Origin of the sequence: Mycobacterium kyogaense (assembly GCF_003254575.1) — a bacterium.
GTDB classification, from domain to species: Bacteria; Actinomycetota; Actinomycetes; order Mycobacteriales; family Mycobacteriaceae; genus Mycobacterium; species Mycobacterium kyogaense.
This window is the reverse complement of the sequence record NZ_QJUA01000009.1, coordinates 113398-154320: the sequence shown is the minus strand read 5'-3', so window position 1 is coordinate 154320 and position 40923 is coordinate 113398. Positions and strand designations below refer to the sequence as shown.

Here is a 40923-nt window from a genome sequence, read left to right as displayed (position 1 = left end):
GGGTTTCGGTGTCGACGTGGATGACCACGGTGGTGCGTTGCCCGTGGGGGCGGGCCGCGGCTTCGGCGTCCCAGCTCGCACCGACCAGCCGCAGGAACGCCGCCGCGTTGCTGGGCATCGATGCCCGCCCGTCAGGGTCGGTGGCTTTCCATTCGGCGACGAGGGCGTCGCGGTGCGACGCGAGGGCGGCTTCGAACGCCGCGTTCTCGACGTGAGGGAGCGCGATCCGCCAGTAGGTGTACTGCTCATCCGATGTCGAGGTGATCGACACCTGCGGCCCCGGATCGACGACAACCTCGCCGTCCTCGTCGTCCTCGTCGTCTGCCTCGTCAACGGGCTGCGGTTCCGGGGTGGGTTTGGGTTGCATCTTCAACGCAGTCCGCAGCTGGGACACCGTCGCACACTGAGCCATCGTGGCGAAATGCTGGTCAGAACCGGACAGACCCTGCTGAGCGATCACGCCGACCTGATCGACCGAAAAACGACCCTCCGCCAACCCCTCGATGCAGTGCGGGAACTCGTCATAGCGGTGCGCGATCGCGGCGATCGTCTGCGCCCGCGACGGCGACACCCCGGCCTTCCAGGCCAAGAGCCCCGCTGTCGACTTAGCTCCGGCGGCCGCCCACAACTGATCGCGATCGACCTCGGCGAAAATCTCCACGATCCGCCCGTCGATCGCGTTGCGCTGCCCCGTCAGCTCCGCCAGCTCATCGAACAGCACCGAGAGCCGCTCATCGATGGCCAACGAACTGCGCGGGTACATGACCCCACACAATCACAAGGCACCGACAAGTCGGCGCCGCCGACTCATCGAACCCGAAACTCGTTGCCGCTCAGTACTGTCGGAAGCTGCTCGATATCCTGCTCGTGCGGCTGGCCGAGGCTGATCCGGCAGCCGAGCGGATTCGCCGCTGCGGTACTTGTCGGTGCGCAATCCTGCGCCCAGCGGCGACCACAGGACCGCAGCCTCGAAGCCACACCATCCAGGCGCACTGACCTCCACCGGCGGTGTGACACCATCGTCTCAGCGACGAGTGGAGGGTTATGCCGGTATCGATCTCGGTGGTCAGGGGGACGCGCCCCGGCACGCTGGTCGATGCGGCTGCGGAGCTGGGTCGGCAGTACAACGAGGTCCAGACCGTGATCGCCGGCGAGCGCGAGACGCTGTCACACCTGCAGGACCACTGGAAAGGCGCCGCGGCCGAGGCAGCGATCGCGCGCGGACTCAAGGACATCGCGATCCAGGAACGCACGGCGATGCGCCTGCAACACCTGCAGTCGGCGCTGCAGAACGCTGGCCTGCAGATGGGCGCGCTGCGCGATGCGCTGCTGGACCTGGTCTCCTCGCTCGAGAAGATGGGCTTCGCGGTCGCCGACGACGGCACCGTGACGCCGCATCAGTGGCTGGTCGGCCGCTTCCTGCACAGCATCGCCGACAACTGCAGCACCATGTTGAAGAAGATCCTGCAACTGTTCACCGACCTCGACGAGAACACCGCGGCGGCGATCGATCAGGCCGACGGCCCGAACCTGGACAACCCGACGATCACCGTCGACGGGCACCCGGTGCAGATCCCGTCGATGGACACCGCACCCGCCGACGTGAAGCAGTGGTGGGACAGCCTGACCGATCAGCAGCGCCAGGAGTTGATCGCCAAGCACCCGCCGATTCTCGGCAACCTCAACGGGCTACCGGCAGAGGTACGCGATCAGGTCAACGTCGCGGTGATGGACGACGATCTGGACCGCGTCGAGCACACCGCGCAGCAGCACGGCGTCTCGGTCGATGACGTGACATCCGACCCGAGCAGGTTCGGGCTCTCCCGCGACGATGTCGTGCGGTACGACAACGCCAAGAGGACGCAGGACGGTCTGCTGCACCAGATGGGCATCGACGGCGACGAACGGAACAACCGCCGCTACAGCGACATCAGCCCGCAGGAGCGCATGGACCGAAACCTGCGTCCGACGATGCTGTGGGCCTATGAGCCAACAGCTTTCGACGGCAAAGGCCGGGCGGCGGTCTCCATCGGCAATCCGGACAAGTCCGCCAACACCGCCGTCATCGTGCCCGGCACCGGGTCCAGCGTGCGGGACGGATGGCTCTCCGACGGCCACAACGACGCGCGCAACCTCTTCGACCAGTCCCTGAAGGCCGATCCGAACAATCCGACGGCGGTGATCTCGTGGATGGGTTACGACACCCCGGAGAGCTTCACCGATCCCAACATCGCCACTCCCGGCCTGGCGCGCACTGGCGGTGACGCGCTGGCCTGGGACGTCAACAGCCTGGGCGTGACGCACGATCCCACCGTGCCGCAACACACGACGGTCATCGGGCACTCGTATGGGTCGACAACGGTGGCAGACGCCTTCGCCCGCAGCGGTATGCAGGCCAACGACGCCGTGCTGCTGGGCTGTCCAGGCACCGATGCCGCGCGCAGCGCCGCCGACTTCCATCTCAACGGCGGTCAGGTGTACGTCGGCGACGCCTCCACCGATCCGGTCGGCATGCTCGGGGAAGCCGGACCGGGACTGCCCAACGCGCTCAACGAGAAACTGGGCAACATGATGGGCGTCTCCGCGGGGCTGGGCACCGACCCCGCCGGCCAGGACTTCGGGTCGGTGAGGTTCCGCGCCGAGGTCGCGGGCGCCGACGGCATCGACCCCTCCGACCATTCGAACTACTACACGGTCGGCAGCGAATCGCTGCGCGGCATCACCGACATCGCATCCGGAAACGCCGATCGCCTGGTCACCGACAACCTGATCGCCGAGCACCGCCATCCGATCACGGTCAGCACGCCGCGCGAGATCGACGTCCCCATCGTCGGGAAGGTGCCTATCCCCGGTGTCGACGTGCAGACCCCGATCATCTACGACCCAGAATGGGACCGAAAGACCGTCACCAATGACCACAGGTACTGATATGCGGTTACGACTCTGCGCGGCAGCAGCATTCGCTGTCCTTGCCGCCGTCACAGGAGGTTGCTCATCGATGTCTCCCCCACCCGAGGACACCGCGTCCGCCACTCCTTCAGCCCAAGGCTTGCCCGATGATCAGGCCCGCGCGCAGGTCGTCGACGCGGCCAAGGAGATCGCCCGGGCGGCGAATCTGCGCGTCACCTATGCCACCTTCGAGTGGGAATGGTGCAACGACCAAGGCGAGCCGCCGTACCACGGCCGCGTCGACGTGGCGTATGAGGTGCCGGCGGGCACGGAGAGCGCGGCGATGGCCAAGCAGGTCGCCACGGTTGCGGCCCGACAGCCGGGGTGGGCGCCCGGCCCGCCGCCGGGGCTCAATCCCTACGGCGAGGTGGTACACAAGGGCGGCGTGATGGCGATCGCTTCGGTGGGCAACTACCCCCAGCGGGGCTCGCTGCAGATCTTCGGCGAGTGCCGCAACATGAACGACCATCGCGACGACAGCGCATTGCACGACATCACCGGCGAGGTGCAGAACCGCTGAGCAAGGGACGCTCAGAACGGGACCAAAGCCCCTTCTGACGGCTGCGCGCCCGTCGCCACACTGGTGCGCAGGAGATGACGATGAACGAATTCATGCGCAGCAGCGACGCTTTCACGTGGTCGATGGAAAGCGATCCACGACTGCGCTCGACGGTGGTGACGGTGATGCTGCTCGATCGCACGCCGGACTGGGACGAGGTCCGGCAGCGCGTCGAGGCTCTGAGCCATCAGCTGCCGATGCTGCGTCAGCGGGTGATGGAGACGCCTCTGTACGCGCCCCCGCGGTGGCATGACTGCGCGGACTTCGACCTCGACTTCCACATGCGCCGAACGGCATTGCCCGCGGACGGGTCGTTCGCCGATGTGTTGGAGCTCGCCCGGTTGGCGCAGATGGAGGACTTCGACCGCGCCCGGCCGCTGTGGAAGATCACCCTGATCGAGGGACTGCCGGACGGCGGAGCCGCGGTGCTGTGCGTCTTTCACCACGCACTCTCCGACGGGGTGGGCGGCGTGCAGATCGCGATGACTCTCTTCGGCCTGACCGAGCTCGAGGCGCACGACGAGGCAGCGCGGGCCGTACCGACGCACAGCGTCGTCGACGATTACGCCGAGGCCGCCCGATACGGTGCCGGCCTCGTCGAAGAGGCCGCCACCGGCGTCGCCACGGCGTTGCCGCGCCTGCTCGTCGACAGCGTCCGCGCACCGCTACGCACCGCACGCTCGGCCGCCGAGATGGCCACATCGGTGTATCGGACCGTCCGGCCGGTCAACCGCGCAGGGTCGGCGCTGATGAGCCGGCGGACCCTGCTGCGACGACTCGACGTACTCGACATACCGATGCCCCGGCTACGGGAGGCGGGCCACCGCGGCAGGGGTGCGCTCAACGACGCTTTCGTCGCCGGGGTGGCCGGCGGGTTGCGCCGCTACCACGAGCGGCACGACGTCGGCGTCTCCTCACTGCATCTGACCATGCCGATCAGTCTGCGCACCGACAACGATGCGCCCGGCGGCAACCGCATCACCGTGATGCGATTCGACATCCCCGTCGGGGAGAGCGATCCGGCCATGCGCATCCAGCGGATTCGCGAGATCACCACGCGGGTGCGGCATGAGAAGTCACTACCGCACACCCAGCTGATCGCAGGCGTGCTCAACCGGGTGCCCCGCTGGTACATCGGGTCGATCCTGCGGCACGTGGACTTCCTGTGCAGCGACGTTCCCGGCATCCCGGTACCGGTGTCTCTGGGCGGGTCGAAAGTGCTCAAGCAGTACGCTTTTGGGCCGACGATCGGCGCTGCGGTGAACGTGACCCTGTTGACCTACGCGGACACCTGCGCATTGGGTGTCGACATCGACGCCGGCGCCGTCCCCGACCTGGAGATGTTCATGGACTGCCTGCGCGAAGGCTTCGACGAAGTGCTGGAACTCGCCCCGGCGTGAGGCCGGCGGTCAGCGGTCGCGGTCGGCCGCGGCCGGCGAGAACAGCCACGCCGTGAGCCACACGACAGCGACCACCAGGAACAAGGCGCCGGGGATGTGGAATTTCAGCGTGTCGCCCTCCCCCAGGGCGGCTTGGATGAACGAATAGATGCACGCGAGTCCGGCGACCACCGCGGTCCACCAGGCGCTGCGCCGGGCGTAGGCCAACCCGGCCAGTGCGACGGTCAAGCCGGCGGTGACGACGTGTAGTGCAATCGCGGCGCCGCCGTGGATGTCTTCGAGTTCGTGCAACTGCACCAGTTCACCCGCCGTCACGAACGAGACGATCAGCACCGCCACGGACGCCAGCGCGAACCCCCGGGCCGTGGCGAGGAACGCTCTGGCTGAGCTGCGTAGATCGCTGTCCGGCATGGAAGGTCCTCTCGTCGACAAGTGCTCCCGACAGTACCGACTCTTGCTGCGATCGCCCCCTAACACAGCGGTTCCACAGAATTAGCAGAGTGGAAACAGTGCGCGGGAACACCTTTCACGACCCCGACGGAAGGTGATAGATGTCCGACTTCGCTCGACACGCCGCAGAAGCCCTGTGGACAGGACTGGGGCGCCGGGACTTTCTGCGCGCGGTGGCCGCCGTCGGAGCTGGGACCGGCGTCGCCGGAATCGCCGCAGCATGCTCCTCGAGCTCCTCGAGCCCCTCCGAGCCATCGGCGACGTCAGGGTCGGCGGGGAGCTTCACCGTCCTGCAACCGGGCCAGGGCGATCCCACCGGCGATCACTATCTTCAGTCCCGGCCCGACGAGGTGCTCTGGGGATACGTCCCCAACGTCCACGCCGAACCCGTGCTCCGGATGTCCTCGGGGCAGACAGTCAGCATCGACGCGGTCAGCCACGAGGGCATCCTCGAAGACCAGGGCCGCAATCCGGTCGAGTACTTCGGCGGCCACGGTGTCGCCGAAGCCGACGTGCTCGATGATGCGGTCGCGATCGCAGCCGAGTACCGAAGAACCCCGCGCGATTTCGACAAAGACGGCCCACACGTGGTCACCGGCCCGGTCTTCGTGGAGGGAGCCGAGCCGGGTGATGTCGTGAAGATCGAAGTGCTGGAGGCTATTCCGCGGGTGCCGTACGGCGTGGTATCCAGCAGGCACGGCAAGGGCGCTTTGGCGCGCGCTTCCGACGGCTCTCCCCCGGCCGGCATCACGCTGGCAGAGGTGATGCCGCCGACGGCGACCGACGGGCGAGCTACGAAAGATCCCCTGCGCTATGGGAACGTGTCGACGTTCACCGCCGTCGAGGACGGTCACGGCGTGATGACCTACGGCGACGCTCGGGTGCGGTTCCCGCTGCGGCCCTTCATGGGCATGATGGGCGTCGCCTTCTCACAAGACACCGAGTTGACCGCGGCGACCGCCAACTCGATCCCGCCGACCGTCGGCGGTGGCAACATCGACATCCGTCTGCTGGGTCCCGGGTCGACGTTCTATCTGCCTGTGTTCGCCGAAGGGGCCCTGTTCTACGTCGGCGATCCGCACATGGGCATGGGTGATGGCGAGGTGGCGCTGACGGCGATGGAGGGCTCTCTGCGGGGCACCTACCGGTTGACGGTGTGCAAACCGGGATCGGGCGATGCGCCGTCGGTGTCGTACCGCTACCCGTTCGCCGAGACCGCCGACGCCTGGGTGCCGATAGGCCTGTCGGATCCCGACGGCTCGGTCGGCGGACAGGGCAGTGACCTCGACGTGGCGATGCGGCGCGCCGTGGTCAACGCCCTGGATTTCCTCGAGACCGACCGGGGAATGGATCGTGCGACGGCATACGCGTATCTGTCGGCAGCCGCCGACTTCTCGGTCTCGCAGGTGGTGGACCGGACCGTCGGCGTGCACGGGCAGGTGTACAAGGCGCATTTCAGCTGACGCGGGGCGGCTAGGCTGTGCCACATGGCTGGCAGGATGTCCGAGAAGCGCACCGCAGACGTGATCGCAAACTTCCTTGCCGCGCAGCGGTATACGCGTGACGAGGTGTTCTCCGAGGCAGACCCGGTGCCCGCCCGCGCGGGTGTGCACGGGTGGTGGTTCCGCGAGATCCCGGCCGGCATCGACGTCTCCGAGTGCGAGCAGCGCGACGGCTGGACACTGCTGTATGTCGGGGTGAGCCCCGGTCCCCCGCGTGCCGACGGCAAGCCGCAGACCCCGCAGGATCTACGGAAGCGCATCCGCTACCACTTCGGCGCAGGCAATGCCGGCGCGGACGGTTCGACGCTGCGCAAATCCCTGGGTGTGCTGCTCGGCGGCGAATTGGGCTTTGCGCTGCGGCGGGTCGGCTCGGGTAAGAGGCAGACGTTCGCCGGCGGCGAAGCGATCCTGACCCAGTGGATGGCGGAGAACGCGGCGGTGTCCTGGGTGCTCCATCCCGAGCCCTGGCACATGGAGGCGAAGCTGCTCGATGCCCTGGTGCTGCCGATGAACATCCAGGGCAACGAGCGCAACGCATTCGCGCCGGAACTGAAGAAGCTGCGGCGCGATGCAGCGGTGAAAGCCGGCAAGATGCGCATTCTCGCCGAATGGTCGTGACATTCGCCCCCGTCGACAGGAGAAATGGCCGCTGTCTCAGGTCCGTACACCGAAGCTGGCGCCGGTTTTGTCCGTCACATTCTGACCTGAGGTGATGGTCGGATATTTCGACGGGGCACCGGCACTGACACAGGTCGGAACCGTCTCGATGACCGTGTCGTAGTTGGGTTGGCAGAAGAACGGAAGGGACAGCCGACGGCTGGCCGGGCCGGTGAGAGTGGGATTCTGCACGCGATGCAGCGTCGAGGTCCACCTGTCGTTGGTCCACCGAGCCATCAGGTCTCCGATGTTGACCACGAAGCTGTCGGCGATCGGGGCGACGGGAACCCACGCGTCGTCGAGTCGCACCTCGAGTCCACCTACGGCGTCGCGCTGATAGAGCAGCGTGAGGCTGCCGTAGTCGGTGTGTTCCCCGATGCGGAGTTGGCCGGGTTCGGGCGGGTGTTCCAGCGGCGGATAGTGATTGGCGAACAGATTGCTGATCGGCTTGTCCACCTTGTCGTCGAACCAGTGTTCGTCCAGTCCGAGTGCGAGCGCGAAGAGGCGCATCATGTCGAATGCGAGCGCCGCCATCTCGTCGTAGTAGCGCTCCCAGACTCCCCGAAACCCGTTGACGGACGGCCAGATGTTGTCCCGGAAGTGCCCGCGTCGACGGGCTTCGACGAACCACGGGTCGTCGGAGGGGACGTCGGGCAAGCCGATCGAGAAGAACTCGACGAGGTCGGCCGGCGTCATCTTTCCCCGGGTACGCGCCAATGCCCGGGATTTCGGCGGCATGTAACCCCGGCTCGTATCCGATTCTCCACGAACCGCCAGCTTCACGCTCTCGGCGCTGTCGAAGAACTCGGCCGTCACCGCGTACATGTCGTCGAGCAACTGGGCGGAGACGCCGTGATTGACGACGGCGAGGAATCCGACCTGAGAGTTCGCATCGTTGATCTGGCGGGCCAGTTGCCGGCGATCCTGCCCGCCGCCGCGCGCCCGGGCGAGGTCGATGAGGGGAACGGTGTCAGACACGGTCTGCGTCATGCGGTCACCTCCGCCGGTGGCTCGGTCTGGCGTGTGCTCCACGCGATCGGCACATAGAGCGCGGTGGCCAGAATGGCGCCGATCGCCCAGGAGAACGGCGCCCAGGCCCCGAACGCCGGAACCAGAGCGAGAACTGCCGCCACAGCGGTCGCCGGAATCAACGCGATCAGCGCCCTCGGATTGACCCCGCGGGTGTAGTAGTACTTGCCCTCTGGGTCGGCGCGGAATAGTTCTGCGACGTCGACGCGCCCTCTGCGGATGATCCAGTAGTCCGACATCAGCACTCCGAACAGAGGTCCGAGGAACGCTCCCAGTCCGCCGACGAAGTACGCGATCGATTCCGGGTTGTTGTACAGGTGCCACGGGAGTGGCAGCACTGACAGCACCGCGGCGATCAAACCGCCACGAAAGAAGTTGACCTGCTTGGGCGCCATGTTGGAGAAGTCGTATGCACACGAGATGAAGTCGGCGACGATGTTGATGCCGATGGTGGCGATCGTGAAGACCAGGGCGCCGAAAAGGATGACTGCTGTGCTGTCGGTCTTTTCGATGAGTTTGACGGGGTCGGTGATCGCCTCGCCGAACACCACGATGCTCGCTGATGTCACGGTGACGGCGACGATGGCGAACATCACGAAGTTGACCGGTAGTCCGAAGAAGTTGCCGCGGGTGATCGTCTTCTCGTTCGGTGCCAGGCGCCCGAAATCGGCGAAATTGACCAGGAAGGTGGCGAAGAACGACACGTTCAGGGCAATGGCGGCGAACATCTCATAGGTCAGATCCCAGCCGTGCGCCTGGTCGGGGCTCAGGTCGAACGACACATTGCCACCTGCCTTGATGACCATCCAGACGGCGAGTGCGAACATCACCACCCAGACCGCGGGCCCCGCCCAGTCCTGGAATCTGCGCACCGCATCCATTCCGTGGCGGACGACCAGCAGCTGAATCGCCCACATGATGACGAAGCAGATCCAGCCGAGCGCATGGAGGCCGAGAAACGTTGGGTGCGTCAGTGGCTCGACTGCATCGTGTGCCACCCGCAGCGCGGCGATCTGCAGACCGGTGGAACCCAGATAGGTCAGAATCCCGTAGTAGATGACGGCAATGGCGGCGCGGATCAACGCGGGGATGTTGGCTCCCCAGATCCCGAAACTGGAGCGTGCCAGCACGGGGAACGGGACCCCGATGCGCTGTCCGGCGATCCCGCTCAGGTTCATCAGCCCCCAGATGATCACGACGCTGACTGTGAGCGCGATGAAGACTTGACCGCCGTTGAGGCCCATGAAGAACAGCGATGCGGCGAACGTGTAAACGGTGATGCTGTGGATGTCCTGCATCCACATGGCGAAGAAGTTGTAGACACCCCAGTTTCGTTTGGTGACGGGCGCGAGGTCCGCGTTGTACAGACGGGTCGACGTGGCGGTGGGTGCACCGACGGTCGGCGTCTCGGGTAATGAGCTGATGGACATGGCATTTCACTTCCAGGTGCGCAGGCGTTGCTGCGAAGTTCAGATGGCCGCAGGACCGGGATGACCGGTGCGGTGATGTGTGATTCGACGTTGCGCTCGGGTCGACGTGAATACGCGCGGTGTCCGCTGGGATTTCACCCGACCGCGGGCACACCGGTGGCGCGGTTAGTGGTACTCGCGCTCTCTGGTGATCGACAGCAGCGCCATCGGCACTCGCTGCGACGAGATGGCGCGCAGGCACTCTTCCACCGTGAAGGTGATGCCGGACATCACCATCGCGAATGAGCTGCCGCGTACGACCATGATTCCCGCTGCTCCTGTCAACCAGCTGCCTCCGATTGGGAGGTCTGTCGCAACGGAACGTATCGGACGTGTGCTACCAGCGTGTTACGCACGGAAACAACAGCGTGAAGGGCGAGGCTTGTCGCCGGAGGACTCCCGTCTCGAGGAAGGCCGACTGTGTCTGGTGGTACCTACGTCCCGGTTCCATCCCCACGCTATGACGCGGTGCTGTTCGATCTGCTGACCGCACTGCTGGATTCGTGGACCGTGTGGAACGACGTCGCAGGAGATCCGCAGACGGGGAGACGCTGGCGAAACAGATACCTCGAGATCACGTATGGAGAGGGCTCGTACCGGGACTACGAGACGCTGGTCGCCGAGGCCGCAGAGTCGCTGACTCTCGATCGCGGCCTGGCGGCCGGTCTGTCTGCCCGCTGGGCGGAACTGCAGCCGTGGGGTGAAGCGCCCGCTGTCCTGGCCGAGTTGGCCGCCGCCGGCGTCACGCTCGGTGTCGTCACCAACTGCTCGGAAAGGCTGGGGCATCTCGCGGCCTCACGGCTCGACACCCCTCTCGACGTCGTCGTCACGGCCGAAGCGGCCGGCGCGTACAAACCGAACCCGGCCCCGTACGTTCTCGCGCTCCAGCAACTGGGGCTCGCACCGCATCGCGTCCTCTTCGTCGCAGGATCGCGCTACGACATCGCCGGAGCCGCCAACGTGGGCATGCCCGCGTGGTGGCACAACCGCGTACACATGGCGCGCGACACCGAGCCGGCGCCGCTGGCCGAGCACGACACTCTCCATCCACTGGTGGGCGATGTCCTACGCATCCCGTGATCTTTTGCAAGAGCAACAATTTCGGTTGCCATTCCTCGATGGCGTCAGCAACACCGGTCGAAAAGAATGCAATTCGAATACGCCAATTACACCGCGATCGAAATGCCAGAACTTATTCTTATTCAATCGGCACGGGAATCCGCCCACCGGCCGCACACGCTAAGAGCAGAGAATGAACACATTCGCAAACCGTCTGAACAGGCTTTTCGACACGGTCTATCCGCCTGGACGCGGACCGCACACCTCCGCCGAAGTGGTCACGGCGCTCAAGGCGGAGGGCTTGACGATGTCGGCTCCCTACCTGTCGCAGCTGAGATCGGGAAACCGGACCAATCCGTCGAACACGACAATGGCCGCGCTGGCAAACTTCTTCCGCATCAGACCCGAGTTCTTCACCGACGATGCCTACTACGCGAAACTCGACCAAGAGCTGACCCTGCTCGCCGGTCTTCGCGACGAGGGGGTGCGCCGTGTGGCCGCGCGGGCCATCGGACTGTCGCCGGAGGCGCAGCGCGATGTCGTGGAGAAAGTCGACGAGTTGCGGCGCAAGGAACACCTCGCCGACGATGCGTCGGTGTGATCGAGCTCGCCTCGAGCCACCGAGCCCGGACGTAGCGATGGGGCGACCAGCCCTGCAGTCCAGCAAATGCACCGTGCCGGCATGGCGGTACATCGCCGCAGGCGGCGCGATCTCGTCGATCCTCGTCGTCTTCGGCGGAGGCGGAGCCGTCGCGTACGCCGACGATCGCGCGCCGAACTCCGTCGACTCGGGCAGCCGAGACAGTCCATCCATCACGGACCGATCGGAACACACGTCACTTCGGGAACCGGGCACAGAATCGCTGTTGCGGTCGGACACAGAACCAGAGACCACGGACCCCGACGACACCGATGTTGCCGGTGAGTCTCCGCGGATCGAGGATGCCGCCCTTCCGTCTCAGGAAGAGGACACGTCCACGGACAGCACAGTGGATTCGCCGCCTGAGGTACCGGAGGATGTGACACCCGAAGACGTTCCGTCCATCGACCCGCCCGCCGAGGCCACCGAGTCCGGCACCGCGACCAATTCGTCGACCACTGCACCAGATTCGTCCTCAGGGTCGGTACCCGTCGCCACCGCGAGCACCGACGCCTCGAGCACCTCCACTCCTGCTGTCGAACCCGCGTCAGTCGTCAGCGCTCCCCCTGTCCTGCAGAACGCTCCTGTCGTCGAGAATGCCCCCGCCACAGGCGATGCACCGATCTCCCCCGCAGCCGAACCGACCACCGCTGTTTCCGTTCCCATCTCAGCAGCCGTGACGACGGTGTCACTCGTCTCAGTCACGGCAGTGGTCGCACCGCCCAGTATTCTGCAGTGGTTCGTCTTGTTGACCTGGGCCCAGCTGCAATGGCTGATACAACAGCAGCTGAGTGGCTCGGCCGTGACACCGATTCTGAATCGCCTCGGCATCGCCGACCCCCGACTGATCAGCGCTGTGTACCCGAGCCCGTCCTCGACAGCTTCTCTCCCGACGCAGTTTTCTTGGTTCACAACAACACTGGACGCCCTTCAAGGAATGCGCTCCCTCGGCCTTCCGATCGATCCTGCGCTGCTGCAGAGGACGTCGGCGACCTTGGCGGCGGCCGAGGCGGCAAAGCTCCCCGCGATCGTGAAGGCGCTCACCGATCAGGTGACCGCTCGCTCGGGACTGCAGCCGGGGCTCCCCTGCGTCGGCACGTTCATCCGCAACGTCTCGATATGGGCGCTGTTCACCGCTGCCGCCCTCGGACTCTTCGGCATGGTCAGCCTGACCGGTCTCGGGACCATGGTCGGCTTCCGCCAGGCCAAGGCGGGTTACGCGCTGAGGGCCGCCGGTCTGGCTCGGTTCAGCGGCCCCGGCCCGTTGGGGATCGTGCGGGAGACGGGATTCGTGCAGATCGGATCGCGACGCTCGAGTGCCGAACCGGCGCGCCTGCGCGCCGTCGCCTCACATCTGCGCGACAGCGCCTGACTTCCTGCGGCTCAGCTCTTGTCCAATCGCGTTGTCTGAGCCTCGTACAGTGCCGGAAGTTGTTCCGCCAACGCGGGATCTAAGGCAGCGCCGTGAGGTCCGGGGGTGTACTCCGCCGTCACCAACAGCCCGCGGTGGACGCCGACGATCATCGCGATGTCCCACGCCAGCGACTGCGTTTTCGTGGTCGTTCGCGTGTGCATCAGCACGCTGATCGCTTCTGGCGCAGTGGAACCGAAGTCTGCGGGTTCGACACGGGTGGCGGAGTGCAGCTCGGGCGTGGTCAGCGAGAACGACGCACACCGGTCGGGCAGACCATGGACCTGGACACGCTGCGGTGTGACGGCGAGTTCGATGCCGATCGCCGCACCGCCCGACGAGCGCATCGCCAAGGCCTTCTGGGTGACCTCTCCCTGCGAGAGGAACACTCCGCATTCAGGCGGCTGGACCGGGGCGGGCCCACCCTGGGGGACGGCGATGATGGTGCCCCACTGCGTGCCGGGTAACGACGGCACTGCGCTCTCGTCGACGGGCATGGTGTCGGTGAGGACGTGGAGGTCGGGCAAGTCCGGCCGACCGGCGCCGCGGGCGTCCCGCCGCGTCGGGTCGGAGACCACGAGCACGCCGACAACGACGAGGACGACGTTCGTCAGCGCAAGAAGGAGCCGCAGCCTGCGGACGCTGCACGCGCGATTAGCCACCGGAGGTATTCGGCGCCGACGCTCATCCGGACTGCGTTGCATGCCGGCCACCGGAGACGCTCACCCGGCGGGCGGGTGACGGTCGACCCGCTCGACGAACACCGGAACACTGACGCTGCCGCCGCCTTCGATGCTGGCGATCAGCGCCATGCGTCCGGTCGCCCGGGTGGTGAGCCCGAAGTCACTGATCCAGAAGTGGTTCTCTCCCTCAGGGTGTCCGCCGGGGACCTCCTGGTCGCCCAGCACGATGATGTCGCCGTTGGACGCGACCACCTCCAGCGTCATGCGATACGGCCGGCCCTCGTCGTCTGGCCCCGCCTGCATCAGCGTCACCAGGCTGAGTGGGAGGGCCAACTGCTCCCCGTTCTCGTTCGTCAGGCCTATCGCCGGAGCCTTGACGACGTCGAGAACGCCTCCCCTCACGTTGAGCTTGCCGTCCACGATCTCGGCGTGCTCGGCGAGGAAGGCGCCGGTGATCTGCATGATTCGAGAGTAGCGATGGCCTCGGGCGGCGTTTGGACCCGTTTCGGCTAGCGATCGTGGCCGGCGAAGACCTTGCGATAACTCGACGGCGACATGCCCAGTCCGCGGCGCAGGTGATGCCGGAGATTGCCGCCGGAGCCGAGCCCCGACCGTCGGGCGACCTCGTCGACACTGAGGTCGTGGCCCTCGAGTAGCTCACGGGCACGGTCGATGCGGCGGTTGCGGATCCATTCTCCGGGTGGCTGGCCGGTCTCCTCGCGGAACCGGCGGATGAACGTACGCGTGCTCATGCCGGCGTGCTCGGCGAGCCGGCCGATCGTCAACGGTTCGTGCAGATTCTGCGCCGCCCAGGTTCTGGTCGCCGCCGTCGATGCGAAATCATCTACCGGCAAGTGACTTTCGATGAACTGCGCTTGGCCGCCCTCGCGCCACGGCGGTACGACGCAGTAGCGCGCGACCGCGTTCGCCACCTGTGTTCCGTGGTCGCGCCGAATGATGTGCAGACACAGGTCGATACCTGCGGCAAGGCCCGCTGAGGTCAGCACGTCCCCGTCGTCGACCAACAGGACATTCTCGTCAAGCAACACCCGCGGATACAGTGCGCGCAGCGTGTCGGCGTGCTGCCAGTGGGTGGTAGCGGGCCGGCCGTCGAGGAGCCCTGCCGCAGCGAGCACGAAGGCGCCTGTGCAGATCGAGACGACGCGCGCCGTGGGCGGGATCGCCGCCAGCGCCTCGGCCACCTGTGGTTCGAGCCGGCCGTCGACGCGAGCGGGCTGATAACGCGTGCCGGGGACCACCACGGTGTCGGCGGTGGCCAGGGCCTCGGCCCCGGCGGCCGGGATCATCGAGAACCCCGTGTTGGCGAGTACCGGATCGGCCGTCAGCCCGCAGGTGAGAACCTCGTACAGCGGTGCGCCCTCGGGGCTGCTGGCCGCGCCGAACAGCGTCGGGGCGATCGCGGCGTCGAAGCCGATGACAGGTTCGAGCAGGAGCACGACGACCCGGTGGGCGGACATGACGCCATGATGGCATGTTTTTGACGCATAACGGCAGTCTTGCCACTAGTCGTCGGGCCGCTCTGCCGTCATAGTCGAGCGGTGACAGTGACAGACCGCTCTGCGCGCAGCACCATCCGCCTGCACTGGGCCTGGGTGGTGGCGGCCGTCAGCTTCATCGCGCTGCTCGGCGCCGCCGGCTTCCGCTCCGTGCCCGGGGTGATGATGAACCCGCTGCACCACGAGTTCGGCTGGTCGCACGGAACGGTCGGACTAGCGATGTCGGTGAACATGACGTTGTTCGGCCTCACCGCGCCGTTCGCCGCGGCACTGATGGATCGCTTCGGCATTCGCCCGGTGCTGACCGTCGCACTGACGCTGATCGCGGCCGGCAGCGCGCTCAGCGTCACGATGACCGCGAGCTGGCAGCTGGTCCTGCTGTGGGGCGTGCTCGTCGGCACCGGAACCGGCGCCATCTCGATTGGATTCGTGGCCACGATCGCGACCCGGTGGTTCGACGCGCACCGGGGACTGGTCACCGGGGTGCTGACCGCGGCCAGCGCGACGGGACAGCTGATCTTCCTGCCGGTGGTCGCCGCCATCACAACGCATCACGGGTGGCGCTGGGCATCGCTTCTGGTCGCCGCCGCGGCGCTCGCCGTGATACCACCCGTGCTGTTGCTGATGCGAAACTGGCCGCAGGACAAGGGCCTTGGCCGCTACGGCCAGCAGCCGTCCGTCGACACGGGACCGGCGCCACGCCCACCCGGCAGCAGTTTCGCCGCAGCGTTCTCCGGGCTGGTGCTGGGTGCGCGGGTGCCGGCGTTCTGGTTGCTGGCGGGCAGCTTCGCGATCTGCGGCATGACCACCAACGGGCTGATCGGCACCCACTTCATCCCCGCAGCCAACGACCACGGGATGCCGACGACGGTGGCCGCCGGCCTACTCGCCGTGGTCGGCATCCTCGACGTCGCGGGCACGGTGTTCTCCGGATGGTTGACCGATCGAGTCGACGCCCGGGTGCTGCTGGTCATCTACTACACCGGGCGCGGGCTGTCGCTTCTCGCGCTTCCGGCGCTGCTCTCTCCCCACGCCGAGCCGGGAACGTGGGTGTTCATCATCTTCTACGGCCTCGACTGGGTGGCCACGGTGCCTCCGACAATTGCGCTGTGCCGCAATTACTTCGGTGACAAGACGCCGATCGTCTTCGGGTGGGTGTTCGCCTCGCACCAGCTCGGCGCTGCAGCCGCCGCGGCAGGCGCCGGCTGGATTCGCGACCTGCGCGGCGACTACGACCTCGCGTTCTACGTGGCGGCCGGGCTGTGCGCCGTCGCAGCGGTCATGTGCCTGTCGGTGAGCCGAGTGGGCACGGTGCGCTTGCGCGTCAGCCCGGCGGCGCCTTCACGATCGCGTCGAACACGGCCTCCAAAACGTCGGTGAGCCCTTCGGCGTCACGGCTGTTGAGAGCTCGGGTGCCCACCACCCGTCGCATGAGGAGCACTCCGCTGATCACGGACAGCACGACATCGCTACGCAACTGACGGCCCGGGCCGGACAGTTGTTTCGCCAATCGCCTGCCCACGTGACGCTCGATGGCGTCGACCACGATCTCCGCGGAGCGCGGGTTCGAAACCGACCGCAGCATGATCAGGAATGGGGCCAGCTCATCGCCGTCCGGCGCGGAGCGGGCCACCAGCGCCGCTGCGGTTTCCCGCGCAGAGAATTGCGGCTGCTCGGCGACGAATGTGGGCGCGGCGAACGATGCTTCGACCGCCTCTGCGAAGAGCTGCTCCTTGGAGCCGAAGTATCTGTTCACCAACATGGCGGTGACACCGGCATCGCCGGCGATCTCACGGACCCCCACTCCGTCATATCCAGCGCGTGCGAAATTGCGTACCGCGGACGTCAGGATGGCCTCGCGGGTGGCCGCAGCATTGCGAGGTCGCGACGAACGGGTGGGCACGCGTTCATGGTAGGGAATAGACGGACCCGAGTCTACGTCTGTATACCTGTATGTATACGACTGTAGATATGGAGCACCCCAGTGGACATGGGATTGACGGGGAGACGCGCACTGATCACCGGATCGAGCACCGGCATCGGTCGCGCGATCGCCGAAATGCTGGCAGCAGAGGGCGCTTCGGTCGTGGTGCATGGACGCGATCAGAACAGGACGCAGGCGGTGGTCGACACCATCCGCGCGAACGGCGGCGAGGCCGTCGCCGCGCTGGGTGACCTGACGACGACCACCGGCGCCGCCGCGGTTGCCGACGCCGCGGGCGAGATCGACGTCCTGGTCAACAATGCCGGCTACTACGACGGCCTGACCTGGTCGGAGCTCACCGACGACGACTGGACGGACATCTACCAGGCAAACGTAGTGACGGGCGTTCGCATGATTCGCCACCTGGTCCCCGGCATGCGACAACGCGGCTGGGGTCGCATCGTGACGATCGGCGGTGGCCTGGCCATCCAGCCGGTGGCGCTGCAACCGCATTACAACGCCACGCTCGCGGCGCGCCACAACTACACGGTGGCCCTGGCTCGCGAACTGGCCGGCACAGGCGTCACCGCCAACATCGTGGCCCCTGGGGCGATCCTGACCGAGCCGGTCCGCGACATGACCCTTCGAGCGGCAGCAGCCAACGGCTGGGGCACCGCCTGGCCGGACGTCGAGAAGGCTGCGTCTTCCCAGTGGTTTCCCAACGACGTCGGCCGGTTCGGCCGGGTCGAGGAGATCGCCGCTGCTGTCACATTTCTGGCCAGCACGCACGCCGGCTACATCAGCGGAGCCGACCTCCGCGTCGACGGCGGCACCATCCGTTCCGTTTCCTGATCACCCATCACCTACGAGGAGTTCCCATGACCGATCAATCGCACGTCTTTCTCGTTTCGGGCGCCTCTCGCGGCCTCGGCCGCGCGATCACCGAGACAGCTCTGCGGGCAGGGCACCGCGTGGTCGCCGGCGTCCGCTCGGCCTCGGCGCTCGACGACCTCGCCACCGAGTACCCCGAGACACTGTCGGTCGTCCCACTGGATGTGACCGACGATGGCCAGGTTCGGGCCGCAATCACGCACACCGTCAACCAGTTTGGACGGCTCGATGTGCTGGTGAACAACGCTGGGTACGCCAACATCGGGGCGATCGAGGATGTCGACTTCGACGACTTCCGGACCCAGATCGACACCAATTTTCTCGGTGTGGTGCGGCTGACCCAGGCCGCGCTGCCCGTCATGCGCACCCAACGCGGCGGCCACATCGTCCAGATCTCCTCGGTGGGTGGCCGGCTGACGCGACCGGGCCTGGCTGCCTATCAGTCGGCCAAGTGGGCGGTCACCGGCTTCTCCAGCGTCCTCGCGCAGGAAGTGGCGCCACTGGGTATCACGGTGACAGTGTTGGAGCCCGGCGGCATGCGCACCGACTGGGCAGGGTCGTCCATGCGTGTGGACCCGATCCGCGACGAGTATCAGCCCACGGTCGGAGCGGCCGCGGCGATGAGCAACACCGCCACGATCGGGGCGAGTGACCCCGCCAAGGTGGCCGCGCTGTTGCTCGACGTCGTCGGGATGCCGGAGCCACCGACCCGACTCCTGGTCGGGCCGGACGCCTACCGCTACGCGACGGCCGCCGGACGTGATCTGCTTGCCGCGGACGAGAAGTGGGAGGAGCTGAGCCTCTCCACAGCCGCCGACGACGCCACCGACGATCAACTGGACCCGCTGGGCAGTCGACACTGATGACGACCAGCACATGCGGGACAACGGAATTGCGCATCTACACGCTGCCAAGCGCAGCGGCAGTGCGCGACTACGCAACGTCGTTCTAGCCGCGCCACATCGCGAGCCTGCGCAAATACAGCATCACGGTGCACGGCGTCTGGGTGGATGTCGACCCGACACGCCACCGCGTGCTAGCGCTCATCGGATATCCGCTGGGCACCGATCCGGCTCTCGCCGCCGAGAGGTACCGGGCAAGCGCCGACTACGTGGACGATCACGCGGGATTCGACATGTCCCTGGTGGGCCCACCCGAGGTTGCTCAGCTGGCGTCGACAATGGACGCCCGCGACATTCAACCACGCTAGAGCGTGCGGGCGGCTGGCGGCTGGTGGCACTCGAGATAGCCGTGTAGGCCATTTGTCGACGCAAGTTCAGGTTTTGGCTTTGCTGGTCTCGGGCACCCGCACAGGAGGCGACGAGCGAAGCAGGTGACGCGGTGACCGACGACTCGACGGTGAGTCTTTCGACGGATACCGAGAGCTGCGATCTGTGCATCGTCGGCGCAGGCCTGGCCGGGATGAACGCACTCGCTGTGGCGTCGGAATACCTGGGCCGGAGGCAGCGAGTTATTCTCGTCGACCGTCGCCTACGCGTCGGCGGCATGTGGGTCGACACCTACCCGTACGTCCGCCTGCACCAGCCCCACCCGTGGTTCACCGCCGGCGACATCCCGTGGACACAGGGGCACGACCGCAGACACCTCGCAACACGATCCGAGGTGCTCGACCACTTCACCCACTGTCTGGATGTCGTCCGCCAGCGGGTCACGGTCGACACCCTGTTCGGTTGGGAATTCGACGGTTTCACCGAATCCGACGGCATGGCCACGGTGCGCGTCAGCGCCGCCGACGGCCGCACGCGCACGATCACCACGCCGCGGCTCATCAACGCGGCCGGCTTCGCCGTCACGCCGAACGATCCGCTGCTCGTTCAGTCCCACCAGGTGCGCTCGGTGTCGCCGAACTTCTGCGACGTCGACGAGATCGCCTCGGACGGCGCTCCGGTGTGGGTGATCGGCGGCGGCAAGACAGGGATGGACACCGCCCACGCGCTGATCACCGCCGACCCACACCGGGAGATCTCGATGGTCGCCGGCTCGGGGACGTACTTCCTCAGCCGCGACGAGACCTTCCCGCGGGGACGCAGGCGGTGGTGGTCGGGCACCCCGGCGAGTGTCTCGGGAGCGCACATGCTCAGCCACTTCGACGGCACCAACGAAGACGAGGCCAACCGCTGGTTCCGGGACACCTACGGCGTGTGGCCCACACAGGGCGCCGACACCTACGTGTTGGGCATCATGTCGGCCGAGGAGAGCCGCGCCATCGCCGCGGGTCTACGCGAAGTCGTGATGGACCGCTTCACCGACGTGGTCGACGGACCCGACGGCCCGGTGATGACATTCGCCAGCGGGCTACGCCGGGCGGTCGCACCCGGCAGCTGGATCATCAACTGCACGGGTTATGTTCTGCGCGACGCAGGCCCCTATCAGCCCTACCTCTCACCCGGCGGATCGGTGCTGTCGATTCAACTCCGCTCGGCGACAATGCATCTGACCTCGTTCATGGCGTACTTCATGACGCACATGCTCTTCCGCGATCGACTGGTGGATGCCCCGCTGTACGAGATGGACGCGATCGAGCTGCGGGCGAAATCTAAAGTCATCCTTCCGTTCGGCATCCTGTGCCTGTCGCAGCACAACCTCAGTGTCATGTTCGAGCGGCTGCCGAATGCGGTGTTCCTGCGGTGCGGGTCCAATGTCGACTCCTGGTATCCGCTGACCCGCCAATTGCGGGGGTCCCTGACGTTCCTGCTCCGGCACCGGCGCGACCGCGAAGATGCCCGGCGGACATTGGATACGTTGCGCGAATGCTTCGATCTGCGCTGCGGTCCACTGGCCGCGCCACACGTCAGATGAGCCTGACCCCGACCCACAGCGCAAGCACACTCGCCACCAGTGCGGTCGGCACAGTGAGGAGCCCCAGCACGGTGTAGACCCGCAGTTGCGGATCGGCGCCTGCTGCCGCAGATGCCCTGCGCCACAGCATGATCGCCAGAGATCCGACGTAGGTCAGGTTAGGGCCGATGTTGACGCCCAGCAGCACCGCCAGGATCAGAGCCGGCGGCGCGTGAGTGCCGATCGCCGCCAGCAGCAACAGGGTCGCGGGCAGGTTGTTCACCAGGTTCGAGATCACCGCGGCGACGGCGGCCACCACCAACAACCCCAATAGGGTGGGTTCGCGCGGCAGATGCTCGGCGAGCGCACGACCGATCGGCCCGTCGGACACGGCGGCCACCACGACCGCCAGCGCGAGGACGAACCCGCAGAAGAGCACGTCCGCCGCGGCCAGCGTGCGACGCACCGTGGTCCGCCGTGCCCGCAGTGCGAATCCCGCCAGCACCACGGCACCCGCGGCCGCCACCCAACCCGGTGCGACGCCGACGAACCCGGACACCGCGAAACCGGCGAGCGTCAGTGCCAACACGGCCAGCGCAGCCGTCGGCATCGGCGGCGATGAATCAACGCCCGCCTTTTCGCTAGCCCCAGTCACCTCGTCGTCCGCCTCGACGCTCCGCGCCGCCCCCGGTGCGTCGGCCCGGGCGCGCAGCTGTCGCGCGAAGAAGATCCGGAACACGACGAACTCGGCGACGATCGACACGATCCACGGCAGCGCCATCACCGTCGTGAACTCCACGAACGTCAAACCCGTTGCGGCGAAGGCCAGAAGGTTGGTCAGATTGGAGACCGGCAGCAGCGTGGAGGCCGTGTTGGACAGGTGCGCACTGGCATAGGAGTGCGGCCGCGGGTCCATCCGCAGCGCCTGCGCCGTGGCGATCACGACCGGCGTCAGCAGCACCACCGTCGCGTCCAAGCTGAGGATCGCGGTAGTCGCCGACGCGGCGACGAACACGAGGCTGAGCAGTCGCGTGGGAGATCCGCGCGATCCGCGACGCAACTGATGGGCGATCCAGGCGAAGACGCCCATGGCATCGGCCAGATGCGCCAGCACCAGGATGGCCGCGAGAAACCCGACGGTGGGCGCCATGTCGGCGACCGCGGACCGTGCCGCGGGCCAGCTGACCAGTCCGGCCGCCACCGCGATGACGGCAGCGGGCAACGCCGCGGCGATCTCAGGCAGCCCGCGGGGCCGCACCACGGCGAACACCATCACGGCCGCCACCAGGGCGACCGACAACACGGTCGCACCGACTCCAGAGATCATCGGTACTAGCCGACCGCGGTGGGTTCGGGTGCGACATCGGAGGTCTCCGGCGGTTCGTCGGACGACGCACGGGTCTCCGGTACCGCGAGCACGAGTAGGACCAGAGCCACCACCGCGATACCCGTCAGCGCCCACATCGCCGCGCCGTACCCGGCTGCGGCGTCAATGGCACCGGCCAGCGTGGGGCTGAGCGCGCCGCCGATGCCCTGCACCATCGTGGCTGCACCGAAGGCGATGTTGTACCGGCCGCTGCCGCGCGTCAGGTCGGCCACCATGATCGCGAACAACGCACCCTGCAGTCCCGCGCCGATACCGTCGAGGGCCTGCACGGCGATCACCTCACCCGGGTACTGCGCCAGGATGAACAGCACGCCGCGCACCGGAAGCACCGCAAAAGCCAGAACCATCAACGGTTTTCGTCCCCACCGATCGCCCCGGCGCGCCACGAGCATGGCCATCGGGATCATCACGACCTGCGCGACGATAATCAGCGCGGCCTGATACAGAGCGCCGTCGTTGGCGTCGCCCACAGCCAGTTTCTGGCCGGTGATGGGCAGCATCGCGCCGTTCGCGAGCTGCCACAGGCCCACGACGGCGGCGAGGATCAGCAGCGGGTGGTTGCGCAGGAGCACCCAGAAACCCGATGGCTTGTCGTCGCCGTCGTCGGTGTCGTCCTTGGGCTTCATCCCGCGCGCGACGTCGTGGTTGATGAGGTTGGGTTTGATCAGCAGCGTGGAGAGCACGACGAAGATGCCGAACAGGCTGGCCAACCAGAAGCCCATCCGCAGGCTGATGAGGTAACCGGCCAGCCCGGCGACGGCCGAACCCACCACATTGCCGGCGTGGTTGAACGCCTGCATCCGACCCGTCTGCGCGGCGTAGCGTTTCGGCCCGACCATGCCGAGCGCGATGGCCGCGATGACCGGCCCGAGCACCACCCCGGCGATACCGGTCAGCAACTGGGCGGCGGTGACTACCGCGAAGGTCGGCTTCAGCGTCACGATGAACGTGCCGAACGACGTCAGCGCGGCCGCTCCCGCCAGCAGGGCGCGCTTGTGTCTGGTGGCGTCGATCAGCGCGCCGGCCGGGGCGTTCAGCAACAACCCGACGGCACCGCCGAGGGTCAGGATCAAGCCGATGTTGGCGGGGTTCCACGTCTCCTTGTTGATCAGGTAGACGCCGAGGAACGGGCCAAGTCCGGCCTGGACGTCGGCCAGGAAGAAGTTGACCCCGTCCAGCGCCCACAGCGACCGCCGGAGTTCCGGGCTGTCCGCGGTCACACCGGATCACCGGTGAGAGTCCATGAACCGAAGCGCCGGGTGCAGGTTCCGTTGGGCGCCATCCCGTACAGGGCGACGTCGGTGAGCAGCCCGCTGAAATCCGCTGCGGGGCGCAGGGTCGCCAGATCGACGCGGCTGGTCTCGTCGACCGGCCAGGTGAGCGTGACGTGCGGGTTGAACCGGTCGTCCTGGTCGTCGGAGACATCGTCGAACCCGTAGGTGCGCAACTGCCGCACCCGCGCGGGATCGTCGGGGTTGGGGTCGTCGAGGACGGCCGCCAGGGGTTTGCCGCCGGGGTCGAGCTCACGGATCCGGCCGCGGCGCAACGGTTCCGCCGCCGCGATCACAGCACGCTGGACGGCGCGGAACTCGTCGGACCGGGCGAAGAAGACCTCGGGAGCGCCCTCGTGGTTGTGCCGGTATTCGACGGCCGAGGCCGCCACCGGTGCGACCGTTCGCGCGGCGTCGGCCACCGCCGCGGCGAGCTCCACCACCTCGGTGGCGTCGACGGCCATCATGAACAGCGAGATGTGCGGTTCGCACGGGCCGTCGTCGCGGCCTGGGAAAGGCCGGCCGAGGCGGAACGCGGCACCGCCGACGTCCGTCATCGCATCGGCCAGTTGATTGCTGCTGGCCACCGAGAGGTCTCGCAGTGGCGGCGGCAGGATGAGGACAACATCCACAGTGATCACGCTCAACGTCAGTTCCCCGTGTCTAGAGGCCAGCGGCAGGTGGACACGCGCCTTGTCTCGCGTGGGCTCGGATCTTTGCCGTCAGTGATGTTGACCGTGCGGCCTGAAGCCAACCTGAAGATGACGAGATGTCACCTGTGAGTTTGGCTGGCAGGTTGCTGTGAAAGAGATTGGGCGGCAGCGCGATCTGATGCCCCACGTTGTAACGAGACTGCTGCGTCCATCGACTTCTCCTGTGACGGCTGTGGCCACAGAGACTGCAGCACGAGATTCGCGGAGGAAGCTGATGACGCGCCACAGCAGCTATCTGGCCTCGTTCGCGCGAACACATTGCCTCCGGCTCCCCCCACCCACAGAGGATGCGTGGAGCTGGCAGTTGCGGGGGAAGTGCCTCGGGTACCCGGCCGAGGTGTTCTTCCCGGATGGCTCCTCCCGAGCGGTGATCCACAGTAAAGAGAAGGCCGCGAAGAAGATCTGCCAACAGTGCCCAGTTCTCCAACAGTGTCGCGACCACGCGTTGCGTACACCCGAGCAGCACGGGGTGTGGGGAGCGATGACTGCCGGCGAGCGCGCGCGTCACCTTCTCCACCGGGCCGCTGTCTGAGGGACGGCGACCGGCCGCCCCCTGTTACGGAACGAGTTCCTGGATGTCGTCGAGCGAGGCGTCGCGGGTCTCGCGCATCACGAGGAGCGCGATGCCGGTCAGCACCGCAGCGCACAACAGGTAGACGCCCACCCACGCCACCCCGTAGGACGTGGCCAACCACGTCGCGACAAACGGTGCGATCGCCGCGCCGAGGATGCTGGCGACGTTGTAGGCGACACCGGATCCGGTGTACCGGACGTTGGTCGGAAAGAGTTCGGGCAGCACGGCACTCATCGGCCCGAACGTCAGCCCCATCAACGTCATGCCGATGATCAGGAACACCAGGGTCGAGGTGGTCGTCGCCGACGCCGGGTCGAGCAGCAGCCCAAAGGTGGTGCCGTAGATCATGATCGCGACGGTGATCACGAGCAATGTCACGCGGCGGCCGAACTTGTCGGCCAGCAGTCCGGTAACCGGCAGCATCGCCGCGAAGAACAGCACCGAGATCAGCTGAAGCTGAAGGAATTCGAGGTAGGGAATGCCCAATCCCCCACCGGTGGCGGTCTTCTTGCCGGTACCGAAGCTCAGCGCCCAGGTGGTGACGACGTAGAACAATGTGTAGGTGGCCAGCATGACGAACGTGCCGATGATCAACTGACGCCAGTGGTTGCGGAACACCTCGGCCAACGGGGCACGCACCCGCTCGCCGCGGGCGATCGCGCGGGCGAACACCGGGGTCTCGGTCAAACGCAGCCGGACGTAGAGGCCGATGGCCACCATGACTGCGCTGAGTAGGAAGGGAATGCGCCAGCCCCACGTCAGGAACGCACCATCCAGATCTGGGCTGGCAGTGTTGAAGCCCAGCCACAGCACCAGGATGAGGAACACGCCGTTGGCCAGCAGGAAGCCGAATGGGGCGCCGAGCTGCGGCCACATGGCCGCCCATGCGCGCTTGCCGGGTTTGGCGGTCTCGGTGGCCAGCAGGGCCGCGCCGCTCCATTCGCCACCCAGCGCCAGGCCTTGGCTGAACCGCATGATCGCAAGCAGCGCCGGGGCGAGCAGCCCCACCTGATGGTAGGTGGGCAGCACGCCGATGAGGAACGTCGCAATTCCCATCACCAGCAGTGAAGCCACCAGCGTGGTCTTACGTCCGATCCGATCGCCGAAGTGCCCGAACAAGATCGACCCGACAGGACGCGCGACGAAGGCGAGGCCGAAGGTCGCCAGCGATGCGAGCAGCGCCGTCGTCGGGTCACCCTTGGGGAAGAAGAGATGCGGGAAGACCACGACGGCCGCGGTGGCGTAGGCGTAGAAGTCGTAGAACTCGATGGTGGTGCCCACCATCGAGGCGACGACGATCCGCCTACGGGGCACGCCGGCGACCAGGTCCGGTTCGCGTGTGGTCATGGGTGAACATCCTCGCACCCGGCGGGTGTTTCGAGCGTGTCCGGGGCGTGTCCGACCCCGTGGCTACTCTCGACGAGGTGGAGTCGTTTGCGGTGTCTCGCCAGGACGTGCTGCAGCGTGTGTCGCGGATCGATGCCGCGCGCTACGCGAGGGCGCGAAACTTCACCGACGGTGGCACGCAGATCTCGCCGTACCTCACCCGCGGATTGGTGACGTTGCCGGAGGTGCGCGATCTGATCCTGGAGCGGCACACGCCGGCGCAGGCGTACAAATTCGTCTTCGAGTTGGCGTGGCGCGAGTATTGGCAGCGGGAGTGGACGTTCCTCGGCGACCGCATCTTCACCGACGTGAAGCGGCCGCAGCATCCCGTCAGCTCGCGGCGGATACCCCGGGCGGTGCGCGACGGCGGCACAGGGATCGACGCGCTCGACGCCGCCGTGGGAAAGCTCTACGACACCGGCTACATGCACAACCACGAACGAATGTGGCTGGCGGGCTTGACGTGCAACTTCGGCCGCACCCACTGGTGGGAACCCAGCCTGTGGTTGTACTACCACCTGCTCGACGGCGACCCCGCCAGCAACAGCCTGTCGTGGCAGTGGGTGGCGGGCACCAACAGCGGTAAGAACTACGTGCCGGCCCAGCAGAACGTCAACAAGTACTCGCCGCTGACGCAGCACGACACCGTCATCGACCACGGTTACGGTGTGCTCGCCGAGATGGCGGTTCCCGACGTCCTCACCGAACGTGTGGAGCTCGACCTCAGGTGGACGCCGCCGCCGAGCGACGAGCCGATGATCGACCCGTCCAAGCCCACGGTGCTCTACCACTCGTTCTGGCTGAATGCGGATTGGCGCCAGGACATCGACGCAAACCGGATCGTCCTGCTGGAACCCAGTTGGTTCGACCGCTTCCCGGTCTCGCCGATGGTCACCGACTACGTGATGCGGTGCGCGCGGCAGATCCCGGGTGCCCGTCTGGTCGTCGCTGAGTTCGGAGACCTCGACCTCGGGGACGACGTCATCTACATGCGGCATCCGTCGGTGCCGCATTGGCGCGGCACCGCCGACGAGATGCCGCGGATGTTCCCCGACGTCCCGGAGAAGTCGTACGCGTCGTTCACCAGCTTCTGGAAGCAGTGCGAGCGGACGACGCGGTAACCACTTCCGAGGCGGTTAATGCATCGCGCGGTCGACAGCGGCCACGATCAGATCGGGCCGGGCCGGAATCGCTTTGTCTGCAACGAAAACGCTCGGCGTACCGCCGACCCCACGGGCGGTCGCGCGGGCAGTGACAAACGAGGGCCAGCTGACGTAGGTGCCCGACTTCACATGCTCGGCGAACGAGGGATCCGCTACACCGACGACTCGGCCAAGAGTGATGAGTTGGTCATCGGAAAGGCCGAATCCTCCCTCGGGCGGCTGGCTCTGGAACAGGGCGTAGGAGTACTCGTGGAATCTATCCCCGTCCGCTGCCGCGGCGGCCGCGGCAGCCGCCCGGGTCGAATAGTGATTCGCCGACATGGCGTCGAGAAAGTTCATGGGATGACGGATGAACCGGATCATCTCGCGGTCCAGTAGCCGGTCGATGACGTTGCGGGAGTTCAATTCGAACTGTTTGCAGAAGGGACACTGAAAGTCGATATAGGCGTCCACGTCCACCGGGCCGGCCCCCACCGCAATGCCGGTCTTGTCTTCGGTCGCACCACGTGGGACTGGTGATTGAAGTGTCTGGTTCTGAGTCATGGCCTCATGCTGCGCCCCGTCGACAGACCACACATCGTCCCGGCGGCGCAATCCGCACGACGATCGTTCGTCCTCTCGAGACCAGGCGGTGCGGCCCAGCGATCTATCGCAGCGGCCGTCGGTTGAGCACCACAGGGTGAAAACTCAAGGCGATCTAGCCCTGACGGCACACTCTCTGGCCAGCTCCGACTAGTCAAGTCCGGCGCGGGTAGGGAGGGGCGACGTGACACAGGGAAATCTCGGACAGGAGACACCAGCGCATCATCGCTTGGTCGGCCAGCCCCACACCGATGCTGAGGGTCCGATCGCCGCCGCCGAATCGCGGGCGGCACAGCTGCGCTCGCCGGACGAACCACTAGGCCCCCCGGGTCCACGGGCCAACTGGCGGTCTCCGTTCTTCATGGGCCTCGCGGGTACAGCCGGAGTCGCGGTCACCTACGCGGCGGTTCGCGGACTGGAGTCGGTCTCCTCCATGCTGCTGCTGGTTGCCGCGGCGTTCTTCATCGCGCTCGGCCTTGAACCGGCCGTGTCGTGGCTGGTGGTCCGTGGTCTACCGCGGTGGGCGGCGGTCACGGTCGTGGCGGTCTCGGTGTTCGCGCTGATAGCCGGCTCGATCGCGGCATGCATCCCGCCTCTTGCCGAGCAGGCGCGCCAGTTCATAGACCTCGCTCCCCGGTACATGCAGTCGGTTCAAGACCATTCCTCCTGGATCGGCCGGCTCAATGATCGGTTCGGTCTCCAGCAACGGGTCACAGACGCGGTTCACGGCTTGGGTGGTTCGGCGGTCAGCGAGGTGGTGAAGGCAGGAAGCACGGTCGTCGGCGCTGTCGCTGACTCGTTCATTCTCGCGATACTGACCGTGTACTTCCTCATCTCCATCCCGCGAATCCGAGCGACCCTGTATCGCTTCGCGCCGAATTCGCGCCGTCCGCGCACGATACTGATCGGTGACGAGGTCTGCGCGAAGGTCGGTGCCTATCTTCTTGGCAACGTAGTGATTTCGGTGATCACCGGTGTTGCCACCTTCGCCTGGCTGATCGCGTTCGGCATTCCGTACCCGGTGCTGCTCGCAATTTTCGTTGCGCTGCTGGACCTCGTGCCCTTCGGATCGACCGTCGCCGGCTTCATCGTCGCAGCAGTGGCTCTGACTGTGTCGCTTCCCGTGGCGATCGCCACAGTAATCTTCTATCTCGTCCTGCGCGTCGTCGAGGACTACCTCCTGATGCCGAAGATCATCGGCCGCGCGGTTGAGATACCGGCGGTCACCACGGTGGTGGCGGTGCTCATCGGAGGCGGGTTGCTCGGAGTCGTCGGAGCGCTCGTGGCGATTCCGGTGGCAGCCGCTCTTCAGCTCATCATGCGGGAAGTGCTGTTTCCGCGGCTGGATGAGTCATGACTCAGTGCACCCTCACCAGCGGTAGTCGAGGAATTTGCCGTCGAGGGTGACCACGACACGGTCGCCGTCCGGGTCCTCGCGGCGTTTGATGTCGACCTTGAAGTTGATGGCGCTCATGATGCCGTCGCCGAACTCTTCGTGGATCAGCTCCTTGAGAGCCGGTCCGTAGACGGCGAGCGCCTCGTGGAATCGGTAGATGGTCGGATCGGACATGAGCGCGGGGTCCATCCCACGGCTGGGTTGCAGCTGCAGGCTTTCGGCCACCGCACCGTCGAGGTCGAGCAGCCCGCACACCCGCTCGGCCTGAGCGGCCGGCATGGGGTGCTGCCCCAGCAGGGCGGCCACACACCACACCAGGGGCGCGTCGATCTCCGCCGCGATGTCGGACCAGTCGAGCTTCTTGCGGATGCGAGCGGCCTTGATCAGTTCCGCGGCCTCGCTTTTGGGCATGATCGGGGTCATCGAGCAGTCCGTCCTGTTGTCATGAGCGAGCGATCCTCCGAGGGCACTTCGACCAGTCGCGTGTCGCCGGTACGGGCGTGCGTGGCGAAAAGCGTCAGTCCCACGAAGGTCAGTCCCCCGACGAGATTACCGATCACCGTGGGGATTTCGTTCCAGATCAAGTAGTCGCCGATCGAGAAGTCGCCGCCGAGCATGAGTCCCGACGGGAACAGAAACATGTTCACGATGGAATGCTCGAAGCCCATGTAGAAGAACAGCATGATGGGCATCCACATCGCGATGACCTTGCCCGAGACGCTGGTGGACATCATCGCCGCCACGACGCCGGTGGAAACCATCCAGTTGCACAGGACCCCGCGGATGAACAGGGTCAACATGCCTGCGGCACCGTGCTCGGCGTATCCCACCGTCCGGCTGTGCCCGATCTCACCGAGCCGCTGGCCGACCTCGTTCGGGTCGACGCTGAAGCCGTAGGTGAACACCACCGCCATCATGAGGGCGACCAGGATGGCGCCGGCGAAATTGCCGACGAAAACCAGGCCCCAGTTGCGCATCATCGACCTGAACGTCACGCCGCGGCGCTTGTCGAGCATGGCCAGTGGGACGAGTGTGAAAACACCTGTCAGAAGGTCGAATCCGAGCAGATAGAGCAGACAGAAGCCGACGGGGAACAGGACCGCGCCGAGCAACGCGTTGCCGGTCTGCACGGTGATGGTCACGGCGAACGCCGCCGCGAGGGCGAGGATGGCACCTGCCATGAACGCTCGAATCAGGATGTCGCGGGTCGACATCAATGCTTTCGACTCGCCGGCGTCGATCATCTTGCCGACGAACTCGCTCGGACTCACATAGGACATGGAGAACCTTTCGGGGAAGACCGTTGCCCCAGAGTTCCCCGACCGGATTGCCGATTCGCAACAGCACGTGGACAGTCGTGTTGCCACCACCTCACAGCCAACACCCAGGTTGCGTGAGGGTCAGCGGGTCAATCCGCCCGTCCGGTCACGATGCCGCTAGCGAATTACCCTCTCGCGGCGTCGACGTCGAGCCGGACCCGGCCCCGATCCGGGGGCGTAGCCCGTAGTCGCCGGGGCGCATCGTCATGTCGGCATAGCTGTCGAGATCCTGTTCGGTTCCCAACGTCAGCTCGACGGCCGTCTTCGCCTGGAACAGCGCGATAATCGCCTGCTGGTGATGGTCAGTGCCGAGGGAGGTGAGCGCCAGCGCCAGCTTTCGGTCGACGTAGTCGACAGACCGCTCCAGGTCCGACTTCGCCGGCTGGATCGGGCGCGACTGCGATGCGGCGACCGCGTCAGGACCGAGCCCGCTGTACCAGCGGTACCCGAGTGCGCCGAGAACAGCCGCGCAGAACGGGATCACGACGATGATGCAGAGCAGACCGGGAGCGCCCTCGAGAACCAGAGCACCGACAAATCCGAGGAGCAGCAGCGTGCTCGTCAGGAACAGCAGTCGCGCTGACGGCGGCACCGCTGCGAGTGCGCGCCACATCTGAGCAACGATGCGTGCACCCGACCGTGCCGCGCGGCCCACGAGACTGAACAGCGATCTGGAGATCTTGACGACGCCGCGGCCCACATCGTCGACGTGCTGACGAGTGACCGGCGACTTCGGCATCGACCACGTGCGCGGCTGCGGCGCCGGGCGTGTCGCGTTCGGGGAGTCGACAGGCGCCTGGGTCGGTTCGGGTTCGGTCGCGCTGTCTGCGCGGGAGCTCACTGCCTCCGCCGGGACCGAAGCCTTCGTCACATCCGCATCAGAAGTTACAGGGGCATCATCTCGCACACGGTGCCAAAGATCGCCTTGACGCGCCGTTGGCGGCTGGCTCGACCGGTGGCCTGCGGGGCAATAGGGCGCGCCGTCGCTTCGCTGCTTCGCCGAATGCCTAGTGCGACGGAGTCAGCCGCGCGGAGCCGGTCATGCGCCGCGTCGGCCGTGAGCGACGACGACGCGCCTCAATCACATCCTGCTCGGTGAGGTACTCCACGAAGTGGGTGACGATCCACGCGGCGCCGCAAAGCGCCAGTGCGAGAACGAAACTCGCGGGCGATCCGAAGAGCATTGCGACCAAGGCGAACGTACCCGACGCTACGGCGGCGACCATCGCGATCGTGTGGACGATGACATATCGACGACGCCTACGAAGTGTTGGTGTGTTTGTTGTCATGTGACGTGCCTCCGTCACTAGCGATTCCCCAGCGTCGTCGGCGCTAAACAACATGGGTGTGATTCGTTCGTGACTCGGGAGGTCTCAGAAGTCGAACCGTCACCGGGCCAGCGGACTTCAGTCGCTCCTTCGGATCGACGTGCGGTGCGGTGCCGGGGTCAGCGTGCGGAGCCCGCATCCGTCAGTAGCAGGGCCGCCTCGTTGTAGGGAAACGCCCGAAAGAGCAGCCGGGAAGGCCCTGTGACGACGGCCGCAGCATCGGCTTTACTGACCACTCGTGGGTTGACGAGCGCAACTGCTCGTCCGTGCTTGCGCAGCACTGTCTGTCCACCGGCCAGGACGTTCTTCAACCAGTCTGTCTGCAGGCCGTAGCCGATGAGGATGGCGTAGCCCTCATCGGTCTTGAACACCAGAAGGGGCGTGCGATATCGCTTACCCGAATTGCGCCCGACGTGCTCAAGCGTCCCGAGGTTCGGAAGCCACGGCGTGATGGTGCGAGCCGCCGGATTGGTGACCCGCTTGTTGAATTCTGCAATTCGTCGAGGGACGCGCATTTTTTGGAGTCTAGGTCGGTCGATGGGCTTTCTGCCGACGCGGTGTTGACGCAGGTAGCTGCCGACGACAGCGACCACACGAGGTTTGGATCGCAACCGACCCGACCCCGCGGGATTACTTGTGCCCCCAGTCGGACTCGAACCGACACTTGGCGGATTTTAAGAGTGCCACAGTGCAGTTGCGGAGGTTCGCGCCTACCCTGTGCTGACATCGAGAAAAGTTGTTGAAGTGCAGCGATGTGCTGTGTATTCGTCGGCAAGCCTTGGCTTGCGTCGAGTGATCTGCGGACTGTCTGCGGACCAGCGGAAGTGGAGCGGTCCGCCCACGAAGGCGCAGGAACCAAGTCCCTCCTGCTGGCGGGAATCGCACCATACGAAACGCACGACATCGTCTCGTCACCGAGCGGAATTGAGCCGACCACCGGTTGGCGCGTCCTCATCCATACAACGATGAGTAGCGGGTTTACTGGGCGCAAATGGAACTGCTTGACCCTGTGCGCCCAAGCCGCGACGGCGATCAATTCCACTATGTCTGGGCCGCGCGGCACTCGTTGAAACTCCTGGACCCAAACGGCGACTTGGTGATGATCGTCGTTGAGGGATCTTCCGACGACGACACTCGCAAGAGACGCGGTGAACAGGTAATCGACCTCGCCGAGTACTACGGCTCGTCGGAGCTTGCCACAGCCAAGCGGGTGGTCTACCGCCAGTTCAAGCACACGACGCTTCAAGAGGACAGTCCTTGGACTGTGTCGTGGTTCAAAAAGCTTCTGCTCGGCTTCGCCGAGCGATACAAAGAGCTTCTCGATGAGCACCCAGATTCCGTCGAGCGCGTCACCTTCACGCTCACTACCAACCGTCCGGCAGCGCCGGACGTGCATACAGCGCTGGCGATACTCGGACACGGCCTGCGCGACGCGGAGCCCAGCGCTAAGCGAGCCGCCACTCACCTCCGAAAGTGGGTGCGTGCGGTCATTACGGACAAACAGATCGCGGCCTTCGTTCGACAGGTCGCGATTGAGGACAGCGCACCTAACCTTCAGCTCCTGCGCGAGCAATTCGAAAATCACCTTGCTGGCCTTTTGCCTGGCGCACCGACGAATGACCACATTCTCCTGAAGGAGATGATCGCGATTCGCGCGACATCTCTGCACGCGGCGAATCCTCGTGTTCTGCGTCGTGACGTATTGGCCGCACTGAGGGTCACCGAAGAACAACTGATGCCCGCACCAAACATCATTGCTATGCCAGATTCGATCATCGTGACTCATCAGGAAGATTCACTGGCCGAGATGGTCGCACGTCCCAACTCATCACCCGTCATCGTCCACGCGGCAGGTGGCATCGGGAAAAGCATGTTTGCGCAGCAGTTGGGCAGTCGCATGCCGGCGGGATCCACGTCAGTGGTATATGACTGTTTCGGCAACGGAACGTATCGACGGCCAAGCAGTCCGCGCCACGAAGACCGACAAGGGCTCGTGCAGATTTGTAATGAGTTGGCGGCGAGAGGCTTATGCGAACTAGTCATTCCGTCTGCAGCCGCTCAGTCTTCCGATTACTTCCGCACCTTCAAACATAGAATCGAAGATGCTTGCACGTTCTTGCGCGCAGGCCACGACGAAGCGTTGCTCGTTGTTGTTGTCGACGCTGCGGACAACGCGTGTCTTGCTGCACGAGATTTGGATGCCAAATCTTTTGTCCCCAAATTACTTCGCGAGTCGTTCCCCGATAACTGTCGCCTGGTTGTCCTATGCAGAACTGAACGGGTGGGCTTGTTGGAGCCTCCTCCCAACGCAATCACGATCGAACTAGAAGGGTTCAACCAACTCGAGTCGACGCAGCACCTGGCAACGAGCTTCCCAGATGTTAGCTCCGACGATGGGGCAGAATTTCACCGAGTGTCCGGTGGAAATCCGCGTGCTCAAGCCGACGCCATGGAATCCAAAACATCTGTGCACGAGGTCCTTCAATACTTCGGCGGCAGCGTACAGACCAGCGAACAAATCATTGATCAATCAATTCGGGCCGCGATTGAAAAGGCCAAAGATGATCATCGCGACGCACCGAGAGACGTCGATCTCATGTGTGAATGTCTGGCAGCGCTTCGGCCGATGATTCCCATCCGGGTTCTGGCGACGGTCGCCGGCGTACCAGAGTCGTTGGTACACAGCTTTGTTACCGACCTAAAGCGGCCGCTTGTGATCGATGGCGGCGCGGTGCAGTTTCGCGATGAGCCGACCGAAACTTGGTTTCAGCAGCACTACAAGCCGACCGGTATATCTCTCACCAATTTTCTTGATCGCGTGACGCAGCTGGCCGGAGAAGACCCATACATCGCAACTTCTCTACCCGACCTGCTCCTCGATGCGGGCCGCATTGATGACCTTGTCGAACTCGCGCTATCAGAAGCCAAGCCCGAAGGACTTCTCGCCGGGTCTTCGCTACGAGAGCAAGACCTGGAGCGATATGAGATTGCTCAACACACTGTGCAGCTGGCACTGAAAGGTGCTCTACGTGCGGGAATGAAGCCGGCGGCTGGCCGTTTGGCTCTGAAGGCCGGTAACCTCGCAGCGGGGCATGGCCGGCGGCGAGAGCTTATCCGCCAAAACCCCGATCTCGCAGCCGAGTTCCTCGACCCAAGCCTGCTTGAACACCTGATCGCTACGAGAGCTTTGGCGGGTGAATGGCCCGGGTCCGACCTCGTTATCGAAGCATCCTTACTGTCCAAGGCATCGGGCCAGCAAGCACTTGCTCGCAATCGCCTCCGTAGCGCGGTGGAATGGACCCGGGCATGGGTTGACCGGTCGGCACCTGATGACGGCGAACCTCAAGTTGCAATTTCAGACATCGCCGAACTCGCGTGGGCATACATCAACACTGACGGCCCTCAGGCCTGTGTCTCATTCCTAGCGCGATGGAAGCCAGAAACCATCGGTTTCGATGCGGGGATAGTCGTCGCACGCCGCTTGGCCGACGTGGGCCGCATTGATGACCTGCAAGCGCTAGCCGGCGGACCAAAGCCGCTCAAGTACCTCCAGCTCGCTGTAGCACAAGCGAGTTGGGAGTCGGACGTCGCCTTAACGCCTCAAACCGTTCGACGGATCGTCACGATGCTGAGAAGCCACAAACATGCAATCGAACTCACGAAGGACCGGTCGGACTACTTCAGCCCAACCCCTGGATTAGATGGCATCTGGTGGATTGTTGCGCTCGGGACAAGATTGAACCTCTTGGACAAGGCGGAGGGCGTGCACATCCTCGACCTATACCTACCCGGGAGCATAGGTGCCACAAACTCTTGGTATCACGGGAAAGCCGTGTCGATGCTTCGCGGTTTCGCCATACGATCGCGCCTCGAAGGGCGCGATCTCGACGCCGAGTCGATCGCGGGTCTGGACGTCCAGCGAGCCAAGGAGAATCCACATACGGACTCTCGGTCACTACGTGAATATCGACAAAACGTTGTACCACTGTGCAAGTGGTTGGATTTGTGGTCCTCACTAGCTGTCGGACATAGCGTCGACGTTGCGACGCATTACCAAACGCTCGCGACCCAAACGATGCGTAGCTACTCGGACTACGAGACTCCCCGGCTGCTCATAAACGCTACGGCTCGGATCGCAGTGCGAATACTCGCCGACCCTTCAGCTCCTCCCGCGTCGGCGGAACTCGCGGCATGGTGTGCAGATAACGCCGGCTTCCTGTCCCGCGCGACATTAACAGAGGTTGTCCGAATCGCGGCAGCGAATCCCGAGCTACACGAGTTAGCGATGGCAGTCGTCGAGACTCTACAAAAAAGAATCGAAGTAGCTCGTGAGGAATCGTCCATGCTGTGCGACGATCTCGTCGCACTTGCGCGGGCAGCCTACAAGTTTGATTACCGCGAGTGTCGGCACCACTTTCAGCATGCGGTGGAGACTACCGAACGGGCAGGTGACGATCTGCCCGTTCGGTGGCATGCACTGATGACGCTCGCCGAGTCAGCCGCCCGACTGGGAGCCAGCGGCCCCCGAGCGTACCGGCTGTTGCAAATTGCAGAGAGTCTCCGCCCTTACCAAGATGAGATTGATCTAGCTGAGCCGATGACGGCTGCGGGCCTGTTTGATCCCTGTCAAGCTCTCGCGATGGCGTCCCGGTGGCGCGATCGCCGAATTGCAAGCCTGACAGAGATCGGACGGGCTTTCGCGAAATCAAATGGGCCTCTGCGTGATTGGCCGCTTTCAGCCATCGGACTGACTGCATTCGACGAATACACGTGTTCGTCAGACCTCTTAATACGGGCACTCCGAAAGCATCCTTCGCGCGGACGTCAGATCCTCGAGGCACTACAAGGCTTGCAGCGACCAACTAGTTTCTCTGAAAGGTTCTACGCGGAGCTCGACGCGGTTGCAGAGGAAGTCGGCATCGACCTCGCGGGGACCATCTACGCCCCAGCCGAACGAAAAATCGCTATGCCGGACGAAGCTTCAGACACCTATGAGTCTCCTCGCTCCTGGCGAGACCTCAAGGATGGGAGAGAATCCGCGCTGAAGGCGCTCAAAGAACTAGACTTCAACACGCCGGCAGGATGGGATGCGGCGTTCGCGTACGTACGGGATCGCGAAACGCCCGTGTACCGCGACGACATCATCGAACTTGCGACCGCAGTCCAACCTTCACGTCTGTCAGACGTCGTCGCTGCCTTCCATGCCAGCACCCAGTTCGACCTCTTCGATTGCCGAAGGCTGCTTTCAATTCTAGACTCCCGCACAAACCTCCCGAATGGCGTTCGCGACGAGCTGATCAGACTCAGCAAGGTGGTGGTCAAAAGGTTCGCCCGCCAGATTGCTTGTATTGGATACGACCGCATTACGCCCCTGGCGGCATCCACAGGAATTCCAGCAAGTGAACTGATGAGTGCAGCTATCCACGCCGTCGGACACGTACCTGAACGTCTTGACTCAAGTGAATGCTATGCACTGGCAATGCATCTCGCGACGTACCTGGATGCTGAAGGTCTCTTCGCAATGTATGACGACTGCGCTGAGCTATTCACCGACATCGCCCCAGAGGATGCCGGTGATGACACAGCCGACATCCTCAGTCAAATTCAGGACAACGTTCCAATCGCCGTGGCTAGCTTGATTTGGTCATCTCTGGGCGATCCATCGGTGACCAGCCGTTGGCGGGCAGCACATGCGGCTCGGCTATTACTTGAGGCGGGCGCGGCGGAAGAAGTGTCAGCGTTACGGGAGATCGCGGAGGGCAAACGATCCGTAGCTGGCTTTGTGGATCCTCGACTCGTCTTCTACGAGAAGCATGCTCGGGAATGGTTGCTGTTTGCAATCGAAGCTTCGGCAAGCAACCCTCTTGCGCAAGAGACCGTTTCGACCTTCGAGGAGCTGTTGCGCTACATCGTCTTCATTGAGCCTCCTCACATAGTAATGCAGCACACAGCCAAGGGTGCACTACTTGCGCTGGCACAGAGTCATTCAATCGAACTGTCGGAGGATGAACTTCGCGCCATCACGAAGCTTGGTGAGCCAATTAGAACGCGGCGGGCGGACCCGACCTCACGGCATGAAATAAGGGCTTTGACGCTGCCGGATCTTCTATCCGTTGACCACGGCGCCGAGTTACCCGAGACGGAGCTGACTCGCCTCACCAATGAAGACGATTTGGAAGAATTCCTTGGAGACACTGACTTCCGGTTCTACATGGACTTTACAGACTACTGGTGCGACCCGCTCGGAGATGCTTTTGGCCTCCATAAAGACGTAATTGAGCACCTCACAAACGACCTGTTGGTAGGTGTATGGCAGGTTTCGAGTCGCGGAGAATTCGAAGAGGACACTCGTCACGTGCTTGACCTGTATCCCTCCGGGACCTCTACCTACAAGAGCGACTGGCCGGAAAGCGATGACCTTGACTTCTACCTGTCGATTCACGCCCTCTATGAGATTGCAGGACGGTTGGTAGCTTGCTTGCCGACCGTGCGCATCTATGACGACGGCGACGATGAGTGGGCCCGTTTTTTGCGGTATCACATACCGACTCGTTCGGATGGCCGTTGGCTCTCGGATCGTCGTGATGCTGGTCCCATGGTGGAGTCCATCGGTGACTTCGACGAACCCCGCCGCGACTCAAAGATCGATGACTGGGTGTACCAGATAGGCCCGATCGACTTCGACGCGCATTTCCGACCCGATATTGCCTGGCCCACGGTGTGGGGTCGACGCACGACCCTGAGCCGCACACGGTCGCAGTACACGAACGTGAGGAGCGCGTTCATCAACCCGAAGACTGCCGACGCGCTACTGCGCGCGCTCAGTTTAGCGACGTCGGCCACGCCGCTTCACATACCCGATTCCCCACACCATGACTGGCTAGGCAGCGGGCTGTTCGACCTGCATAGGTGGATCGAAAGCCCATGGCACGATAGAGGTGTAGACGCTCAAGATCCTTATTCAGGTGATGTTTCGTTTCCACCAGCGCGCCCGTCGCCGGCAGTTGTTACCTCCATGGGCCTGAGTTCGGATGCGGACATGCGGCAGTGGACGCGCGATGGTATGGAAGTCCTGAGATCGGCAGTGTGGGACGACACACGGCCGATTGGTCGACATGAGCGGGCCGGATCATCGGGCGATGAGCTCACCGTCGATCCGAAATTCCTCCGTGATCTCCTTCGAGCCCAGAACATGTCTCTGTTGGTCGAAGTCGAGGTCCACAGATTCTCCAGTGTCAATGCGTCATTCCGGCGTCAGTCCGACGACGAGAACCATCAGCTCGGCTATGCCGAGCCAGTCGCGATGTACTACATCTACGGACAGGACGGTGAAGTACGTGAACTCTGACGATGTTCTTTCGTTGGGAGAGCGCTTGGCTGCCGAATTGCGTAACAGCGACATGCTTGGAAACTGGATGGCGCAATACGTCGCGGAGCTCCTGTTGAAGGTTGAAAACAGTTCTCCCGAACATACAGCGTCTGTGAAGGCAGAGGCTGCTGAAGTGATACTTCAGATCTGGGCGCAACGTGGCCACCTTCCAGTCCTTCGCTATCCCTTCCAAAGCTTTGACCAAGTGTTCGCCGCTTTGGCTCGACTCGAAGAGAGTTACAAGCCGTGGGGCCGCTTGGGGATCTTCGATGAGACGGCAGCCCCGTCCGGGCAAGACACGTCAGACAGCGACGTGCTTGCCGGAGCATGCTCTGTTGATGAAGGTGCCTATCGTGTTGTGCGCTTTGCTGTGGCACTGGCTGCCGCATCTGCATCCGCACGAGAGACACAGTGGATCCGGCTCGGTCAAGATGTGGCAGACGAGGAGTACAAGAGGTCGCTGCGACAAGTTCGGCGATTTACTCGAACGGCTGCTGCGTCAAAAGCCAGCGAGGACGAGAGTTGGGACGGGGAAGAAGACCCAATAAACGACGCAGGTGTTGACGACGACGAGATATCGGTGCTCCGCGACAAATTGGTGTCTGCGGTCGATCTCTTGATTCAGACACTCCAAAGCCTAAGGACGAGCGCGGGCGAGATTACTCCGAGTGCCTAGAACGCTGGCCGGCGCATATGGGTACTGCCGTAAGCAATAATCCTGCCGGGCTGGGCTCAGACGAAAACTCTATCTACAATAGCAATGATGAAGCTGGCGCGTCGAGTATCGATGCCGTACACCAGGTTTCGGCTCCGGCTCCGGCTTCAGGTGCAGCCGACCGTCAGGGCCGACATGCCTCTCCGTTAATCCAGGTGCGTATAGCCGATCGATCGATCAACGCACCACTCAAGGATCTCTGGATCTAGTTCATCGGGTGCGTCAATCAGGCACTTCCGAAGGAACGTCGGATCGATTCCCGGCGGGCTCTCTTTCAGATCCTCGACGAACTTCTCAGCGATCGCCGGCCACTCCGGGCTCCCCCACCATTCGGTGGATTGCAAGCTACACGAGGCGTTGAACCACACAAAGAATTCAGCTCCGTAGCGTGCCATGAACTCTTGCTGCGTCCCAATGACACCGTAGACCGTGTCTGACCAAGATTGGTATGAGTCGCCAAGAAGGTCCCGCACCGAACGACGTCCAGCGATACGGTCCGGATCAATGAGCGACGCGATCAGCGCGTCCCAGTCCACTGTCGGAAACGATCGCAGGTGTGTCGATACCAACCGAGTTGTTGCTACGTTGGCAGCAAACATCTCCCCGTCGCTGATGCTTGAACTGGCTGGCCCTCCATGAACGCCCTCCACTTCAATGTTGCGCCAAGCTCTCTGGGCGAGGCCAATCGCCGCAAGGGGCAGCGGATCGACGTCCTCTCCATAGCGCTGGCTTAAGAGCCGTCGCATCTCTTGCACCGCCTGGCCCACGTCATCTTGACCCA

Annotated in this window: 38 protein-coding genes; 18 read left to right on the top strand and 20 right to left on the bottom strand. The window is 64.6% G+C overall.

Translation table 11 applies throughout. The annotated features are described in order from the left end of the window. A partial coding sequence (locus DMB80_RS09655; protein WP_121497467.1) for a DUF222 domain-containing protein occupies positions 1 to 763 on the bottom strand: 763 nt, incomplete at its 3' end. A gap of 281 nt (positions 764 to 1044) precedes the next feature. On the opposite strand from DMB80_RS09655, the gene DMB80_RS09650 reads away from it, so the two are divergent. From DMB80_RS09650 to DMB80_RS09640, 3 genes are all read left to right on the top strand, one after another. Then, entirely contained in the window at positions 1045 to 2928 is a 1884-nt protein-coding gene (locus DMB80_RS09650; RefSeq protein ID WP_111509638.1) for an alpha/beta hydrolase, read from the top strand. Between the two features lie 70 nt (positions 2929 to 2998). Continuing rightward, entirely contained in the window at positions 2999 to 3469 is a 471-nt protein-coding gene (locus DMB80_RS09645; RefSeq protein WP_240431096.1) for a hypothetical protein, read from the top strand. 80 nt (positions 3470 to 3549) lie between these two features. Continuing rightward, positions 3550 to 4908, top strand: a complete 1359-nt coding sequence (locus DMB80_RS09640) for a wax ester/triacylglycerol synthase domain-containing protein (protein ID WP_111509657.1) — start codon at positions 3550 to 3552, stop codon at positions 4906 to 4908. A gap of 9 nt (positions 4909 to 4917) precedes the next feature. Here DMB80_RS09640 and DMB80_RS09635 read toward each other — a convergent pair whose 3' ends face one another. Next, complete coding sequence (locus tag DMB80_RS09635) at positions 4918 to 5319, bottom strand: hypothetical protein (RefSeq protein WP_046361608.1); 402 nt, start codon at positions 5317 to 5319, stop codon at positions 4918 to 4920. 140 nt (positions 5320 to 5459) lie between these two features. Here DMB80_RS09635 and DMB80_RS09630 point away from each other — a divergent pair, with 140 nt between their 5' ends. Further along, a complete protein-coding gene (locus tag DMB80_RS09630) occupies positions 5460 to 6821 on the top strand; it encodes an acetamidase/formamidase family protein (RefSeq protein ID WP_111509636.1) in 1362 nt (453 codons plus the stop codon). 24 nt (positions 6822 to 6845) lie between these two features. Then, positions 6846 to 7478, top strand: a complete 633-nt coding sequence (locus DMB80_RS09625) for a GIY-YIG nuclease family protein (protein ID WP_111509635.1) — start codon at positions 6846 to 6848, stop codon at positions 7476 to 7478. 36 nt (positions 7479 to 7514) lie between these two features. Here DMB80_RS09625 and DMB80_RS09620 read toward each other — a convergent pair whose 3' ends face one another. The 3 genes from DMB80_RS09620 to DMB80_RS28075 all read right to left on the bottom strand — a co-directional run bounded on the left by DMB80_RS09620 (position 7515) and on the right by DMB80_RS28075 (position 10279). Further along, complete coding sequence (locus DMB80_RS09620; protein WP_162938474.1) at positions 7515 to 8507, bottom strand: isopenicillin N synthase family dioxygenase; 993 nt, start codon at positions 8505 to 8507, stop codon at positions 7515 to 7517. Further along, a complete protein-coding gene (locus tag DMB80_RS09615) occupies positions 8504 to 9976 on the bottom strand; it encodes an NCS1 family nucleobase:cation symporter-1 (protein WP_111509633.1) in 1473 nt (490 codons plus the stop codon). The genes DMB80_RS09620 and DMB80_RS09615 overlap by 4 nt, the downstream gene beginning before the upstream one ends. Positions 9977 to 10141: 165 nt before the next feature. Further along, positions 10142 to 10279, bottom strand: coding sequence for a hypothetical protein (locus tag DMB80_RS28075; protein WP_162938473.1), 138 nt, complete (start codon positions 10277 to 10279; stop codon positions 10142 to 10144). A gap of 156 nt (positions 10280 to 10435) precedes the next feature. Between DMB80_RS28075 and DMB80_RS09610 the strand changes: the two genes are divergently transcribed. The 3 genes from DMB80_RS09610 (at position 10436) to DMB80_RS09600 (ending at position 13086) form a co-directional block, all read left to right on the top strand. Next, positions 10436 to 11095, top strand: a complete 660-nt coding sequence (locus DMB80_RS09610) for an HAD family hydrolase (RefSeq protein ID WP_205538605.1) — start codon at positions 10436 to 10438, stop codon at positions 11093 to 11095. A 172-nt stretch (positions 11096 to 11267) separates the two neighbouring features. Further along, positions 11268 to 11675 (top strand): helix-turn-helix transcriptional regulator, encoded by a 408-nt coding sequence (locus DMB80_RS09605; protein ID WP_111509631.1) that lies wholly within the window; start codon positions 11268 to 11270, stop codon positions 11673 to 11675. Positions 11676 to 11712: 37 nt separating this feature from the next. Continuing rightward, entirely contained in the window at positions 11713 to 13086 is a 1374-nt protein-coding gene (locus tag DMB80_RS09600; protein WP_162938472.1) for a hypothetical protein, read from the top strand. Between the two features lie 11 nt (positions 13087 to 13097). Here DMB80_RS09600 and DMB80_RS09595 read toward each other — a convergent pair whose 3' ends face one another. The 3 genes from DMB80_RS09595 to DMB80_RS09585 are packed head-to-tail and all read right to left on the bottom strand — an operon-like array spanning position 13098 to position 15286. Next, a complete protein-coding gene (locus DMB80_RS09595; RefSeq protein ID WP_162938471.1) occupies positions 13098 to 13787 on the bottom strand; it encodes a hypothetical protein in 690 nt (229 codons plus the stop codon). Between the two features lie 60 nt (positions 13788 to 13847). Continuing rightward, positions 13848 to 14270, bottom strand: coding sequence for a hypothetical protein (locus DMB80_RS09590; protein ID WP_111509628.1), 423 nt, complete (start codon positions 14268 to 14270; stop codon positions 13848 to 13850). 47 nt (positions 14271 to 14317) lie between these two features. Next, positions 14318 to 15286, bottom strand: a complete 969-nt coding sequence (locus tag DMB80_RS09585; protein ID WP_111509627.1) for a GlxA family transcriptional regulator — start codon at positions 15284 to 15286, stop codon at positions 14318 to 14320. 81 nt (positions 15287 to 15367) lie between these two features. Between DMB80_RS09585 and DMB80_RS09580 the strand changes: the two genes are divergently transcribed. Then, complete coding sequence (locus DMB80_RS09580) at positions 15368 to 16705, top strand: MFS transporter (protein WP_111509626.1); 1338 nt, start codon at positions 15368 to 15370, stop codon at positions 16703 to 16705. On the opposite strand, the gene DMB80_RS09575 is transcribed toward DMB80_RS09580, so the two are convergent. Further along, entirely contained in the window at positions 16650 to 17228 is a 579-nt protein-coding gene (locus tag DMB80_RS09575; RefSeq protein ID WP_111509625.1) for a TetR/AcrR family transcriptional regulator, read from the bottom strand. The genes DMB80_RS09580 and DMB80_RS09575 overlap by 56 nt on opposite strands. A 156-nt stretch (positions 17229 to 17384) precedes the next feature. On the opposite strand from DMB80_RS09575, the gene DMB80_RS09570 reads away from it, so the two are divergent. The 4 genes from DMB80_RS09570 to DMB80_RS09555 all read left to right on the top strand — a co-directional run bounded on the left by DMB80_RS09570 (position 17385) and on the right by DMB80_RS09555 (position 20960). Continuing rightward, positions 17385 to 18101 (top strand): SDR family NAD(P)-dependent oxidoreductase, encoded by a 717-nt coding sequence (locus DMB80_RS09570; RefSeq protein WP_240431095.1) that lies wholly within the window; start codon positions 17385 to 17387, stop codon positions 18099 to 18101. A 26-nt stretch (positions 18102 to 18127) separates the two neighbouring features. Beyond that, positions 18128 to 19003, top strand: a complete 876-nt coding sequence (locus DMB80_RS09565; protein ID WP_111509623.1) for an SDR family NAD(P)-dependent oxidoreductase — start codon at positions 18128 to 18130, stop codon at positions 19001 to 19003. 128 nt (positions 19004 to 19131) lie between these two features. Beyond that, a complete protein-coding gene (locus DMB80_RS09560; protein WP_111509622.1) occupies positions 19132 to 19350 on the top strand; it encodes a hypothetical protein in 219 nt (72 codons plus the stop codon). A gap of 131 nt (positions 19351 to 19481) precedes the next feature. Then, positions 19482 to 20960, top strand: coding sequence for an FAD-dependent oxidoreductase (locus DMB80_RS09555; RefSeq protein WP_276131528.1), 1479 nt, complete (start codon positions 19482 to 19484; stop codon positions 20958 to 20960). Here the strand turns inward: DMB80_RS09555 and DMB80_RS09550 are convergent. Genes DMB80_RS09550 through DMB80_RS09540 form a run of 3 tightly spaced genes read right to left on the bottom strand, consistent with a single transcriptional unit; the run spans position 20953 to position 24229 of the window. Next, a complete protein-coding gene (locus tag DMB80_RS09550) occupies positions 20953 to 22266 on the bottom strand; it encodes an SLC13 family permease (RefSeq protein WP_111509621.1) in 1314 nt (437 codons plus the stop codon). The two genes, DMB80_RS09555 and DMB80_RS09550, sit on opposite strands and share 8 nt — an antisense overlap. A 5-nt stretch (positions 22267 to 22271) precedes the next feature. Continuing rightward, positions 22272 to 23546 (bottom strand): MFS transporter, encoded by a 1275-nt coding sequence (locus DMB80_RS09545; RefSeq protein WP_111509620.1) that lies wholly within the window; start codon positions 23544 to 23546, stop codon positions 22272 to 22274. Further along, on the bottom strand, positions 23543 to 24229 hold the full coding sequence (locus DMB80_RS09540; RefSeq protein WP_162938470.1) for a hypothetical protein: 687 nt from the start codon (positions 24227 to 24229) through the stop codon (positions 23543 to 23545). The genes DMB80_RS09545 and DMB80_RS09540 overlap by 4 nt, the downstream gene beginning before the upstream one ends. A 199-nt stretch (positions 24230 to 24428) precedes the next feature. Here DMB80_RS09540 and DMB80_RS09535 point away from each other — a divergent pair, with 199 nt between their 5' ends. Beyond that, a complete protein-coding gene (locus DMB80_RS09535; protein WP_338043863.1) occupies positions 24429 to 24842 on the top strand; it encodes a WhiB family transcriptional regulator in 414 nt (137 codons plus the stop codon). 24 nt (positions 24843 to 24866) lie between these two features. Here the strand turns inward: DMB80_RS09535 and DMB80_RS09530 are convergent, their stop codons facing one another. Continuing rightward, complete coding sequence (locus DMB80_RS09530; RefSeq protein ID WP_111509617.1) at positions 24867 to 26231, bottom strand: MFS transporter; 1365 nt, start codon at positions 26229 to 26231, stop codon at positions 24867 to 24869. A 47-nt stretch (positions 26232 to 26278) separates the two neighbouring features. Here DMB80_RS09530 and DMB80_RS09525 point away from each other — a divergent pair, with 47 nt between their 5' ends. Beyond that, positions 26279 to 27391, top strand: a complete 1113-nt coding sequence (locus DMB80_RS09525) for an FAD-binding domain-containing protein (protein WP_162938469.1) — start codon at positions 26279 to 26281, stop codon at positions 27389 to 27391. A gap of 15 nt (positions 27392 to 27406) precedes the next feature. Here DMB80_RS09525 and DMB80_RS09520 read toward each other — a convergent pair whose 3' ends face one another. Further along, on the bottom strand, positions 27407 to 27976 hold the full coding sequence (locus DMB80_RS09520) for a DsbA family protein (RefSeq protein WP_111509616.1): 570 nt from the start codon (positions 27974 to 27976) through the stop codon (positions 27407 to 27409). Between the two features lie 472 nt (positions 27977 to 28448). Between DMB80_RS09520 and DMB80_RS09515 the strand changes: the two genes are divergently transcribed. Continuing rightward, on the top strand, positions 28449 to 29372 hold the full coding sequence (locus tag DMB80_RS09515; protein WP_240431094.1) for an AI-2E family transporter: 924 nt from the start codon (positions 28449 to 28451) through the stop codon (positions 29370 to 29372). A gap of 12 nt (positions 29373 to 29384) precedes the next feature. On the opposite strand, the gene cynS is transcribed toward DMB80_RS09515, so the two are convergent. The 5 genes from cynS to DMB80_RS09490 form a co-directional block, all read right to left on the bottom strand. After that, the gene (gene cynS / locus DMB80_RS09510) at positions 29385 to 29834 is read right to left on the bottom strand and encodes a cyanase (RefSeq protein WP_111509614.1); all 450 of its coding nucleotides are present in this window, start codon (positions 29832 to 29834) and stop codon (positions 29385 to 29387) included. Then, a complete protein-coding gene (locus DMB80_RS09505) occupies positions 29831 to 30691 on the bottom strand; it encodes a formate/nitrite transporter family protein (RefSeq protein ID WP_111509613.1) in 861 nt (286 codons plus the stop codon). Before DMB80_RS09505 ends, cynS begins: the two co-directional genes overlap by 4 nt. A 145-nt stretch (positions 30692 to 30836) precedes the next feature. Next, positions 30837 to 31601 carry a hypothetical protein gene (locus DMB80_RS09500; protein WP_240431093.1) on the bottom strand — a complete coding sequence of 255 codons (765 nt, stop codon included), beginning with the start codon at positions 31599 to 31601 and terminating at the stop codon, positions 30837 to 30839. A gap of 136 nt (positions 31602 to 31737) precedes the next feature. After that, on the bottom strand, positions 31738 to 31956 hold the full coding sequence (locus tag DMB80_RS09495; RefSeq protein WP_111509612.1) for a hypothetical protein: 219 nt from the start codon (positions 31954 to 31956) through the stop codon (positions 31738 to 31740). Positions 31957 to 32177: 221 nt separating this feature from the next. Beyond that, complete coding sequence (locus DMB80_RS09490; protein ID WP_111509611.1) at positions 32178 to 32573, bottom strand: nitroreductase family deazaflavin-dependent oxidoreductase; 396 nt, start codon at positions 32571 to 32573, stop codon at positions 32178 to 32180. 476 nt (positions 32574 to 33049) lie between these two features. Between DMB80_RS09490 and DMB80_RS09485 the strand changes: the two genes are divergently transcribed. Beyond that, positions 33050 to 39406: a hypothetical protein gene (locus DMB80_RS09485; RefSeq protein ID WP_111509610.1), complete on the top strand. Its 6357-nt coding sequence runs from the start codon at positions 33050 to 33052 to the stop codon at positions 39404 to 39406. Then, positions 39396 to 40103 carry a hypothetical protein gene (locus DMB80_RS09480; protein WP_240431092.1) on the top strand — a complete coding sequence of 236 codons (708 nt, stop codon included), beginning with the start codon at positions 39396 to 39398 and terminating at the stop codon, positions 40101 to 40103. Before DMB80_RS09485 ends, DMB80_RS09480 begins: the two co-directional genes overlap by 11 nt. 185 nt (positions 40104 to 40288) lie before the next feature. Here the strand turns inward: DMB80_RS09480 and DMB80_RS28070 are convergent, their stop codons facing one another. Continuing rightward, a complete protein-coding gene (locus tag DMB80_RS28070) occupies positions 40289 to 40909 on the bottom strand; it encodes a hypothetical protein (protein WP_162938468.1) in 621 nt (206 codons plus the stop codon). Between the last annotated feature and the right edge of the window lie 14 nt (positions 40910 to 40923).

What these genes read in the sequence shown, in the direction of transcription:
- DMB80_RS09505 (WP_111509613.1), bottom strand. Translation starts at nt 30,691, where the DNA reads ATGTCCTATGTGAGTCCGAGCGAGTTCGTCGGCAAGATGATCGACGCC.
- DMB80_RS09495 (WP_111509612.1), bottom strand. Translation starts at nt 31,956, where the DNA reads ATGGTCGCCGCCGTAGCGTCGGGTACGTTCGCCTTGGTCGCAATGCTC.
- DMB80_RS09615 (WP_111509633.1), bottom strand. Translation starts at nt 9,976, where the DNA reads ATGTCCATCAGCTCATTACCCGAGACGCCGACCGTCGGTGCACCCACC.
- DMB80_RS09515 (WP_240431094.1), top strand. Translation starts at nt 28,449, where the DNA reads ATGCTGCTGCTGGTTGCCGCGGCGTTCTTCATCGCGCTCGGCCTTGAA.
- DMB80_RS09565 (WP_111509623.1), top strand. Translation starts at nt 18,128, where the DNA reads ATGACCGATCAATCGCACGTCTTTCTCGTTTCGGGCGCCTCTCGCGGC.
- DMB80_RS09530 (WP_111509617.1), bottom strand. Translation starts at nt 26,231, where the DNA reads ATGACCACACGCGAACCGGACCTGGTCGCCGGCGTGCCCCGTAGGCGG.
- DMB80_RS09650 (WP_111509638.1), top strand. Translation starts at nt 1,045, where the DNA reads ATGCCGGTATCGATCTCGGTGGTCAGGGGGACGCGCCCCGGCACGCTG.
- DMB80_RS09520 (WP_111509616.1), bottom strand. Translation starts at nt 27,976, where the DNA reads ATGACTCAGAACCAGACACTTCAATCACCAGTCCCACGTGGTGCGACC.
- DMB80_RS09625 (WP_111509635.1), top strand. Translation starts at nt 6,846, where the DNA reads ATGGCTGGCAGGATGTCCGAGAAGCGCACCGCAGACGTGATCGCAAAC.
- DMB80_RS09485 (WP_111509610.1), top strand. Translation starts at nt 33,050, where the DNA reads ATGGAACTGCTTGACCCTGTGCGCCCAAGCCGCGACGGCGATCAATTC.
- DMB80_RS09570 (WP_240431095.1), top strand. Translation starts at nt 17,385, where the DNA reads ATGCTGGCAGCAGAGGGCGCTTCGGTCGTGGTGCATGGACGCGATCAG.
- DMB80_RS09585 (WP_111509627.1), bottom strand. Translation starts at nt 15,286, where the DNA reads ATGTCCGCCCACCGGGTCGTCGTGCTCCTGCTCGAACCTGTCATCGGC.
- DMB80_RS09605 (WP_111509631.1), top strand. Translation starts at nt 11,268, where the DNA reads ATGAACACATTCGCAAACCGTCTGAACAGGCTTTTCGACACGGTCTAT.
- DMB80_RS09635 (WP_046361608.1), bottom strand. Translation starts at nt 5,319, where the DNA reads ATGCCGGACAGCGATCTACGCAGCTCAGCCAGAGCGTTCCTCGCCACG.
- DMB80_RS09490 (WP_111509611.1), bottom strand. Translation starts at nt 32,573, where the DNA reads ATGCGCGTCCCTCGACGAATTGCAGAATTCAACAAGCGGGTCACCAAT.
- DMB80_RS09640 (WP_111509657.1), top strand. Translation starts at nt 3,550, where the DNA reads ATGAACGAATTCATGCGCAGCAGCGACGCTTTCACGTGGTCGATGGAA.
- cynS (WP_111509614.1), bottom strand. Translation starts at nt 29,834, where the DNA reads ATGACCCCGATCATGCCCAAAAGCGAGGCCGCGGAACTGATCAAGGCC.
- DMB80_RS09620 (WP_162938474.1), bottom strand. Translation starts at nt 8,507, where the DNA reads ATGACGCAGACCGTGTCTGACACCGTTCCCCTCATCGACCTCGCCCGG.
- DMB80_RS09590 (WP_111509628.1), bottom strand. Translation starts at nt 14,270, where the DNA reads ATGCAGATCACCGGCGCCTTCCTCGCCGAGCACGCCGAGATCGTGGAC.
- DMB80_RS09535 (WP_338043863.1), top strand. Translation starts at nt 24,429, where the DNA reads ATGCCCCACGTTGTAACGAGACTGCTGCGTCCATCGACTTCTCCTGTG.
- DMB80_RS09645 (WP_240431096.1), top strand. Translation starts at nt 2,999, where the DNA reads ATGTCTCCCCCACCCGAGGACACCGCGTCCGCCACTCCTTCAGCCCAA.
- DMB80_RS28075 (WP_162938473.1), bottom strand. Translation starts at nt 10,279, where the DNA reads ATGGTCGTACGCGGCAGCTCATTCGCGATGGTGATGTCCGGCATCACC.
- DMB80_RS09550 (WP_111509621.1), bottom strand. Translation starts at nt 22,266, where the DNA reads ATGATCTCTGGAGTCGGTGCGACCGTGTTGTCGGTCGCCCTGGTGGCG.
- DMB80_RS09600 (WP_162938472.1), top strand. Translation starts at nt 11,713, where the DNA reads ATGGGGCGACCAGCCCTGCAGTCCAGCAAATGCACCGTGCCGGCATGG.
- DMB80_RS09630 (WP_111509636.1), top strand. Translation starts at nt 5,460, where the DNA reads ATGTCCGACTTCGCTCGACACGCCGCAGAAGCCCTGTGGACAGGACTG.